The sequence below is a fragment of the Duganella sp. S19_KUP01_CR8 genome, from assembly GCF_036688705.1.
In the GTDB taxonomy this organism is placed as follows: Bacteria; Pseudomonadota; Gammaproteobacteria; order Burkholderiales; family Burkholderiaceae_D; genus Rugamonas.
The window spans coordinates 1-55,759 of sequence record NZ_JAQQPR010000037.1 but is presented as its reverse complement, the minus strand read 5'-3'; the positions used below and the strand labels follow the sequence as shown (position 1 = coordinate 55,759).

Annotated in this window: 50 protein-coding genes and 3 tRNA genes; 30 read left to right on the top strand and 23 right to left on the bottom strand. The window is 64.1% G+C overall.

Annotated elements, in window-relative coordinates; all coding sequences use genetic code 11:
- Positions 1–216 precede the first annotated feature (216 nt).
- A tRNA-Leu gene (locus V6M89_RS27405) sits at positions 217–301 on the bottom strand.
- Positions 302–509: 208 nt separating this feature from the next.
- Between V6M89_RS27405 and V6M89_RS27400 the strand changes: the two genes are divergently transcribed.
- Complete coding sequence (locus V6M89_RS27400) at positions 510–2,114, top strand: ATP-binding protein (RefSeq protein WP_332856181.1); 1,605 nt, start codon at positions 510–512, stop codon at positions 2,112–2,114.
- A gap of 129 nt (positions 2,115–2,243) precedes the next feature.
- Positions 2,244–3,353 (top strand): serine hydrolase domain-containing protein, encoded by a 1,110-nt coding sequence (locus V6M89_RS27395; protein ID WP_332856180.1) that lies wholly within the window; start codon positions 2,244–2,246, stop codon positions 3,351–3,353.
- Between the two features lie 67 nt (positions 3,354–3,420).
- Here the strand turns inward: V6M89_RS27395 and V6M89_RS27390 are convergent.
- Positions 3,421–3,505, bottom strand: a tRNA-Leu gene (locus V6M89_RS27390).
- A gap of 343 nt (positions 3,506–3,848) precedes the next feature.
- Between V6M89_RS27390 and rnr the strand changes: the two genes are divergently transcribed.
- The 4 genes from rnr to V6M89_RS27370 all read left to right on the top strand — a co-directional run bounded on the left by rnr (position 3,849) and on the right by V6M89_RS27370 (position 8,720).
- Entirely contained in the window at positions 3,849–6,362 is a 2,514-nt protein-coding gene (rnr, locus tag V6M89_RS27385) for a ribonuclease R (RefSeq protein ID WP_332856179.1), read from the top strand.
- Entirely contained in the window at positions 6,363–7,109 is a 747-nt protein-coding gene (gene rlmB, locus V6M89_RS27380) for a 23S rRNA (guanosine(2251)-2'-O)-methyltransferase RlmB (RefSeq protein ID WP_036623252.1), read from the top strand.
- A gap of 175 nt (positions 7,110–7,284) precedes the next feature.
- Positions 7,285–8,031, top strand: coding sequence for a serine O-acetyltransferase (gene cysE / locus V6M89_RS27375; protein WP_332856178.1), 747 nt, complete (start codon positions 7,285–7,287; stop codon positions 8,029–8,031).
- Positions 8,032–8,042: 11 nt separating this feature from the next.
- A complete protein-coding gene (locus V6M89_RS27370; RefSeq protein ID WP_332856177.1) occupies positions 8,043–8,720 on the top strand; it encodes a YceH family protein in 678 nt (225 codons plus the stop codon).
- 6 nt (positions 8,721–8,726) lie between these two features.
- On the opposite strand, the gene V6M89_RS27365 is transcribed toward V6M89_RS27370, so the two are convergent.
- From V6M89_RS27365 to V6M89_RS27345, 5 genes are all read right to left on the bottom strand, one after another.
- Positions 8,727–9,464, bottom strand: coding sequence for a hypothetical protein (locus V6M89_RS27365; protein WP_332856176.1), 738 nt, complete (start codon positions 9,462–9,464; stop codon positions 8,727–8,729).
- Positions 9,465–9,466: 2 nt separating this feature from the next.
- Positions 9,467–10,420 carry a hypothetical protein gene (locus V6M89_RS27360; protein WP_332856175.1) on the bottom strand — a complete coding sequence of 318 codons (954 nt, stop codon included), beginning with the start codon at positions 10,418–10,420 and terminating at the stop codon, positions 9,467–9,469.
- Entirely contained in the window at positions 10,417–11,274 is an 858-nt protein-coding gene (locus V6M89_RS27355; RefSeq protein ID WP_116989841.1) for an ABC transporter ATP-binding protein, read from the bottom strand. Before V6M89_RS27355 ends, V6M89_RS27360 begins: the two co-directional genes overlap by 4 nt.
- Entirely contained in the window at positions 11,271–11,642 is a 372-nt protein-coding gene (locus V6M89_RS27350; protein ID WP_332856174.1) for a GntR family transcriptional regulator, read from the bottom strand. The genes V6M89_RS27355 and V6M89_RS27350 overlap by 4 nt, the downstream gene beginning before the upstream one ends.
- Before the next feature lie 87 nt (positions 11,643–11,729).
- Positions 11,730–12,437 (bottom strand): DUF72 domain-containing protein, encoded by a 708-nt coding sequence (locus V6M89_RS27345; protein ID WP_332856173.1) that lies wholly within the window; start codon positions 12,435–12,437, stop codon positions 11,730–11,732.
- Between the two features lie 33 nt (positions 12,438–12,470).
- Here V6M89_RS27345 and V6M89_RS27340 point away from each other — a divergent pair, with 33 nt between their 5' ends.
- Positions 12,471–13,043 carry a DUF1439 domain-containing protein gene (locus tag V6M89_RS27340; RefSeq protein ID WP_332856172.1) on the top strand — a complete coding sequence of 191 codons (573 nt, stop codon included), beginning with the start codon at positions 12,471–12,473 and terminating at the stop codon, positions 13,041–13,043.
- Between the two features lie 3 nt (positions 13,044–13,046).
- On the opposite strand, the gene V6M89_RS27335 is transcribed toward V6M89_RS27340, so the two are convergent.
- A complete protein-coding gene (locus V6M89_RS27335) occupies positions 13,047–14,435 on the bottom strand; it encodes a DUF1501 domain-containing protein (RefSeq protein ID WP_332856171.1) in 1,389 nt (462 codons plus the stop codon).
- Positions 14,436–14,444: 9 nt separating this feature from the next.
- On the bottom strand, positions 14,445–15,977 hold the full coding sequence (locus tag V6M89_RS27330) for a DUF1800 domain-containing protein (RefSeq protein ID WP_332856170.1): 1,533 nt from the start codon (positions 15,975–15,977) through the stop codon (positions 14,445–14,447).
- A 100-nt stretch (positions 15,978–16,077) separates the two neighbouring features.
- Here V6M89_RS27330 and V6M89_RS27325 point away from each other — a divergent pair, with 100 nt between their 5' ends.
- Both V6M89_RS27325 and V6M89_RS27320 read left to right on the top strand, forming a co-directional pair.
- A complete protein-coding gene (locus V6M89_RS27325; protein ID WP_332856169.1) occupies positions 16,078–16,734 on the top strand; it encodes a DUF6622 family protein in 657 nt (218 codons plus the stop codon).
- Positions 16,735–16,813: 79 nt separating this feature from the next.
- Positions 16,814–17,566, top strand: coding sequence for a tetratricopeptide repeat protein (locus V6M89_RS27320; RefSeq protein WP_332856168.1), 753 nt, complete (start codon positions 16,814–16,816; stop codon positions 17,564–17,566).
- Positions 17,567–17,580: 14 nt separating this feature from the next.
- Here the strand turns inward: V6M89_RS27320 and V6M89_RS27315 are convergent, their stop codons facing one another.
- Positions 17,581–18,360, bottom strand: coding sequence for a substrate-binding periplasmic protein (locus V6M89_RS27315; protein WP_332856167.1), 780 nt, complete (start codon positions 18,358–18,360; stop codon positions 17,581–17,583).
- A 78-nt stretch (positions 18,361–18,438) separates the two neighbouring features.
- Here V6M89_RS27315 and V6M89_RS27310 point away from each other — a divergent pair, with 78 nt between their 5' ends.
- Positions 18,439–19,047: a transglutaminase-like domain-containing protein gene (locus V6M89_RS27310; RefSeq protein WP_332856166.1), complete on the top strand. Its 609-nt coding sequence runs from the start codon at positions 18,439–18,441 to the stop codon at positions 19,045–19,047.
- Here the strand turns inward: V6M89_RS27310 and V6M89_RS27305 are convergent.
- Genes V6M89_RS27305 through V6M89_RS27295 form a run of 3 tightly spaced genes read right to left on the bottom strand, consistent with a single transcriptional unit; the run spans position 19,034 to position 20,972 of the window.
- On the bottom strand, positions 19,034–19,810 hold the full coding sequence (locus V6M89_RS27305; protein ID WP_332856165.1) for a UDP-2,3-diacylglucosamine diphosphatase: 777 nt from the start codon (positions 19,808–19,810) through the stop codon (positions 19,034–19,036). The two genes, V6M89_RS27310 and V6M89_RS27305, sit on opposite strands and share 14 nt — an antisense overlap.
- Before the next feature lie 3 nt (positions 19,811–19,813).
- Positions 19,814–20,308 carry a peptidylprolyl isomerase gene (locus V6M89_RS27300; protein WP_332856164.1) on the bottom strand — a complete coding sequence of 165 codons (495 nt, stop codon included), beginning with the start codon at positions 20,306–20,308 and terminating at the stop codon, positions 19,814–19,816.
- Positions 20,309–20,351: 43 nt separating this feature from the next.
- Entirely contained in the window at positions 20,352–20,972 is a 621-nt protein-coding gene (locus tag V6M89_RS27295) for a peptidylprolyl isomerase (RefSeq protein ID WP_332856163.1), read from the bottom strand.
- 261 nt (positions 20,973–21,233) lie between these two features.
- Here V6M89_RS27295 and cysS point away from each other — a divergent pair, with 261 nt between their 5' ends.
- The 6 genes from cysS (at position 21,234) to V6M89_RS27265 (ending at position 27,460) form a co-directional block, all read left to right on the top strand.
- A complete protein-coding gene (gene cysS, locus V6M89_RS27290) occupies positions 21,234–22,625 on the top strand; it encodes a cysteine--tRNA ligase (protein ID WP_332856162.1) in 1,392 nt (463 codons plus the stop codon).
- Complete coding sequence (locus tag V6M89_RS27285) at positions 22,625–23,284, top strand: DNA-3-methyladenine glycosylase family protein (RefSeq protein ID WP_332856161.1); 660 nt, start codon at positions 22,625–22,627, stop codon at positions 23,282–23,284. Before cysS ends, V6M89_RS27285 begins: the two co-directional genes overlap by 1 nt.
- Positions 23,285–23,348: 64 nt before the next feature.
- A complete protein-coding gene (locus V6M89_RS27280) occupies positions 23,349–24,323 on the top strand; it encodes an acetyl-CoA carboxylase carboxyltransferase subunit alpha (RefSeq protein WP_008447525.1) in 975 nt (324 codons plus the stop codon).
- Between the two features lie 129 nt (positions 24,324–24,452).
- Positions 24,453–25,862, top strand: coding sequence for a tRNA lysidine(34) synthetase TilS (gene tilS / locus V6M89_RS27275; protein WP_332856160.1), 1,410 nt, complete (start codon positions 24,453–24,455; stop codon positions 25,860–25,862).
- A 143-nt stretch (positions 25,863–26,005) separates the two neighbouring features.
- Positions 26,006–27,253, top strand: a complete 1,248-nt coding sequence (locus tag V6M89_RS27270; RefSeq protein ID WP_332856159.1) for an aspartate kinase — start codon at positions 26,006–26,008, stop codon at positions 27,251–27,253.
- Between the two features lie 114 nt (positions 27,254–27,367).
- Positions 27,368–27,460 (top strand) — tRNA-Ser (locus tag V6M89_RS27265).
- 52 nt (positions 27,461–27,512) lie between these two features.
- Here V6M89_RS27265 and V6M89_RS27260 read toward each other — a convergent pair.
- Positions 27,513–28,682 carry a hypothetical protein gene (locus tag V6M89_RS27260; RefSeq protein ID WP_332856158.1) on the bottom strand — a complete coding sequence of 390 codons (1,170 nt, stop codon included), beginning with the start codon at positions 28,680–28,682 and terminating at the stop codon, positions 27,513–27,515.
- Positions 28,679–30,253 carry a hypothetical protein gene (locus V6M89_RS27255; RefSeq protein WP_332856157.1) on the bottom strand — a complete coding sequence of 525 codons (1,575 nt, stop codon included), beginning with the start codon at positions 30,251–30,253 and terminating at the stop codon, positions 28,679–28,681. Before V6M89_RS27255 ends, V6M89_RS27260 begins: the two co-directional genes overlap by 4 nt.
- 395 nt (positions 30,254–30,648) lie before the next feature.
- On the opposite strand from V6M89_RS27255, the gene V6M89_RS27250 reads away from it, so the two are divergent.
- From V6M89_RS27250 to V6M89_RS27210, 9 genes are all read left to right on the top strand, one after another.
- Positions 30,649–31,479, top strand: coding sequence for an alpha/beta hydrolase (locus tag V6M89_RS27250; protein WP_332856156.1), 831 nt, complete (start codon positions 30,649–30,651; stop codon positions 31,477–31,479).
- 25 nt (positions 31,480–31,504) lie between these two features.
- Positions 31,505–31,750 (top strand): phosphopantetheine-binding protein, encoded by a 246-nt coding sequence (locus V6M89_RS27245; protein WP_332856155.1) that lies wholly within the window; start codon positions 31,505–31,507, stop codon positions 31,748–31,750.
- Positions 31,747–32,982: a beta-ketoacyl-[acyl-carrier-protein] synthase family protein gene (locus V6M89_RS27240; RefSeq protein WP_332856154.1), complete on the top strand. Its 1,236-nt coding sequence runs from the start codon at positions 31,747–31,749 to the stop codon at positions 32,980–32,982. The genes V6M89_RS27245 and V6M89_RS27240 overlap by 4 nt, the downstream gene beginning before the upstream one ends.
- Positions 32,979–33,677 carry a MipA/OmpV family protein gene (locus tag V6M89_RS27235; protein ID WP_332856153.1) on the top strand — a complete coding sequence of 233 codons (699 nt, stop codon included), beginning with the start codon at positions 32,979–32,981 and terminating at the stop codon, positions 33,675–33,677. The genes V6M89_RS27240 and V6M89_RS27235 overlap by 4 nt, the downstream gene beginning before the upstream one ends.
- 92 nt (positions 33,678–33,769) lie before the next feature.
- Entirely contained in the window at positions 33,770–34,669 is a 900-nt protein-coding gene (locus V6M89_RS27230; RefSeq protein WP_332856152.1) for a sulfurtransferase, read from the top strand.
- A 215-nt stretch (positions 34,670–34,884) separates the two neighbouring features.
- Positions 34,885–36,156: a dicarboxylate/amino acid:cation symporter gene (locus tag V6M89_RS27225; protein ID WP_332856151.1), complete on the top strand. Its 1,272-nt coding sequence runs from the start codon at positions 34,885–34,887 to the stop codon at positions 36,154–36,156.
- 24 nt (positions 36,157–36,180) lie between these two features.
- Complete coding sequence (locus V6M89_RS27220) at positions 36,181–37,173, top strand: porin (RefSeq protein WP_332856150.1); 993 nt, start codon at positions 36,181–36,183, stop codon at positions 37,171–37,173.
- Positions 37,174–37,211: 38 nt separating this feature from the next.
- Positions 37,212–39,089 (top strand): sensor histidine kinase, encoded by a 1,878-nt coding sequence (locus V6M89_RS27215; protein ID WP_332856149.1) that lies wholly within the window; start codon positions 37,212–37,214, stop codon positions 39,087–39,089.
- Positions 39,086–40,417, top strand: coding sequence for a sigma-54-dependent transcriptional regulator (locus V6M89_RS27210; protein WP_332856148.1), 1,332 nt, complete (start codon positions 39,086–39,088; stop codon positions 40,415–40,417). The genes V6M89_RS27215 and V6M89_RS27210 overlap by 4 nt, the downstream gene beginning before the upstream one ends.
- Positions 40,418–40,420: 3 nt before the next feature.
- Here the strand turns inward: V6M89_RS27210 and map are convergent, their stop codons facing one another.
- Positions 40,421–41,188: a type I methionyl aminopeptidase gene (map, locus tag V6M89_RS27205; protein WP_332856147.1), complete on the bottom strand. Its 768-nt coding sequence runs from the start codon at positions 41,186–41,188 to the stop codon at positions 40,421–40,423.
- The gene (locus tag V6M89_RS27200) at positions 41,185–41,397 is read right to left on the bottom strand and encodes a ParD-like family protein (protein ID WP_332856146.1); all 213 of its coding nucleotides are present in this window, start codon (positions 41,395–41,397) and stop codon (positions 41,185–41,187) included. The genes map and V6M89_RS27200 overlap by 4 nt, the downstream gene beginning before the upstream one ends.
- Positions 41,398–41,549: 152 nt before the next feature.
- Between V6M89_RS27200 and V6M89_RS27195 the strand changes: the two genes are divergently transcribed.
- A complete protein-coding gene (locus tag V6M89_RS27195; protein WP_332856145.1) occupies positions 41,550–41,855 on the top strand; it encodes a hypothetical protein in 306 nt (101 codons plus the stop codon).
- A gap of 14 nt (positions 41,856–41,869) precedes the next feature.
- On the opposite strand, the gene V6M89_RS27190 is transcribed toward V6M89_RS27195, so the two are convergent.
- Together V6M89_RS27190 and V6M89_RS27185 are read right to left on the bottom strand one after the other, a co-directional pair.
- The gene (locus V6M89_RS27190) at positions 41,870–42,436 is read right to left on the bottom strand and encodes a carboxymuconolactone decarboxylase family protein (RefSeq protein WP_332856144.1); all 567 of its coding nucleotides are present in this window, start codon (positions 42,434–42,436) and stop codon (positions 41,870–41,872) included.
- Between the two features lie 79 nt (positions 42,437–42,515).
- A complete protein-coding gene (locus tag V6M89_RS27185; RefSeq protein WP_332856143.1) occupies positions 42,516–44,042 on the bottom strand; it encodes an MFS transporter in 1,527 nt (508 codons plus the stop codon).
- A 114-nt stretch (positions 44,043–44,156) separates the two neighbouring features.
- On the opposite strand from V6M89_RS27185, the gene V6M89_RS27180 reads away from it, so the two are divergent.
- Positions 44,157–45,056, top strand: coding sequence for a LysR family transcriptional regulator (locus V6M89_RS27180; protein ID WP_332856142.1), 900 nt, complete (start codon positions 44,157–44,159; stop codon positions 45,054–45,056).
- On the opposite strand, the gene V6M89_RS27175 is transcribed toward V6M89_RS27180, so the two are convergent.
- Genes V6M89_RS27175 through V6M89_RS27165 form a run of 3 tightly spaced genes read right to left on the bottom strand, consistent with a single transcriptional unit; the run spans position 45,041 to position 51,848 of the window.
- The gene (locus V6M89_RS27175) at positions 45,041–46,453 is read right to left on the bottom strand and encodes an MFS transporter (RefSeq protein ID WP_332856141.1); all 1,413 of its coding nucleotides are present in this window, start codon (positions 46,451–46,453) and stop codon (positions 45,041–45,043) included. The two genes, V6M89_RS27180 and V6M89_RS27175, sit on opposite strands and share 16 nt — an antisense overlap.
- Positions 46,450–50,901: a DEAD/DEAH box helicase gene (locus V6M89_RS27170; RefSeq protein ID WP_332856140.1), complete on the bottom strand. Its 4,452-nt coding sequence runs from the start codon at positions 50,899–50,901 to the stop codon at positions 46,450–46,452. Before V6M89_RS27170 ends, V6M89_RS27175 begins: the two co-directional genes overlap by 4 nt.
- A 50-nt stretch (positions 50,902–50,951) precedes the next feature.
- Positions 50,952–51,848: a LysR family transcriptional regulator gene (locus V6M89_RS27165; protein ID WP_332856139.1), complete on the bottom strand. Its 897-nt coding sequence runs from the start codon at positions 51,846–51,848 to the stop codon at positions 50,952–50,954.
- Between the two features lie 124 nt (positions 51,849–51,972).
- Between V6M89_RS27165 and V6M89_RS27160 the strand changes: the two genes are divergently transcribed.
- Both V6M89_RS27160 and V6M89_RS27155 read left to right on the top strand, forming a co-directional pair.
- Complete coding sequence (locus V6M89_RS27160) at positions 51,973–53,082, top strand: alkene reductase (protein WP_332856138.1); 1,110 nt, start codon at positions 51,973–51,975, stop codon at positions 53,080–53,082.
- Between the two features lie 48 nt (positions 53,083–53,130).
- Entirely contained in the window at positions 53,131–53,802 is a 672-nt protein-coding gene (locus tag V6M89_RS27155) for a FecR family protein (RefSeq protein ID WP_332856137.1), read from the top strand.
- Here the strand turns inward: V6M89_RS27155 and V6M89_RS27150 are convergent.
- Entirely contained in the window at positions 53,799–54,803 is a 1,005-nt protein-coding gene (locus V6M89_RS27150) for a zinc-dependent alcohol dehydrogenase family protein (RefSeq protein ID WP_332856136.1), read from the bottom strand. The two genes, V6M89_RS27155 and V6M89_RS27150, sit on opposite strands and share 4 nt — an antisense overlap.
- A 125-nt stretch (positions 54,804–54,928) precedes the next feature.
- Between V6M89_RS27150 and V6M89_RS27145 the strand changes: the two genes are divergently transcribed.
- On the top strand, positions 54,929–55,759 hold an 831-nt coding region (locus V6M89_RS27145), incomplete at its 3' end, for a LysR family transcriptional regulator (RefSeq protein ID WP_332856135.1).

The window sequence follows — 55,759 nt, the reverse complement described above, 5'->3', positions numbered from 1 at the left end:
GAACCCCCACACCTTGCGGCACATGGACCTGAACCATGCGCGTCTACCAATTCCGCCACGTGGGCACTGTTACTGCTATCTGCTGCGTGTTCTGCAACAGAGGCAGCATCATGCCGCATGGCGGCGCTGCCGTCAAGGGCATCGTGAAACAACTCGGCAATGAAAAAAGCCTCCATCTGCTTTTCAGCTCGATGGAGGCTTTTTTGCGGAATTCTGTGGTGCCCACGGAGGGACTCGAACCCCCACACCTTGCGGCACATGGACCTGAACCATGCGCGTCTACCAATTCCGCCACGTGGGCACTGTTACTGCTTTGCTGCTCTCTGCTACATATGCTGCAACAGAGGCCAGAATCATAGGGGAGCGGCGCAGCGCCGTCAAGAGTGAAATGCTGGTTTTTGATAAAGATTGCACAGGGCCACACGGCTGATTTGCTGCTTGCTTGTTTGCTCACACTTTCGTAAGCTCCTGAATGCTGGCCCCGTCATCTGATGTAAAGGAGGTAGGCGATGGATACGTTGAGCAGCTGGTTTGGCAGCCAGGGCTTCATGCCGCACGGTCACTGTTTTCTCTGGACGCCGTCGATACTGTGGCTGAGCGTGATTTCCGACGCGCTGATCGCGCTGGCCTACCTGACTATTCCAATCACGCTGCTGTACTTTATCCGCAAGCGTCGCGACTTGCCGTTCGACTGGATGTTCATCGCCTTTGGCATTTTCATCCTGGCCTGCGGCAGCACCCACGTGGCCGACATCTGGGTGATCTGGCATCCGGACTACTGGCTGTCGGTGATACTGAAGACGATCACCGCCGCCGCCTCGGTGGTGACGGCCATCGTGCTGGTGCGGCTGGTGCCGGTGGCGCTGCGCATTCCCAGTCCGGCCCAGCTGGAGGCGGTCAATGCCGAACTGCAGCGCGCCAATGCCGAACTGCGCATCGCCATGGAGCGCGCCGAAGTGGCCAACCGCGCCAAGAGCGCCTTCCTGGCGGCGATGAGCCACGAATTGCGCACGCCACTCAACGCCATCCTCGGCTACACCCAGATCCTCAAGCGCGACAAGGGGTTGACGCCGACGCAGAAGAGCGGTGTCGGCACGATCCAGCAGGGCGGCCAGCATCTGCTGGCGCTGATCAACGACGTGCTCGACCTGTCACGGGTGGAGGCGGGCAAGATGGACTTCCATCCCAAGCCGGTGGTGCTGGCCGATTTGTTGTCGGTGGTGGCCGACATCATGCGTGTGCGCGCCGAACAAAAGCATCTGCACTTCGAGCTGGAGCTGGCGGCCGGCCTGCCGGAGGCGATCAGCGTCGATGAAACCCGCTTGCGCCAGGTGCTGCTGAATTTGCTGGGCAACGCCGTCAAGTTCACTGATCGCGGCACGGTGCGCTTGCGCGTGCTGCCGCTGCCTGCCAGGCCCGGCGCCGCGGCCGATGCCGCCGCGCTGCGTTTCGAGGTGCACGATGACGGCATCGGCATCGCGCCCGGTCACATCGACGCCATCTTCCGTCCGTTCGAACAAGTGGGCGATGCGTCGCGCCGCGCCGGCGGCACCGGGCTGGGCCTGGCGATCAGCGGCCAGTTGGTGCGCCTGATGGGCGGCGAGCTGAAAGTGGAAAGCATGCTGGGAACGGGGAGCCGCTTCTGGTTCGATGTGGCGATGCCGGTGGTGGCGGCGCCGGCGGTCGTCAGCAGCGATGGTCACAACGCCACCGGCTACCTGGGGCCGCGCAAGACCATCCTGGTGGTCGACGACGTCGCCACCAACCGTGCCTTGCTACGCGATTTGCTGGGCGCGCTGGACTTCCGCATGCTGGAGGCCGACAACGGCGCCGACGGCTTGCTGCAGGCGCAGTCCGGCGCGCCGGACCTGGTATTGCTGGACATGGTGATGCCAGATATGGATGGCATCGAAACCACGCGCCGCCTGCGCGCCGACGCTCGCACCAGCACCATGCCGGTGTTGATGATTTCCGCCAGCTCAACCCCGGAAGAGGAAGAGCGCTCGCGCCAGGTGGGCGCCAACGCCTTCCTCAGCAAGCCGGTCGACGAGCTTGAGCTGCTGCGCGAGATCGGCGCGCATCTCAAGCTGGAGTGGAGCACGGCGCCGGAATAGTTCCGGCCGAGTCCGGCATGCATGACTTCCGGCACTCTCTGTTCGCCGCGCCGCTGGCATAGCATCGTCCCCATCGACTCGCCGCATGCGACACACGCGGCGGTCCCACTTTTTTGGTGATGGGGAGCTATGGTTACGCGACGCGATGTGATGATGCTGGGCTTGGGTGTTCCCTTGTTGAGCGCCTGCGGAGGCGGCGGCAAGTCTGGCAATGGCGCAGGGCCGGAAAACGTGGTCCTGTCGGCGATTGCCGACGACGACTGGCGCACTGTAACGCCTGAGAGCGAGGGCGTGGCGGCCGCCTCGATGCAAAGCCTGCTGTCCGAAGGTGCACAGATCCCGGACATGCGCAGCTTGCTGGTGGTGCGCAACGGCAGCCTGATCGGCGAGCGCTACTACGCCGACGGCAAATCCTCCGATTTGCGCCACATCCGCTCGGCCACCAAAACCGTCAGCAGCCTGCTGGCCGGGCAGGCCATCCGCGACGGAAAAATACGCGGCGCCACGGCCACGCTGGCTGAATTGCTGCCCAAGGAACTGGCCAAGATTCCGGGCTCGGTGGCGGGCAATATCACACTGGCCCAGGTGCTGCGCATGCGCGGTGGACTGGAGTGGGATGAGGATGTCCACATGCAGGAGCTCTTGCATGCGCCCGACCTGACCAGCCTGGCGCTGCGCCTGCCGGTGGCGGCGCTGGGGCCGAACGGACCGTACTGGAACTACAACAGCGCGGTCTCGCATCTGGTGTCGCCCATCGTCGCGGATGCGTATGGCGAGGACACGCTGGCAGTTGCCACGCGCAACCTGTTTGCGCCGCTCGGCATTCGGCAAGTTGCCTGGCAGCGCGATGCGACCGGCACGGTGCTCGGCTCCTTCGGCTTGCAGCTGCGGGCGCGCGACATGATGAAGCTGGCCTGGATGGCGCTCGACGGCGGCATGTGGCAGGGTAAGTCCGTGGTGCCTGCCGCTTGGTTGAGCGAGAGTTTTGTCAATCACGTCCATATTGGCCCGATAGGCGACATGAGCGATGTCGGTTACGGCTATTTGTGGTGGCGCGGCATGCTGGGCGGCCATCAGGTGATCACGGCCTACGGTTTTGGCGGGCAGTTGGCCATGTTGGTGCCGGATTTGCGCATGACCATTGCCACCGCCTCGCTGTGGGATTTGCCGTTGGATAAGGGTGGGGCGAACGAAGAGCTGATCTTTAACTTGATCGGCCGCTTCCTGTCGAAACTCTGAACGCGAAAGGCAATGAAAAAAGCCGCAGACCTTTTTAAGGGCGCTGCGGCTTTTTTGCGGAATTTTGTGGTGCCCACGGAGGGACTCGAACCCCCACACCTTGCGGCACATGGACCTGAACCATGCGCGTCTACCAATTCCGCCACGTGGGCACTGATGCTTCTCAACAACTCTGCTATTATAACGACGGGGAGAGTTTTGCGCCAGATGAGCTTTCGCTCCTTACTGCACATCAACCCTGTCTAGCAGTTTCTCACTTTGCCGCTGTTTTTCAACATTGTCGCTGCGAGAGACCAAGATTATAGAGGAATTTTGCGGGATGTCAAATGCCCCAACATAAAAAATCCGCTTGAATTCGCAAGACCGGTCGCAAATTAGTCAATCAGGGCGTTTCCAAGTACACTACGCCTGTCGTCGTGTCATATATATGCACCTGACGATTTTGCCAGGCCGGATTTCCTCTGAACACTGTCAATAATAACTACAGAAATACTTTTGAACCAATCTACCCATACCATTCCCAGCCGGGAGGAAATTCTCGGCATCTTCCGCAGCGCCAAGGCGCCGCTCGATCTGCGCGCACTGTCGAAGTCGCTGAAGGTCGCGACCGACGCCCAGGCCGTGTTGTCACGCCGCTTGAACGCCATGCAGCGCGACGGCCAGATCGTCTCCGACGACAGCGGCCACTTCTCGCTGGCCACCGAAACCGGCTTCATCGCCGGCCGTGTCGCCAGCCATAAAGACGGCTTCGGCTTCGTGATCCCGGATGAGCCGGGCGAAGACCTGTTCCTGCCTGAAAAAGAAATGCAGAAAGTCCTGCATGGCGACCGCGTGCTGGCCAAGGTCATCGGCGTCGATCGCCGAGGCCGTCCGGAAGGCACCATCGTCGAGGTGGTCACTCGTGCGAATACCCACATCATCGGCCGCCTGCTGAACGAAAACGGCGCCTGGATCGTGGCGCCGGAAGACCAGCGCATCGCCCAGGACATCCTGGTCGAAGGTTCGATCGGCAAGGCCAAGTCGGGCCAGATCGTCAGCGTTGAGCTGACCGAACAGCCGATGCGCTTCAAGCAGCCGGTCGGCAAGATCGTTGAAATCCTGGGCTCGCTGGACGACCCCGGCATGGAAATCGAAATCGCCGTGCGCAAGTTCGGCGTGCCGCATGTGTTCTCGGACGCCGCGCTCAAGCAAGCCAACAAACTGCCGGACTACGTGCGTGACGCCGACCTGGCCGACCGCGTCGACCTGCGCGACATCCCGATGGTCACCATCGACGGTGAAGACGCGCGCGACTTCGACGATGCGGTCTATTGCGAACCGGTCAAGATCGGCCGCGCCAACGCTTACCGTCTGATCGTCGCGATTGCCGACGTCAGCCACTACGTCAAGCCGAACGATGCGCTCGACGCCGACGCGCTGGAGCGCAGCACCTCGGTCTACTTCCCGCGCCGCGTGATTCCCATGCTGCCGGAAAAATTGTCCAACGGCCTGTGCTCGCTGAACCCCGCGGTCGACCGCCTGACGCTGGTGTGCGACGCCGTCGTCACCGCCAAGGGCGAGATCAAGGCTTACCAGTTCTATCCGGCCGTGATCCACTCGGCCGCGCGCCTGACCTACACCGAAGTGGCCGACATCCTCGGCAACACCAAGGGACCGGAAGCCGCGCGCCGTCCTGGCATCGTGCCGCACCTGTTGAACCTGTACGAGGTATACCACGCCTTGCTGAAGGCGCGCACCGAACGCGGCGCGATCGATTTCGAGACCACCGAGACCTACATCGTTTGCAACCCGTCCGGCAAGATCGAGAAGATCATCCCGCGCACCCGCAACGACGCCCACAAGCTGATCGAAGAATGCATGTTGACCGCCAACGTCTGCGCGGCCGACCTGCTGATCCGCCACAAGCATCCCGGCACCTACCGCATCCACGCCAGCCCGACCGCTGAAAAGCTCAAGCAGGTACGCACCTTCCTCAAGCAGGTCGGCCTGACGCTGAACGGCGGCGACAAGCCGGCCGCCGGCGACTACGCCGTGCTGATGAAGCAGGTCAAGGAGCGTCCGGACGCGTCGCTGCTGCAAACCATGCTGCTGCGTTCGATGCAGCAGGCGGTCTACTCGCCCGACAACATCGGCCACTTCGGCCTGGCGTATGAGGCGTATGCCCACTTCACCAGCCCGATCCGCCGCTATCCGGACTTGCTGACGCACCGCGCCATCAAGGCCATCCTGCTGGGTAAGAAGTACGAGCCGAAAGTGGCCAGCACCAGCGTGCTGAACACCAACGTCTCGAACGCCACCCGCAAGCAGCAGGCCAAGGACAAGGCCGAAGGCAAAGAGAAAAAATCCGGCGACCTGACCGTGTGGGACGCGCTGGGCGTGCACTGCTCGGCCAACGAACGCCGCGCCGACGAAGCGTCGCGCGATGTCGAAGCCTGGCTGAAGTGCTACTTCATGCAGGACAAGCTGGGCGAGGAGTTCACCAGCATCATCACCGGCGTGACCACCTTCGGCATCTTCGTGCAGCTGGACCAGCTGTTCGTTGAAGGCCTGGTGCACATCACCGACCTCGGCGCCGATTACTTCCAGTACGACGACGCCCGCCACGAACTGCGCGGCGAACGCACCGGCAAGAAGTTCCAGCTGACCGACCGCGTCAGCGTGCAAGTGGTGCGCGTGGACCTGGAATCGCGCAAGATCGATCTGCGCCTGGCAGGGGCCGATGCGCCGCCGCCGCGCGCCGACAAATCCGATGCGCAGTCGAAGGACCGCAAGACCAACATCAAGCCTGGCCCGTCCGTGCCGAAAGCACAGCCGCAGAAGGCTGTCGCCAAGGGCCAGTCCGACAGGACCGGCGCCGGCAAGCCCGCCGCCGCCAAACCGGCCGCGGCGAAAACTGCCGCCAAGCCCGCCGCCAAGGCGCGCGGTGGCCGCAAGACTAATGCCGGGGCGGCTGCTCCGGTAGCACCCCGAGCAGCGAAGACTGTCTCAAAAAGTAAAAAGAAGCGATAAATGAGTAAGAATAAAATGATTTTTGGTTTCCACGCCGTGACCTCGCGTTTGCGTCATGAGGCGAGCTCCGTGGAAGAGATTTTTGTGGACATCGGGCGCGACGACCGCCGCATGAAGGACCTGGTCGCCAACGCCAAGGCGGCCGGCGTGCGCGTGATGCCGGTTGATTCGGCCCGTCTGGACAAGATCGTCGGCACCCGCCGCCACCAGGGCGTGATCGCCTTCGCGTCGCAGCTGGCGCTGGCGCGCAACCTGGACGAACTGCTGGACGCCATCGAAGGCCCGCCGCTACTGCTGGTGTTGGACGGCATCACCGATCCGCACAACCTGGGCGCCTGCCTGCGCGTGGCCGACGGCGTCGGCGCACACGCGGTGATCGTGCCGAAGGACCGCGCAGTGGGCTTGAACGCCACCGCCGCCAAGGTTGCGTCCGGCGCGGCCGAGACCGTGCCTTACATCACCGTCACCAACCTGGCGCGCACCCTGCGCGACTTGAAGGACCGCGACATCTGGCTGATCGGCACCTCCGACGACGGCGAAAAAGGCTTGTACGAAGCCGACTTCACCGGTCCGACCGCGCTGGTCATGGGTTCGGAAGGCGAGGGCATGCGCCGCCTGACCCGCGAGACCTGCGACATGCTGGTCAGCATTCCAATGTTCGGTTCGGTTGAGAGCCTGAACGTTTCCGTCGCATCCGGCGTCTGTCTGTACGAAGCCCGCCGCCAGCGTATCGCCAAGGAAGGCTGATAAGCCTTCCGGTTAAGCCGGCTCAGTATGGATTCCCGCCTGCGCGGGAATGACGGCCCGTCGTCCCCGCGAAAGCGGGGATCCATAGATCGGCTGCTCTGCCGAAAATCCTCTCCCCAGCAACCCACGACCGAATACGCTACCATGAGCGTTTCCGTTGCAATCCTGACCATCCATGTTCCATCGCCTGCGCCAAGACATTAACAGCATCATCGAACGCGATCCTGCGGCCCGCAACGCCTGGGAGGTGCTGACCTGCTACCCCGGCTTGCAAGCCATCGTCATGCACCGCTGGGCGCACTGGTGCTGGACGCAAAAGATGAAATGGCTGGGCCGTTTCATTTCCTACCTGGCGCGCATCGTCACCGGCATCGAGATCCATCCGGCCGCCACCATCGGCCGCCGCGTGTTCATCGACCATGGCTTCGGCGTGGTGATCGGCGAGACCGCCGAAGTGGGCGACGACTGCACCATCTACCAGGGCGTGACCTTGGGCGGCACCTCGCTGCACACCGGCGCCAAGCGCCATCCGACCCTGGCGCGCGGCGTCATCGTCGGCGCCGGCGCCAAGGTGCTGGGCGGCTTCACGGTGGGCGAGTATGCCAAGGTCGGCTCCAACGCCGTGCTGCTCAAGCCCTTGCCTGCGGGCGCCACGGCGGTCGGCAATCCGGCGCACATCGTGCAGAAGGAGCCGGCCTCGGCGACCAGCGCCACCGCCAACCTGTTCAGCGCCTACGGCGTCACGCCGAACGGCGACGATCCGCTGTCGAAGGCCTTGCACGGCCTGATCAACCACGCGGTGAAACAGGAAGAACAGATCGAGCGCATTCTCGCCACCATGAAGGCGGCGGGCTTGCACTGTCAGGGCGTGCCCGAATGTGATAAATTGAATTCAGACCAACTCAACAAGCTCGTTGAATAAGGAAGCTGCTTATGGAATCGTCGCCCGATGGCGCTGAAGTGCTGGACCCGTTTGAAATCCGCGTGCTGGCCGTGCTGGCCGAGAAGGAAGCGCTGACGCCGGATAATTATCCGCTGTCGCTGAACGCGCTGGTCAACGGCTGCAACCAGTTGTCGAGCCGCGATCCGGTGATGGCGTTGTCGGAAGAGACGGTGGCCGAGGTGCTGCAACGGCTGATGCAGCGCAAGTACGTCAACGGCATCACGCAGGCGGGCGCGCGCGTGACCAAGTACGAGCACCGCATGCGCATCAAGTGGTCGCTGGAGCAGGACAAGCTGGCCGTGCTGAGCATCCTGATGCTGCGCGGCTTGCAGACCGCCGGCGAAATCCGTACTCGCAGCGGCCGCCTGCACGATTTCAAGACGGTGGGCGACGTCGAGCAGGCGCTGCAATTCCTGATCGACAAATATCCGCCACTGGTGTCGAAGCTGGCGCTGGCACCCGGCACCAAGGAGCCGCGCTATGGCCAACTGCTTGGTGGCGAAGATGCGTTGGCGCGGGAAGAAACCGCCGCCAGCCTGGGCGGTTCGGTCAGCGTGGCCGGGCAGGGCGGCCGCGTCGCCGCGCTGGAGCAGGAAGTCCAGCAACTGCGCCAGCAGGTCGAAGACCTGAGCGCGCAGTTTGCCGAATTCCGCCAGCAGTTCGAATAACGGTGCTTATTCGAACTTGAACTCGATCAGGGCGTCGTTGGAGTAGCTCTTGTCGCCCAGCGGCACCGAGTACATCTTTCCATCCTCGTCGACCTTGAGCTCCAGCCTGCGGGCGCCGTCGACCAGCGTGGCGCCGGCGATGGCGCGGTCGCTGCGCACGTTCATGTTGAAGTCCTTGAACGAGCACCAGTCCGTCGTCAGCGTGATGGTGTTGATCGTCGCGCGTATCAGGAAGGGGATGTAGTTCTTCGCGATCGCCATCAGCACCCGGCACTCCAGCTGGATATCGCCCAGGCGCCGCATGTCCGCCGGCACGCCGGCGCTGCGCACGTCCGGCATCCAGCCGTAGTAGCTCTTCTTCTGGTTCAGCACCACATCGGCGTTGTCGGCTTCCGCCGCCCGGTTGCGCGGCAGGGTGAAACTGTGGTCCGCCGCCAGCGGCACGGTGATGTCGGTCTCGTTGCCGGACAGGCGCACCACCACATTGTCCATCGCGTCCGCGGGCGCTTTCCTTTTAGCGTGCAGGCGGAAGCGCAGTTGCTGCGCATTCGGCGCCAGCGCGTGCTGGCTGTCGAAGGCGTCCAGGCCGGACAGCATGTAGCGGTAAGGCTGCATTTCCGGACTGCGGGTGCCGTTGATGACGACCATCTGGTCCGACCCGGCTTCGGTTTCGGCCGCCGTGGCCGGCAGCGCCGTCACGGCAGCCGCCAGCAGCATGGCGGTCAAGCAGTGCTTGCCCGCCATGCTTAGCCTTCTTCCCGGCGGCGGCGCATCCAGACGGCGGCGGCGATCATCGCCACGCCGGCCGCGACACCGATCCATACACTGACGCCACCCAGCGTACCCCACGAGGCGTTGAAGATGGTGTCCGGCAGCGCCAGCTTGTTGGCTTCATGGTGCAGCGTCACGCTGTCGGCTTCGAAGATGATCCACGAACCTGGAATCACACCCAGCAGGATGCGGTCGACCACGCGGGTGACGAACCAGCCGGCGTTGAAGCCGAAGTGCAGCGCCTTCTCGGTCCACATCAGCAGCAGCGACACCACCAGCGGCGTGCCCACGGCCCACAGGAACACCTTGGAGCGCGCCATGCTGGACACCATCAGCAGCCAGCCCACCGTCGGCAAGGCCCACAGGATGTAGACCGGCAGCAGGCCCACCAGGCGCAGCGGCGTCAGGTAGAGGTCCGGCGCCATCAACAGCGCGCCGAACAGGTTGGTGCCGTGCACCAGCATGGCCAGGCAGCCGGCCAGCAGGATCACCAGCGACAGCACGGTGCCGATCGCCACCGTGATCAGCGGCGCCACCACCAGGGCCAGCGCGACCTTGGACATGACGGTGGTGAAGTCCGACACCGGCAGCGATTTCCAGAACAGCAGGCTGCGGTCGCGGCGCTCGTCGTTCAGCGCGCCCAGGCAGTAGAAGAACACCAGGAAGCTCAGCACCATCATGATCGGCAGCGCCGACAGCATGTAGGCCTGCGACGCCGTTTCGACGATGCGCGCGCGCATCGCGCCTTCGACGGTGACGGTGCCGATCGACATGGTCTGGCCATCGTCGCTGAAGTTGGCGTTGTGTCCCAGGAAGATGCCAGCCAGCGCCAGTGCCGCGATCAGTCCGGCGATGACGAGCGGGGCCCAGAACAGCATGCCCTTGTGCTCCCACAGTTCGCGCTTGATCAGCCATTTCATCGTTTTCATGCGTAGGTTCCTTTCATCGACGCGACAAACAGGTCGGCAACGCTGGGCGTGCGCAATTCCCCGAAGGTCGACAGTTGCAGCCGCGGCACGCCATCGAACAGCATGATGGGCTTGCCGAACACGGTGCGCTGGCTCATCGGTTGCAGCGCGTTGGCGGCCGCCACGAATTGCGGCTCGACCATCACTTCGGTGAAGCGCTCGCCCACCTCGTCCATCGACGCCGCCAGCGAGATCTGGCCATCCTGGATGAACATCAGGTCGGTCAGGATGTGCTCGACTTCCTCGATCTGGTGGGTGGTGATCAGGATGGTCTTGTTCTCGTCGAAGTAGTCTTCCAGCAGGTTTTGGTAGAACTGCTTGCGGTACAGGATATCCAGGCCCAGCGTCGGTTCATCCAGCACCAGCAGCTTGGCGTCGATCGCCATCACCAGCGCCAGGTGCAGCTGCACCACCATGCCCTTGGACATGGCCTTGACCTTCATGTCCGGCGTCAGCTTGGTGTTGGCCAGGTATTTCTCGGCCTTGCTGCGGTCGAAGCGCGGGTGCACGCCTTCGACGAAGGCGATCGCATCCTTGACCTTCAGCCACTTCGGCAGGATGGCGACGTCGGCGATGAAGCAGACGTCGTTCATCAGCGCCTCGCGCTGGCTGCGCGGGTCCATGCCCAGCACCGACAGCTCGCCTTCAAACTGGGTCAGGCCCAGGATGGCTTTGAGGGTGGTGGTCTTGCCGGAACCGTTGGGGCCGATCAGGCCGACGATGCGGCCTGCCTCGACCGTGAAGCTGGTGCCGTTCAGCGCGGCTTGCTTGCCGTACTTCTTGCTGAGATTGGCTGCCGTGATGATGGCGCTCATGACGCACCTCCGGTGGCGATCGGCTTGAGCAGGGTGTCCAGTTCCAGGCCGAGACGGCGGATACGTTCCAGCATCAGCGGCCATTCTTCGCGCAGGAAGCGCTCGCGTTCAGTGGCCAGCAGTTTGTCGCGGGCGCCATCGGTGACGTACATACCTACTCCCCTTCTTTTTTCTACGAGCGTTTCGTCCACCAGTTCCTGGTAGGCGCGCGATACGGTGATCGGATTGAGTTGATAGTCGGCGGCCACCTGCCTTACCGAAGGCAGGGCGTCGCCGGGCTTGAGCAGGCCGTCTAGCATCATGCCGATGACCTTTTCCTTGAGCTGCCGATAAATCGGCGCATTGTCATTCCAGCCTATCGTGGACATACATGTGGTCCTCTTTATGTGTGTTGATGGAGTGGTGTTGTAGCGAACTATAACACTAGGATTGAAAAAAGCAAGCGCTTCGTCGGCTCATGTCGTTTTTTTCATCAGCGCCAGCGCGTTGGGCAGGGCGGCGCCACTGGCGGTGTTGTCGAAGATGACCCAGCCATCCCTGTCGGCCAGATGGGCCGCGACGCTGTCCAGATACTCGTCCGTGTACGACGAGTAGTACATGCGCGGGCTGCCGTGCAGCCGGGCATAGACGGTGTCGCTGGTCGGCACGTGGGGGCCGGGCTGGCCGGCGGGCGGATCTGCGATCACCCTGGTGACGCGGTGGGCGCTCAGCACGGTGGTGGCGGCGTCGGCAAACCAGCTGGGGTGGCGGGCTTCGCAGGCGATGCCGCAGTGGAGCTGCGCGGCGAGGCGGTCGAACAGCGCGTCGGCCAGCGCCGCATCCAGCGCCAGGCTGGGCGGCAGTTGCACCAGCACGCAGCCCAGCTTGGCGCCGAGGGCGCCCGCTTCGCCGGCAAAGCGCGCCAGCAGCTCGTTCACATCCTTGAGCCGGTGGTCGTGGGTAATGCTGCGCGGCAGCTTGACCGAGAAGCGGAAGTCGTCCGGCACGTCGGCGGCCCAGCGCGCGTAGGTGGAGGCCTGGTGCGGCCGGTAGAACGAGGAATTGATCTCCACCGCATTCAAGACCCTGGCGTAGCGTTGCAGGTGGCTGCCATCGGAGGCAAACTGCGGCGACGACGCACGATCGATACTCCAGCCAGCGCAGCCAATTCGCGTGTGGGTCATAATGTGGGCGATCCGCTATTTCAGAAAGAAGACATGATTGATCTTAAACGTTACGTCCGAATTGCCGCGCCGCTCATGCTGGCGGCTGTGGTGGCCACTGTGCTGGCCGCCTGCTCGACGCTGATCGGCCCGCGCCAGGTGGAACTGCCGCAGGCGCGCATGCAGCAAAACCTGGACCGCAAATTCCCGGTGCGCCACCGCGTGCTGGGCGTGTTCGAGGTCGAGCTGAGCCATCCGCAGCTGGCCATCCTGGCCGAGAGCGACCGCGTGGCGCTGACCCTGGACGTGAACGTGTCGCCGCTGCTGGCGCGCCAGTCGTGGCACGGCAGCATGGCGGTGTCGGGGCGCTTGAAGGTGGATAACGTGCGCAACACGATCTACATCAGCGATGCGCATGTGGACCGCTTCGTGGTGGACGGCATGGACGAGGGCAAGCAGAACCAGATCGCCGGCGTCGCCAATCTGCTGGGCGAGAGCGCGCTCAAGGATGTACCGGTACACACCTTCCGTCCGGAAGACCTGCGCTATGCCGGCGTGCAGTTCGTGCTGACCGGAATCAGCACCAAGCCTGGCGCGCTGGTCGCCAACCTGCAACCGGCGCCATAAGATTCAGACAAAGCCCAGGTTGCGCGCGCTGGCGTTGTAGTTGGCCAGGTTGGGCAGCATGGCCAGCAGCTCGCTGTTCGACACCCCCAGCCAGCTGCCCAAGGTGGCCGCATACTGTTCGATCGAGGTGGTCGGCAGCAGGCGGCCCTGGCCGACATCGTCCGGGCCGTTGCTGGCCACCACCGGCGCCTTGCCGTAGTAGCGGCCGCCTTTGACGGCGCCGCCCAGCATGAAGTGCATGCTGCCCCAGCCGTGATCCGAGCCGTCGTTGTTGCCGCTCAGCGTGCGGCCGAAGTCGGACGCCGTGAAAGCCGTCACCTGATTGGCCACGCCCAGCTCCACCGTGCTCTGGTAGAAGGCCGCCAGCGCATCGGCCACGCTCTTCAGCAAGCCCGGATGCACTTTGACCAGGCCGTCGTGCGTATCGAAACCACCCATCGACACGAAGAATACCTGCCGCTTGGCGCCCAGCGCCGAAGCGCTGGAGATCATGCGCGCCACCATCTTCAGCTGGTCGCCCAGGTTGTTATTGACGGGGAAGGGCGTGTTGATCGCCGGCGCGCCGGCCAGTGCCGAGGTCAGCACGTCGTTGGCGGAGATCGCGCGCTGCGTCACGCTCGCATAGTCGGACCGCATCACATGCGCGTAGGGCTGCGTGATCAGCGCGCGCAAGGCGCTGCTGCAACTGGCCGAGCCGAACATCGGACTCTGCAAGGCGTTGAACGGCACCGAGCCCTTGGTCGACACCTGGTATTGCACCGCCTCTTTCCCCGACAGGAATACCGCATTGCCGGAGACGTTGACGCAGGTGAAGGTGGCGTTGCCATTGCCGGCCTCGAACAGGTCGCCGAGGCGTCCGCCCCAGCCCGAAGTCGCGCCTTCCGGCATCGACGATTGCCATTCCGATTGCTGGTCGTTGTGCGAGAACAGCTTGGGCGGCAGCGGTACCGACTTGGCGAGATACTGCTGCTTGCTGGTCGGCCGCACCAGCGTGCCGACGTTGAGCAGCACGCCCATCTTGCCGGCGTCGAAGATCGGCAGCAGCGGCGCCAGTTCCGGCGCCAGCGCGTACTGGTGGGCGACGCCGTTGACGTCGACCGGCGGCGCGCCCGAGTTGAGCAGCGTGCCCGACAGCGCGCTGTGCTGGTAGGCCAGCGTGGAGCGCAGCGCGTAGTAGGCGTTGTAGCTGGCGGCGTCGTACGGCACCAGGGTGTTGGCGTAGTCGTTGCCGCCGTACAGGAACACGCAGACGATGGCCTTGTAGTCGCTGGCGTTGGCGGCCGAGGCTTCGGCCATCGCCGCCAGGTTGACGGCCAGCGGCGCGGCCACGCCGCTCATGGCCAGCATCGAGGCGCGCTGCAGGAAGGCGCGGCGGGAAGAGTTGGTGGTCATGGCGGCTCCCTAGAGTTGGACGAGGTATTCCGGCGCGGCCATGACCAAGGTCAGCGCGGCGTAGATGCGGTTGTGCAGCGCGGCCTCGGTCTTGGCGGACATGGTGTCGATCGCGCCGCGTATCAGGCCGACGCTGGCGCTGCCCAGCTGGCCTGCCGCCAGCACCAGGTTGATTTCGTCGACCAACTGCTGGCCGTTGGCCGCCAGCGGCAACAGGCTGCTGTAGTCCGGCAGCACGTCGCCGACGCCCTTGACCGCGCGCTGCATATAGTTGACGTAGCCGACCACCGAGGTCTCATTGGCCAGTTGGAACTCCGGCGCCACCAGCCCGGCCTTGGATACCGCGCTGTTGGGCGGCACATAGCCGGGTCGATAGAAGTTGAACACCGACGGCGAACGCAGCGGACTCTGGCCCAGGCGACTGGACGCGTCGCTGGTGTTGCCGATGGCCCAGGCGTCCGAGGCGGAGGCGGCGTTGTAGGCGCGCGCCCAGCCGATGAAGCGCAGCATCGGTTCGCGCAGCTTGCCATAGCCGGGGCCGATGTAGCTGTCGGCCCGTGCCTCCGGATCGAGCAGCAGCGCCTTGACCACCGCCGCCAGATTGCCCTTGACGCCACGGCCGTCGTTGTCGAACACGGCGGCCACGCGCGCCACGTAGGCCGGCGAGGGATTGCTGGTCACCAGTTTCTGGATCAACTGGCGGCTGATGAAGGGCGCCACGTTGGCATGGGCGTAGATGATGTCCAGCGCCGCCTTCAGCGCGTCGGCGCCGGACAGGCCGGCCGCCACCGTGCCGCCGAGGAAGCTGGAAGCGCCGGTCTCATGCCGCTTGGCCACCTGCGCCATCGGCCGCCGCAGGAAGTCGGGTACGGCGTTGGTCTGGCCGGCCATGTCGAAGTCCCAGCCGGTGAACACGCGGGCCAGGCCGGTGATGTCGGCCTGGCCGTAGGTTTCCTTGGGCGCGCCGTTGCCCAGCTGCGGCGTGCCGTCGGCGTTCAGTTGCACCAGGCCGATACTGAACAGCTGCATCAGCTCGCGCGCGTAGTTTTCGTCGGGCAGGGCGCCGGTGGTGGGATTTTGCTTGGCGTTGCCGCGGAAGGTCAGGTACTGCCCCATCGGCGCGCTGGTCGAGATCGCGCCCAGCAGGGCGCGGTAGTTGCCGAAAGCGTGGTCTTCCAGCAGGTCCAGGTAGGCCGCCGCCGAGAAGGAGCGCCAGCCGGCGCCCACCAGGCCGTCGATCGCCACCACGCAGATTTCCGACAAGGCCAGCGTGACGCGCTGGCGCAGCGTATCCGGCGCCGTGATCAGCTTGCGCCAGGCGCAGGCGTCGAAACCGTTTTCCGAATTGCGGTTGGCGATGTCGTTGTAGCCCTTGGCCATCAGCCAATCCCAGCGGGTGCCGGAGCGCGGCGCGGCCAGTTGGGCGTCTACCCAGCCGGCGTAGCCCAGCGTCTGCACTCTGGCGATCTCGGCGCGGTTGGCTCCCATCGAGGCTTGCGCCAGGAAGCGGGCGGCGGCGGCCGCGGTCGGTGTTGGGGTCATGACTGGAATCTCCACGAAGAAGGGGCTCAGACATTGCTGTGTAGTAATTTATGCCGAGTCCGCTTGCCTCGCCACTGATTATTTGTAACGAAGCATTACGGTGCAACGCTTCGTGCGCCGGAGGCCTGCGCTTTGCGCCGCACGCTTGCATTTCGCGCCGTTTTGCCGCATTTCGTCGCATCGCGATCCGCGCCGCCGGGCCGGCAGGCATAGTGGCCTCACCTTAACCAGCCATGCGGAGCAGATCATGATTCAGCAAATTGTCAGCCACACTCCTACCTACGTTTGGGCCTTGCTGGCCTTCCTGCTGTATCGCGGCATGCTGGCCAGCCGCGACCGCGAGATCGGCTTCCGCAAACTGTTCATCATCCCGGCGGTGATGCTGTGGCTGTCCTTGTCCAGCATGAACGAGCATGGCGCGCTGGGCGGCGGTGTCTGGGGCGTCTGGGCGCTGGGCGTGGTGGCCGGCGCGGCGCTCACGTGGAAGCTCGGCAGCGGCGCCGTCATCGCGGTCAACCGCGCCGCCGGCACCGTGCAGCAGCGCGGCAGCTGGGCGCCGCTGATGCTGATGATCGCCATCTTCGTCACCAAGTACGTGGTGGCGGTGCTGACGGCCATGCATCCCGAGCTGCAACAGAACCTGGTGTTTGCGGCTGTCGTCACCGTGTTGTTCGGCCTGTTCAACGGCGTATTCATCGGCCGCCTGGCACGTTATGTGGCCGCCTGGATGCTCCAGCCCGAGGCCAGCGTGGCTTGATGGATTTGCAAGTTTCCTTGTAGTGCAGGGCAAGAGCTTCTACAATTCGCGACATTGACGAAAAGTTGGAGCGAGCTTCATGACGATATTTGGAATTGGACTGCACGTGCTGGTGGCGCTGTTCTTCGCCGTGCACGTGATCCGCAGCGGGCAGCAGATGTACTGGCTGATGATCCTGTTTATGTTTCCCGGACTGGGCAGCATCGTGTACTTCATCGCGATCTATCTGCCGGATTCAAAACTGAACCACGGCGCCCGCAAGGTGGTGACGGCGGCGGCCCGCTCGCTCGATCCGGGCCGCGACCTGCGCGAAGCGCGCGACGCCTACGCCTACACCCCCACCGCGCAGAACCAGATGCGCCTGGCCAGCGCGCAGCTGGAGGCCGGCGCCGCCGACGAGGCGGCCGCGACCTACGAAGCCTGCCTGCAGGGGCCGTTCTCGGGCGACCTGGAGATCCGTTACGGCGCCGCGCGCGCCACCCTGGCCTGCGGCCGCGCCGCCGCCGCCGTGACGCATCTGCAAACCATCCGCGCCGCCGACGCCAATTTTCGCGGCGAGCATGTCTCGCTGCTGCTGGCGCAGTCGCTGGCCGCGGCCGGCCGCCAGGACGAGGCGAAGGCGGAGTTCGAGTTTGCGCTGGGCCGCTACAACAGCTTCGCCGTGCAGGCCGAGTTCGCGATCTGGGCGGCCGGCGCCGGCGACGCCGCGCGCGCCAGCCAGCTGCACGCCGAGCTGCAACGCACGATGGAGCGCTGGACCCGCCACACGCGCGACATCAATCAGGAATTGATACGCCGGCTGAACGCGGCGATGAGCGCCGTCAAGCGCTGATTATTTCGGTTTGACTACTTCGGTTTGACGCTGTGGCCGGGGTTGTTGGCGCCCCCGGTCGCGGCGATGGCCTGGTTGAGCTTGGCCATGGTCTCCGGCGCCACGTCCTTGCTGCAAGCGATGTGGCGCTTCATCCCCGGCGGCATGTCGGGAAAATCATACTGCACCGTTGTCTGCAATAGCTTTTCCTTCGGACGGAAATAGTTCAAGTCTTCACGATCCACGAACATGAACGAGGCGCGGCCCACCGAGAGCATGCGCATCATCAGCGTGGTCTCCACCGTGCGGCTCATGACGTGGATTTTGCCGGCCTTGATCATCTGGTCCAGCACCGGCCCGTAGGACACGCCTTCGACCACGCCCAGCGTCAGGCTGGAGTCGTCCAGCAAGGAGTTCAGCGTCTGGTGCGCGGTGACCCGCTGCACGAAATCCTGCGAAATCAGCACGGTGTGCGGCAAGTCTTCATGGATGGGCGAGGTGAACTGCGCCACCGCCTCGCGCTCGGGCAGCCGGTACCAGCTGATCGAGCAGTAATTGGTGGCGCCGTGCGTGAAGTTGGCCCAGATCCGTTTCTGCGGTTCGTTGACGAACTGCACGGGGATGCCGGCGAGATTGAAAATGTTCTTCACGCGCTCCAGCAGGAAACCCTTGGGCTGGCCCTGCTCGATGTAATGGTAGGGCGGCTTGTCGCGCCAGGCCACGGTCAGCGTCTGGGGAGCGCACCAGCCGCTGCCGCTCAGCAGCGCGGTGGCGGCCAGCAGACTGCCGCGAAAGAAACAGGTACGTATCGTCATGAATCGATTATAGGGCCATCCGCTGCGCCGCCGCCAGATCTGTGGGAAAATCTTGTTCGTTTGATAAAGAGGAGACCCATGAACGCCATGTTGCCCGCATTCGTCGCCGCCAGCGACGTCGTCGATTTCCATCATCCCGAAGTGGAGGCGCTGGCCCGTTCGCTGCAGGCCGGCACGCCGCGCGCCACGGCGCAGCGCTGCTTCGACTGGGTACGCGACCAGATCGAGCACAGCATCGACTACAAGCGCGACGAGATCAGCTGCAACGCCTCCGAGGCGCTGGCGCTGGGCACCGGCCTGTGCACCGCGAAAAGCCATCTGCTGGTGGCGCTGCTGCGCGCCAACGGCATTCCGTCCGGCTTCTGCTATCAGCGTTTGACGCTGCGCGACGCCGGCTCGCCGTTCTGCACGCATGGCCTGGTGGCGGTGTGGCTGGAGGAGGGCGGCTGGTATCGCTGCGACGCGCGCGGCAACAAGGCCAGCGTGCATTGCGAATTCACGCCGGGCGCGGAGAACCTGGCCTTCCCGGTGGTGACGCCGGGCGAGCAGCTGTATCCGCAGGTGTGGGCGCAGCCGTGGCCGGAGCTGGTGCGGCGCATGCGCGAACTGCCGTCGATCTCGGCCTATTGCGTGACGCCGATCGACGCCGCGCCGCCGGCCGACGGGGTGGCGATTACACTGGAATGACGGCGCCGTCCAGCGCGTGGCGCGTGATGGCGCCATGGCGGTCGATGGCGATCCAGCCGCCGCGCGGCGGCTGGGCGTCCGGCTCCCAGTCCGGCAGCACGTAGCGGCGCTTGCCGTCGACGTTGTGCAGGGCGGGGCGGTGGGTGTGGCCGTGGATCATGACGTCGGCGCCGGTGGCGGCAAAGACGTCGTGGATCGCCTGCGGCGTCACATCCATGATCTCGTAGGATTTGTTGCCCTGGTCCTTGCGGCTGTTTTCGCGCATGCCGGCGATGATGGCCTTGCGCTGCGCCAGCGGCATCGCCACGAACTGCTGCTGCCACGCGGGCTGCCGCACCATGGCGCGGAATTCCATGTACTTGACGTCCTCGGTGCACTGGGCGTCGCCGTGCAGCACCACCAGGCGCTGGCCGCCGATCTCGGTCGCCCAGGTTTCCGGCAGCAGGGTCAGGCCCGCGGCGGCGGCGAACTGCGCGCCGACCAGGAAATCGCGGTTGCCGGCGATCCAGTAGACGGCCACGCCCGCATCGCTCACGCTGCGCAGCGCGGCAATGATTTGCTGGTGATAGGGATCGCTGATGTCGTCGTCGCCGGCCCAGTATTCAAACAGGTCGCCAAGCAGGTACAACTGTTGCGCGCGCCGCGCATGCCGCTCCAGGAAGTCGAAAAACGCTACGCTGGTCGCGGGATGCGCGGGCTGCAAATGCAGATCGGAGATAAACAGCGCGCAGACCTGGTCCGCGCGCATGTTGGCATCGCTCATTAATTAAGCAGCCAGTTCGATCTTCTCGATGATGATGTCTTCGGCCGGCACGTCGGCGAACATGCCGCTGCGGGTGGTCTTGACTTTTTTCATCGCGTCGACGACTTCGGTGCCTTCGATGACTTTACCGAACACGGCGTAACCCCAGCCGTCCTGGCCTGGGTAGTCCAGGAAGGAGTTGTTCTTCACGTTGATGAAGAACTGGGCCGATGCCGAGTGCGGCGCCGAGGTGCGGGCCATGGCCAGCGTGTAGGTGTCGTTCTTCAGGCCGTTCTTGCCTTCGTTTTCCACGGTGGCGTCGGCTGGTTTCTGCTTCATGCCTGGCTCGAAACCGCCGCCCTGGACCATGAAACCGTCGATCACGCGGTGGAAGATGGTGTTGGCGTAGTGGCCGGCTTCCATGTAGGCCAGGAAGTTGGCGACCGATTTAGGCGCTTTCTCGTCGTTCAGTTCGACGGTCATGTTGCCCATGTTGGTGGTGATGATTACGTTGGTCATGTTGTTATCCTGAAGGAGTTAAAAAATATGGCAGGCCGCTATTTTACAGTTTTGGCTGGACAGGGGTCTTCAAAATCGTCGCCGACTTGATCACGACCGGGATCACGGGGATGTTTTGGAACATGCCCTTGTCGTCGACCAGCACGCCTTTGATCTTGTCGACCACTTCCTGGCCCTTGATGACTTTGCCGAACACCGTGTAGCCGAAACCGTCGCGGCCAGGGTAGTTCAGGGCCTCGTTATCGGCCACGTTGATGAAGAATTGCGAGGTGGCGGAGTTGGGATCGCCGGTGCGGGCCATGGCCAGCGTGTAAGTGTTGTTGGTCAGGCCGTTCTGCGATTCGATCGGCACCGGCGCGTTGGTTTTCTTTTGCTTGAGCTTTTCGTCGAAGCCGCCGCCCTGGATCATGAAGCCATCGATCACGCGGTGGAAGATGGTGCCCTTGTAGAAGCCGGCCTTCACATAGGTCAAGAAATTATCGACCGATTTAGGCGCCTTCTCGTGGTTCAGTTCGACGACGATGTCGCCCATCGAGGTCTTGATTTCCACTTGCGGCGTGGGGTTGTTGGCGGCTGGAGTGGCGGCCAGGGCCGCGCCGGACAGGGCGACGCCGGCAAACATGGTCATCAGTTTGGTGAACAGTGATGGCTGAGTTTGGTGCATTGTTACTTCCTCGTAGTGGTTTTATCAGTGTTGAACTGGCCGGCTAGCCAAAAATCCTAAAGCAGATTGGGTCTATGCTGTTTTTATCAATGCTATACTTGTCCATTCTACCCCTTAGAAGGTGGAAAGAATAACTACCGAGTGTCAGCCGGTCCCCAACGTGATGCGATGAATCCCAGGTGCGCGCCTACCGCGCCGCGCCGGGTCCTCGTATTGCCCGGGACCGCGGCACGCGCTTTAAAAAAATACCGCAAGAGCCCGATGAGCAATTTAAAGATTTACAACACGCTGGCGCGTGACAAGCAGACATTCGTTCCCATCGAGGCAGGCAAAGTCCGCATGTACGTCTGCGGCATGACCATCTATGACTACTGCCACATCGGCCACGCCCGCATGATGATGGCGTTCGACGTCATGTACCGCTGGCTGCTGGCCTCCGGCTACCAGGTCACCTACGCCCGCAACATCACCGACATCGACGACAAGATCATCAAGCGCGCGGTCGAGAACGGCGAGACCATCTCGCAGCTGACCACCCGTTTCACGCAGTACATGGACGAAGACACCGGCGCGCTGGGCATCCTGCCGGCCACGCTGGTGCCGCGCGCCACCGAATACGTGCCGCAAATGCTGGCGCTGATCGAAACGCTGGAATCCAAGGACCTGGCCTACCAGGGCGCGGACGGCGACGTCAACTACGCGGTGCGCAACTTCCCCAACTACGGCAAGCTGTCCGGCAAATCGCTGGACGACCTGCGCGCCGGCGAGCGCGTCGACGTCAACACCGGCAAGCGCGATCCGCTGGACTTCGTGCTGTGGAAGGCGTCCAAGGAATCCGAACCGGACGAGGTCAAGTGGGATTCCAAGTGGGGCAAGGGCCGTCCGGGCTGGCACATCGAGTGCTCCGCCATGTGCTCGGCGCTGCTGGGCGAGCACTTCGATATCCACGGCGGCGGCGCGGACCTGCAGTTCCCGCACCACGAGAACGAGATCGCGCAGTCGGAAGGCGCGTTCGGTCACACGATGGTCAACTACTGGGTGCACAACGGCTTCGTGCGCGTGGACAACGAGAAGATGTCCAAATCGCTGGGCAATTTCTTCACCATCCGCGACGTGCTGAAGAAGTACGACGCCGAAGTGGTGCGCTTCTTCATCCTGCGCGCCCACTACCGCAGCCCGCTGAACTACTCGGACGTGCACCTGGACGACGCCCGCGTCGCGCTGACCCGCCTGTACACCGCGCTGGACGGCGTGGAAGGCGACGGCCTGGCGCTCGATTGGAGCGAGCCGTACGCCGTGCGCTTCGCCGAGGCGATGGACGACGACTTCAACACGCCGGTCGCTTTGGCCGTGCTGTTCGACCTGGTGAGCGAGCTGAACAAGTCGAAATCGCCCGCCGTGGCGCGTCAGCTCAAGGCCCTGGCCGGTGTCATCGGCCTGCTGGCCCGCACGCCGCAGGAGTTCCGCCAGGCGGTGGTCGGCGAGGCCGACGCCTCCGGCGACGTCGCCATCGCGGAACAGATCGCCAAACGCATCGAAGCCAAAAAGGCGCGTAACTTCGCCGAATCGGACAAGATCCGCGCCGATCTGCTGGCGGCCGGCGTCATCCTCGAAGACAAGCCTGACGGCACGACGAACTGGCGCCGCGCATAATGGTCATCGCCAAGGATAACGAGGGCGCGGACGGCCCGGTATCGGCCGTGCCGCCGTACTGGGAAGAGGCCAAGATCGAGCTCATGAAGCGGGACCGCATCATGAAAAAGCTGATCCCGCAATTTGGCGACCTGCACCTGGTCGGCCACGACGACCCGTTTACCACCTTGGCGCGCTCCATCGTCGGCCAGCAAGTGACCACCAAGGCGGCCGACACCGCCTGGAAGAAGCTGCTGCTGGTCAGCCCGAAATGCACGCCGGCGCAGATCATCAAGGCCGGCGCCGAGCAGTTGTCGGCCTGCGGCCTGTCCAAGCGCAAGACCGAATACATCCTCGACCTGGCCGACCACTTCAAGAACAAGCGCGTCCACACCAGCCAGTGGGACCAGATGGATGACGAAGCCGTCATCGCCGAACTGGTGCAGATCCGCGGCATCGGCCGCTGGACAGCCGAGATGTTTTTGATATTTAATCTGCTCCGGCCGAATGTTTTGCCGCTCGATGACCCCGGTTTGATCCAGGGCATCAGCCAGAACTATTTTTCCGGCGAACCTGTGTCCCGTAGCGATGCGCGCGAGGTTTCGGCCAACTGGGAGCCGTGGCGCACGGTGGCGACCTGGTACTTATGGCGTAGCCTGGACCCGGTTGCTGTAGAATAGATGCTCTAATCGCTGTGCGAGGCGTTTTTGTGTCCGCATGGCTGAGAATAATCACGGAGGTACAATGACCAAAACGACTTTCCTCAACTTTGAGCAACCGATCGCCGAACTCGATGGCAAAATCGAAGAGCTGCGTTTCGTCCAGGACGATTCGGCTGTCGACATCTCTGAGGAGATCGACCGTCTGGCCAAAAAGAGCCAGCAACTGACCAAAGACATTTACGCCAAGCTGACCCCTTGGCAAGTTGCGCAGATCGCGCGCCATCCACAGCGTCCATACACCATGGACTATGTGAACGAAATCTTCACCGACTTCCACGAACTGCACGGCGACCGCAGCTATGCGGACGACCTGTCCGTGGTGGGCGGCCTGGCGCGCTTCAATGGCCAGGCTTGCATGGTCATCGGCCATCAAAAGGGCCGCGACACCAAGGAACGCGCCATGCGCAACTTCGGCATGCCGAAGCCTGAAGGCTATCGCAAGGCCATGCGCCTGATGAAGCTGGCTGAGAAGTTCGGCATTCCTATCTTCACTTTCGTCGACACGCCGGGCGCGTTCCCCGGCATCGACGCGGAAGAGCGCGGCCAGTCCGAAGCGATCGGCCACAACCTGTACGTGATGGCGGAACTGAAAGTGCCGCTGATCGCCACCATCATCGGCGAAGGCGGCTCCGGCGGCGCGCTGGCGATCGCGGTGGGCGATGCGGTGCTGATGCTGCAATACGCGACCTACTCGGTGATCTCGCCGGAAGGCTGCGCCTCGATCCTGTGGAAAACGTCCGAGCGCGCCGCCGATGCGGCCGAAGCGCTGGGCCTGACCGCGCACCGCCTGAAGGCGATGGGCCTGATCGACAAGATCGTCACCGAGCCGCTGGGCGGCGCGCATCGCGATCCGAAACAGATGGCCACGCTGCTGAAGCGCGCGCTGGCTGACTCGCTGCGCCAGTTCCACGGCATGAAGACCAAGGACCTGCTGGAAGCCCGTCACGAGAAGCTGATGAGCTACGGTAAGTTCAAAGAAACCACGCCGCAGGAATAAGATACTCAGCGTGGATTCCCGCTTTCGCGGGAATGACGTTAGCGCGTCGTTCCCGTGCAAACGGGAACCCATACACAACAGCCGGGGGCACGCGAACGCGCTGCCCCCGGTTCGCATTTGGAGCAGCAATTGAAGAAGCAACAGATCCCGACCTTGTCCTCAACCTTCGAGCAAGCCGTCGCCGCCGCGCTGGCGCAGCAGGCAAGCGCGCCACGCATGGCCGTAGCCCTCAGCGGCGGCCTCGACTCGTCGGCGCTGCTCCACCTCGCGCATGCCTACGCGCAAGCGCATGGCGTGGCCTTGTACGCCTTCCACGTCCACCACGGCATCAGCGCCAACGCCGACGCCTGGCTGGCGCACTGCGAACAAGCCTGCGCCGCGCTGGGAGTCACCTTCGAAGCGCGCCGCGTGCAGCTGGCGAACCAGCAGAAGAGCGGCACCGAAGCGGCCGCCCGCAAGGTGCGCTACGCCGCGCTGGGCGCGCTGTGCGCCGGGCACGACGTCAAGCTGCTGCTGACCGCGCATCATCTGGACGACCAGGCCGAGACCGTGCTGTTGCAATTGCTGCGCGGCTCCGGCCCCGCCGGCCTGTCCGGCATGGACGCCGCCAACGCCGCGCCCGAACTGCTGGCCAATCCCGACCTGGTGATGGCGCGCCCGCTGCTGCCTGCCTCGCGCAAGCAACTGGCCGCCTACGTGGCCGAGCACGGCATCGCCCACATCAACGACGAATCCAACGACGACCCGCGCTTCGCCCGCAACGCGCTGCGCCACAAGGTGATGCCGGCGCTGGACGAGGCCTTCCCAGGCTTCCAGGAGCGCTTTGCGCGCAGCGCCCAGCACGCACAGTCCGCCCAGCGCCTGCTGACCGAACTGGCCGAGCAGGACCTGGCCCTGTGCCTGGTCGACGACTGCATCGATATCGCCAAGTTGCGCCTGCTGAGCCTGGACCGCAGCTACAACATGCTGCGCCACTGGTTTGCCACCCGCAACCTGCGCATGCCGAGCGCTGCCTGGCTGTCCGAAATGCTGGTGCAACTGCTGGAAGCACGCGACGGCGCGCAACCGCTGGTAACCCACCCCGATTGTCACGTAAGACGCCATCGCGACCGCCTGCACATCACGCCGAAACTGGAAGACCTGGAGGGCACGCGCGAAGACGAGTTCGATAAAACGCCGGGCACCTCGTTCAGCTGGAACGGCGAAACCGACATGGCGTTCCCGGCCTACGGCGGCGTGCTGCACTTCGAGCCGGCAGGCGAGGGCGAAGGCGGGCTGGATGCCGACTGGTTGCGCGGCCAGTCATTGCTGATCGAATTCCGCAAGGGCGGCGAACGCCTGAAGCCGGCCCACAACCGGCCGACGCGCGGACTCAAGTATCATTACCAGGCGTTGAACATCCCGGCCTGGGAGCGCTCGCGCCTGCCGGTGGTCAGCGCCGGCCGGCAAGTGCTGTTCGCGGCCGGCGTCGGCATGGACTGCAATCACCTGGTGGGTGAGGGCGTTTCACGCTGGCGCCTGCGTTGGCAGGCTGTATAGACAATAGCCCCTATCTGCCGAATTTTGTATGTAGATATGTCTATACGGTATGACTTTATGAGTTTTTTGACTTGTTATTTTGCAGTGCGGCATGTAGAGTTAAGGGTTCCATTTACCTTTATTTGAGCGGAAAACTCTCTGTTATGGCTTTAATCGTGCACAAATATGGCGGTACGTCGATGGGTTCGACGGACCGTATCAAGAACGTGGCGCGGCGTGTCGCCAAGTGGCATGACGCCGGGCACCGCATCGTCGTCGTCCCATCGGCCATGTCCGGCGAGACCAATCGCCTGATCTCCCTGGCCAAGGAAATTCAGGCCCAGCCCGACCCGCGCGAACTGGACATGATCGCCTCCACCGGCGAGCAAGTGTCGGTTGGCCTGCTGTCGATGGCGCTGCTGGCGATCGGCAAGAAAGCCGTGTCCTACGCCGGCTGGCAAGTCGCGATTAAAACCGATTCCGCTTTCACCAAGGCTCGCATCCAGTCGATCGACAATGAAAAAGTGAACCGCGACCTCGATGACGGCAAGATCGTCATCATCACCGGCTTCCAGGGCGTGGACGAGGGCGGCAACATCTCGACGCTCGGCCGCGGTGGTTCGGACACTTCCGCCGTGGCGATCGCCGCCGCGATGAAGGCCGACGAATGCCTGATCTTCACCGACGTAGACGGCGTGTACACGACCGATCCACGCGTGGTGTCGGAAGCGCGCCGGCTCAAGGCGATCACGTTTGAAGAAATGCTGGAACTGGCGTCGCTGGGCTCGAAAGTGCTGCAAACCCGCTCGGTGGAATTCGCCGGCAACTATCGCGTGCCGACCCGCGTTCTGTCGTCGCTGACCGACCCGATGCTGGACCTGGAAGTAGAAGCCAACTCGGGCACCCTGATTTCGTTTGAGGAAGATACACACATGGAACAAGCAGTCATCTCCGGTATCGCGTTTAACCGCGATGAGGCCAAAATCACCGTGCTGGGCGTGCCCGACCGTCCAGGCGTGGCGTACCACATCCTGGGCCCGGTGGCCGATGCCAATATCGAAGTCGACATGATCATCCAGAATCAGTCGGTGGATGGCAAGACGGACTTCACCTTCACCGTGTCGCGCAACGACTACCAGCGCGCCGTGGACGTGCTGAACGGCACCAAGGAAGAGCTGGGCGCGGCCAGCATCACCGGCGACGCCAAAGTGTCGAAGATCTCGGTGGTGGGCGTAGGCATGCGTTCGCACGTGGGCGTGGCATCGCAGATGTTCCGCACGCTGTCGGAAGAGGGCATCAACATCATGATGATCTCGACCTCGGAAATCAAAATCTCCGTGCTGATCGACGAAAAATACATGGAACTGGCCGTCCGCGCGCTGCACAAAGCGTTCGAATTGGAGAAGGCATAAAATTTTCAAAAAATATCGTCAGCTAGCCTTGACCAATCTGGTCTCGCTCTATACTATGACGGTCGTCTGCTCTAGCGCAGTTTGGTAGAAAAGACATAGTTGAGTAATCGACTAGGAGACGTGGCCGAGTGGCCGAAGGCACATCCCTGCTAAGGATGCATACGGCTTATACCTGTATCGTGGGTTCGAATCCCACCGTCTCCGCCAGTATTTTTAAAAACCCGCTTCGGCGGGTTTTTTCATTTCTGCCTTCTTTATTTCAGGGCATGTGGAAAGTGGGCCTGATGCTCTTGGTTTTAGGAGGTAGCGACGACCAATTGGCTGGGTTAAATAGGACCCATGATGGTAGTACTACCATCCGGTCTCCACTATTCCCTGTTTGAGGGCCAGCGATTAGCATCCCTACCAGAAACGTTTGGTTGTTGTAGGAGGCAAAGACCGGTGATCCGCTATCGCCCTCCTGCGTAACGGGCTTCCCGTCTCCCGCGGCAATAACGATGAGATCAGGATGGGTAATGTAGGCAGGAATTTTTGTGCCCTGGTCGTCGGTCACTGTGTAGACTAGTTTTAATGAGTCGTCGGCAAAGAAGCAGAACTGGCCACAAATGTCGCCTTGGTCGGGTATTGGTCCGTTAAGGCGGTTGGTGGATGTGTGCACGTAAAACTGCGAGACACTCGCCAGAAAATTGATGTCCGCCCGCGAGTGTGCAATCTGAAAAAAGTCCAGCCGCAGATCCGCAAACATCGAATTCAGCCTGGCTGGGGAGATCGTGGCCAGTTGCGCGTCGAAGCTGGGTGCATCCCAGCGCAGGCATCCTGCATATGGTGTGCTTTGACCGACGGCGGCGCCAGCTCCCGACAACTCTATGCCTATTGAGCCCTTCGGTATCGCATCAAGACAGGGGGCGGGGGTTAACACGTGCAGCGCACTGAGCGCCAACCACATGGGACCAGCCGATGTTCCCAGTTCGACGCCACACGTGATTGCGCCGCTGCACGGAGGGCTGGTCTCGACGGTGATGCCGTTGCTGCTTTGTGTCCGCAGGTTGCCTGTCCATTCCTGAGGTTGAACGTCGGTCGGAACCATGTATTGGACGACGCGATTCCCGACACTGATTGAGACCTCCAATCGTTCGGGAAGGTGCCGGGACAAATCGGTAACCTCGTCGGGTTTCCACTTTCTCTCTACGGTGAGGACCACGCAGGGCTGCTTGTGGAGTTCATAGCGACCGGCCCCCGAGCGGCGAGCCCGGTATCCCGGACTGACCATCATCAGGTTCAGATGTCGTCGTTTAAGACTCCCGCCGTGTACGTTGACCGCATGTTCTACGATCGCCATCTTGGCAGCGACGTTTTCGATCTGATCGAAGCGATCGGCCGCTTCGCGGCCGGCCTCGGCCTTGTTCCCGGGTTGATCCGCCGTTTTCATTTTTGGCATGCCGGAGAAGTGTCGACTTTGATAATGGTGGTGCCTCCAGCTAATTCCTGCACTTTTTTGATGAAGGGGGCCTTACCCTTGTCATCGTCTGGAATTTTAGGGCAGAGCAAGACCGTGATCGTTTTGTCCGCATTGGTTGTCGGGTGGGACAGCGTGTACTTTATTTTAGCCACCTCTATCGTTTTGCCGTCGAGCCCCGGTTTTTCGTCGGCCGGATTGGCCGCCGCAGCTGCCGGATTGGCCGCTGCCGCGGCCGGGCTGGCAATGATAGTAATGCGGATGGAAACAGTACTGCCCCCATTGGTCTGGTCGTGTATCCGTAGATTGTATGGCGCAGTCACGGCAGTGAGTTTGGACGCATCGGCACTAATCTCAAGCGTAGTTCCACCCGGACCGGCTTGTTTTACGGACAAGCCGGAAGGGAGTCCTGCCACATCGGCGACATACTCCTTTGTTCCCCCTTTGAATTCGAAGGTCTTCGTGGCCGCGCTGTTGGTGTAGAACTGGACCGCAGTGGGATTAACCGACAGCGGCGCCGGAACCAATGGCAGGTTGCAATCAGCCATGGCCTGCATGTTCAAGTTGTTTGCGTTAGGCGGCAAATTGTCTTTGACCTTGTCTATCGCGGCATTTACGTTCTCTTGCGCCACACTGAGTTCTTTCAGTGCCGTTGAAAGCGGCGACGTTTCACCAGCGGCTTGTGCGCCAAGGCCACTGTCAGAGCCGGTTAGCCCCTTGCTGGATTTGGATGCGTTAGCGTCGTTCACCGCACTGCTGACGATCGAGGTCATGTCGGCGCCGATGCCGCCCGCCAGCACTTTAATGTCGGCGAGGGTAGGCATGCCGTTGATGATGGAGCGTGTCACTGCGGCATCGACCTTTTCAACCTGGTTGTACAACAAGTAGGACGCCGTTTTAGCCTTTGCAAGGAAGTCGTCGGTACTGGAAACCACCGTATTGGCCGCAGTGATGGTTGCTTCCGCTGAATCGGTTTGATCTTTTACCGAAATAGCCTGGGGGCCGGCTTTCTTATAGGCTGTCGTAACTTTTTCAACGGCTGTTTGTAGAGGTCCAATTTTTGATTTCAGTTCCTTGTTGGCCAAAGCAAGCGCGTCGTTGTTAAACGTTCGAATGGGGGCCACGCTCGCTTCCGCGCAGTTCAAGGCATCCACGCCGGCCATATACGACAGCACGCGCCCGCGCGGCATGCTGCTGGTGCTCATCGCATATCCGGTCGATAAGGCGGTCCCGCCGACAAGCAGGACGTCCGTATGGGCCTTGAGGCCCGCCGCTGCCAGCAAGGCGCCGGTACCACCTAAAATCCATTGGCTGGCTGTCGATTCATCCTTTGCCTGGGTGCTGATCTGGGACCTGTAACCGTTTCTGGCCTTTTGAAGATAGGTGACAGCACCGGTCATCGAAATTGCGTCGGGGTTGATCTCGTAAGGCTTAGTCAGGTCACTCTGCTCTTTGCGCCAGTCATAAACGGGAGAGGTGCTGCAGCCGGCGATGGAAAGAATCAAGGCAACTGGCACGGCTGCTTTTTTGAAGGGCAATCTCATGTGATCCTCGGCTAATTTGTTTGCGAAATATCAATGTACTGCAGCCAAGTATAGGTTAGAGAATTGCCATAATACTATCCAATTATCACTTTCCATTTCCGTACAACATCCTAAAAAGAAATCAAACGACACCACCGTTGGCCGCATAGTCGATACGGTCGCCTGAGTGCGCTCGGAGCGGCGCGGCACTCCCTATCCAATCCGTAATGAAGCGCTCATCCTGTCGTTAGTCGAGACTAGCTAAAATGCCTGCCGCAAGTTGGCCTGCGGGCGCAACCTGCACTGGAATTTCCGAGCGAATCAGGGTTATGATGTTGTTATTATCACCTTCGCACAATGGCGAATAAGACCGCATTGACGGTCAATAATAATAAGCTTTTCTTGAACAGGGTAGTATGAAGACTATTGAATTGGCAGGCGGCCCGCATGCCGTGCTGGCATTGCACGGCCTGCTGGGCAACCCGCTGGAAATGCAGTATGTGGGCAAGCGCCTGCAACGTGCAGGCTACACCGTAGTCATTCCGCTGATACCGGGCTACGGCTATTCTTCCGGCCAGGCCGACTCCTATCGCACCACGCGCAGCGAGCGCTGGTTCGAGGAAGTGTCGCGGCTGTTCGACCAGCTCAGGCAAACCCATGCCAGCGTATCGGTGGTGGGCCTGTGCATCGGCGCGGTGCTGGCCTTGCGCCTGGCGATCGAGCGTGGCGACCAGGTCGCCTCCCTCGGCCTGTTGGCCACCACCCTGGCCTACGACGGCTGGAGCATCCCGAAATACCGCTTCCTGTTGCCGCTGGCGTACTACACGCCGGCGCGCCATTGGTACTCCTATCAAGAGCGCTATCCCTACGGCCTGAAAAACGAAAACCTGCGCCGCTGGATCGCCCGCGAAATGAAGGTCAGCGATTCATCGGCGGCCGGTGCTTCGCGCTTGTCGGCCGAGGGCATCTTCCAGGCACACCGCCTGATCAAGCAGGTGCGCAGCCAGCTGTCCAAGGTGGTCGCGCCGGCGCTGATCATCCACGCCGAGGAAGACGACGTCGCCAGCACCAAGAGCGCCGACCTGGTCGAGAGCAGCATCAGCTCGCCGAGCCGCCGCAAGATCATCCTGCACGACAGCTACCACATCATCACCCTCGACAATGAGAAAGAACTTGTTGCCGACGAGACGATCGCGTTTTTCAACCAGCACCTGCCGTCCGAGGACGCCTTGCAGAGCCGCGCTTAACACCTACCATACCGAGACTATTTTTATGAATTCCTTCCCAACCGTCGCCAAACTGCTCGCCAAAAGCCTCGATGTCGCCGAAGAGTCGATCCAGCCGCAAACCGAACTTGAAGCGCTGGGCGCCGATTCGCTGACCGTGATCGAGCTGATTTTCGATCTGGAAGAGGAGTTCGGCATTGAGGTGGGCGATGAGCGTCCCAAGCTGGTGGTGGTGCAGGACATCGCCGACCAGATCGATACCTATCTGGCCGGCAAGGCCGCCAACGTATGACCGCGCAGCGCGTGGTGATCACCGGCCTGGGGGCGATTTCCTCCCTGGGCGTCGGCGCCGAGCATAATTTCGAGCAAGCGCTGGCCGGCCGCAGCGGCATCGGCCTGTTGCAGCTGGCAGGTGAGCGCCAACGGCCGGGCACGCCCGGCGCGCAGATCCGCGGCCCCTTGCCGGAACTGGTCAAGACCTCGGAATTGCCGGTCTTCGATCGCTTCTCGCTGCTGGGCTGGGCCGCCGCCAGCGAGGCGCTGGCGCAGTCGGGCCTGGACGCCACCGTCGCCCCCGAGCGCAGCGGCGTGTTCTGGGGCAGCGGCATGGGCGGCGCGCTCACCGTTGAATCCGGCTATGTCGACTTGTTCGTCGACGGCAAGACCCGCGTGCGGCCGATGTCGGTCGTGGCCGGCATGACCAATGCGGCAGCGGCGCAGATCGCGCTGCGCTGCGGCTTCAGGGGCAGCGTCAACAACTACAGCAGCGCCTGCGTATCGTCGGCGCAGGCCATCGGCGAGGCTTACCGCCACATCCGCCACGGCTACGCCGACCGCGTGCTGGCCGGCGGTTCGGAGGCCTTGCTGAGCTACGGCGTGGTCAGCGCCTGGGACGCGCTGCGCGTGCTGGCGCCGCTCGATACCGAACACCCGGAGCGTTCGTGCCGGCCGTTCTCGGCCGGACGTGGCGGCCTGGTGCTGGGCGAGGCGGGCGCCGCCGTCATGCTGGAATCGCTGGAGTCGGCGCAGGCGCGCGGCGCCACCATCCTGGCCGAGCTGGTCGCCTACGGCACCAGCAACGACGCCACCCACATCACCAAGCCCGACGCCGACGGCCAGGAACGGGCGATGCGGCAGGCGTTGGAGCAGTCCGGCTTGCCGCCATCGGCGATCGGCTACATCAATGCGCATGGCGCCGGCACACCGGCCGGCGACGTGGCCGAAGCCACCTCGATCAAGCAAGCCTTTGGTGCTGCGGCGCGCAAGCTGCTGGTCAGTTCCACCAAGTCCATGCACGGCCATACGCTGGGCGCGGCCGGCGCGCTGGAATTCGTGTTGACCACGCAGGCCCTGCGCCACGGCGCGGTGCCGCCGACCGCCTTCCTGGACCGGCCCGATCCCGAATGCGATCTCGACTTCGTGCCGCGCGAATGCCGGCGCGGGTTGACGCTGCAAGCGGCGATGTCGAACTCGTTCGCCTTCGGCGGCAGCAATGTCGCGCTGATCGTCAGCGCGTTCCGATGAGCGCTGCCAGCCGGCGCTGGGCCTTGCTGGCGCTGCTGTGCGCCGCCGGCGCGCAGGCGCAGGAGGCGGGGACGCATCTGGTGGGCGATATCGGCGTTGGCGTCAGCGTGGCGCCGGTCGCAGTGCCGGCGCAGTCGCGCAACGGCAGCGCGGTCCCGTATGCCAACTTCGACTACGGCCCGGTGTTTGCGCGCATCGATACCTTCGGCGTCAAGCTGGCGCCGGTCGGCTACGGTAGTGTCGAGCTGCTGACGCGCGTGCTGGAAGATGGCTACCGCAGCAGCGCGCCGCCGCAAACGCAGCAGCGCTCGTCGATACCGCTGGGCCTGGGCACTTTGCAGGTGACGCCGGTCGGCGCTTTCATGGCGAACCTGTATCGCGACCTGGGCAAATCGCACGGCGCCATGCTGGACCTGATGTATGCGGCGGAAATCGAACATGGCCGCTTCGCCTTCTATCCGCAGCTCGGCCTGGAATACCGCTCCGCCAACTACGTCCGCTACTACGACGGCGTGGCGCGCTCGGCCAGCAATTCGTTTGCCGGCCTGCTGGTGGAGGCGCAGTTGAGTGGGCACTGGTACCTGGTCGCCAACCTGCGCCGCACCTGGCTGGACGATTCCATCCGCAGCAATCCCGCCGTTCGCCGCCGTTCGCTCGATTCCGGGTTGGTGGCGGTCAGCTACCGCTTCGATTGAGCCTGGCTGCAACGTCTTGCGCCTGAACGCGGATGCCTGATCGGCGATCACGTAAAATAGCGGCCCCTACATGCTTGCAGCGCCGCTCCGCCATGATTGCCACCGACATCTCCGCCGACTTCCGCCCGGACCTGGTCCGCTGGCGCCAGCTTGTCACGCCCGCGTGGCTGGCGGCGCTGACGGCGGGCGCCCAGGTGGCGGAGGCGCCGGCGGCGGACTGGCGCCTGTTCGATGTCGGCTGCGGCGGCGCCGCGCTGTTCGAGCAGGCCCATATTCCGGGCGCCGCCTACTTCGATACCTGCGACATCGAGCAGCAACCTCTGTGGAACAAGGTCTCCGACCAGGCCCTGCTGGCGCTGCTGCTGGCGCGCGGCGTGCGCCACGACACCACCGTCATCCTCTACGGCCGCAACAACCTGGCCGCCGCGCGGCTGGCGCACCTGCTGCTGTACGCCGGCGTGGCCGACGTGCGCCTGCTCGACGGTGGCTACGCGCGCTGGCTGGCCGGCGGCCATCCGTGCGCGCGCGGGCCCTCGACGGCCTGCGTGGCCGCGCCTGACTTCGGCATCGCCTTGCCCGCGCATCCCGAGTACCTGGCCGGCACCGCCCAGGTACAGGCCCTGCTGGAGCGCGGCGACGGCGTGCTGGCCAGCATCCGCACCAGGGCCGAGTTCATGGGCCAGGTCTCCGGCTACAGCTACATCGCCGCCGGCGACATTCCCGGCGCGCGCTGGGGCAGGGCCGGCGAGGACGGCGACGTCAACAGCATGAGCGCCTACCACCAGGCCGACGGCAGCATGAAGCCGGCGGCCGACATCGTCGCGCCGTGGGCCGAACAGGGCATAGCGCCCGGCACGCCGACCGTCTTCTACTGCGGCACCGGCTGGCGCGCCTCGATGGCCTTCTTCTATGCCTGGCTGATGGGCTGGCCCGGGATCAGCGTCTACGACGGCGGCTGGTTCGAGTGGAGCCAGAGCCCGCCGTCCGCCTGACCGTCGTCCAACTTTCCATACAAACCCCTCTCCGGGCGTTTGGATTTCGGGACGCTTGCGGCACCCCGTCAAATGTTTCCAAAATGAATTATATTTAGAATCAAGGACTTGCTTCCGAATTTTTGTTTGTCAAAGGCTGGCACAGCCATTGCTAAGTAGCCCACACCCGCCGGTGCATGCTGAGCGGTGATGACAACAAAAACTGGAGAAGCCAAGTGAAAAAGAAACGTCCATTAACACTCTACATCCTGATCGCCATGGTACTCGGCGTGCTGGTCGGTTATGCCTGCCACTACACCTTCCCTGACAAGGCGCTCAGCACCGACATCGCCAACCACATCTCGATCGTCACCGACGTGTTCCTCCGTCTGATCAAGATGATCATTTCGCTGCTGGTGTTCTCCACGTTGACGGTCGGTATTGCCCACATGGGCGACGCCAAGGCGGCCGGCCGGGTCGGCATCAAGGCCATGGGCTGGTTCGTGATCGCTTCGCTGGTGTCGCTGACGCTGGGCATGGTGCTGTCGAACTTCATGCAGCTGGGCAGCCACCTGGGCCTGCCGCTGCCGCCGGTCGATGCCGCCACCGGCCTGAAAACCGCAGCCTTCACGCTGAAGGACTTCGTCAGCCACATGGTGCCGAAGTCGCCGATCGAGGCGATGGCCAATAACGAGATCCTGCAAGTGCTGGTGTTCTCGATCTTCTTCGGCAGCGCGCTGAGCGCCATGGGTGAAGCCGGCGCCAAGCTGACCGCCGTGATCGACCAGCTGGCCCAGGTGATGTTGCGCATCACCGGCGCCATCATGAACCTGGCCCCGCTGGCCGTGTTCGCCGCGATGGCTTCGGTCATCACCACCAACGGCCTGGGCATCCTGGCCACCTTCGCCAAGTTCATGGGCGGCTTCTACCTCGGCCTGGTGTGCCTGTGGGCGTTGCTGATCCTGGGCGGCTTCGCCTTCATCGGCAAGCGCGTGTTCCGCCTGATGGTCCTGATCCGCGAACCTTTCCTGTTGGCGTTCTCGACCGCGAGTTCGGAAGCGGCGTATCCGAAACTGCTGGTGGCGCTGGACCAGTTCGGCGTGCAACGCAAGATTTCCAGCTTCGTCATGCCGATGGGCTATTCCTTCAACCTGGACGGCTCGATGATGTACTGCACCTTCGCCGTGCTGTTCATCACCCAGGCTTACGGCATCGATTTGTCGCTGGGCACCCAGATCACCATGCTGCTGTTGCTGATGGTGACTTCCAAAGGCATCGCCGGCGTGCCGCGCGCCTCGCTGGTGGTGATCGCCGCCACGCTGAACCAGTTCCATATTCCGGAAGCGGGCCTGCTGCTGTTGATGGGCATCGACCAGTTCCTGGACATGGGCCGCTCCGCCACCAACGCGGTCGGCAACGCGGTCGCGACCGCCGTGGTCGCCAAGTGGGAAGGTGCTTTGGAAGAAGAAGTGGAACAACCTGTCGTCGCCACGATGCGCGCGGCTTGAAGAATAATTAGAGGAGACTGAAAGATGCAAAAGTATGTCATCGGCGCGCTGGCGCTGGGTTTGGTGTCGGCGGTAGCGCAAGCGCAATCGAGTGTGAGCGTGTACGGCGTGGCCGACGCCGGCCTGGTGCTGGAGCGCGGCGGCGTCGCTGGCAACATGCAAAACATCAGCAGCGGCGTGGGCTCCGGCTCGCGCATCGGCTTCAAGGGCAAGGAAGACCTGGGCGGCGGCATGGCCGCCGGCTTCGTGCTGGAAAACGGCTTTACCATCGACACCGGCGCCGCCGGGCAGGGCGGCCTGCTGTTCGGCCGCCAGGCTTATGTCTGCCTGTCCGGCAAGGCCGGCGCGGTCAGCATGGGACGCCAGTACATGCCGTACTACAAGGCCCTGCGCGATGTGGCCGATCCCTTCGTCACCGGCTTCGCGGGCAATGCGCAGAACCTGTTCTTCCCGAGCACCCGGGTCGACAACTCGGTCGAATACATCACGCCGCGCTACCAAGGCTTCTCGGCCGACGTGATGTACGGCTTCGGTGAGACGGCCGGCGACAGCGCCAAGAACCGCAGCATCGGCGCCTCCGCCAGCTACGACAACGGCCCGCTGAGCCTGGTACTGGCGCATCACCAGCGCGACAACGCCCTGGCCACCGCCCACACCCGCTACACCATGCTGGCCGGACGCTACCGCATCGACGGCGTGACCGGCCACGCGGCCTACTCGCGTAACCAGGACCTGCTCGGCGTCACCAGCCGCGATGCGCTGCTGGGCGTGAGCGTGGCGGTGGGCGCGGGCAAGTTCCTGGCCTCCTACATCGACCATCGCGACGATAGCGCCGCGCACCAGCGCTCGCGCCAGGCGGCGGTCGGCTATCTGCATCCGCTGTCGGTGCGTACCGACCTGTACACTGCGTACGGCCACATCATCAACCGCAACGGCGCCAATTTCCACGTCGGCACCGCGACCGACACCGGCACCGGTACAACCGGATTCAACCTCGGCGTGCGCCATGTGTTTTAATGTGAGCGGATGAAACTACGATAACAACAGGGGAGTTTATGGCAGCAGCAGCACCGCAGACCGACTTGCCGTCACGGCCGGGCCGCCGGCTGCTGCGCCGAGTCGCGCCGTGGGTGCTGGTGCTGCTGTGCTGCCTCGCGGTGGCGGTGCTGGCCTGGCGCTGGACCGAAAACGCCGCCACCGAAAAGCTGCGCCTGGCCGGCGCGCAGCGGCTCGACAGCTACGCCGTCAGCCTGGAGAACCTGCTGTCCAAATATGACTTCCTGCCCGGCACGCTGGAACTGAACAAGGACGTCATCGCCCTGTTGCAGCGGCCTGGCGATGAAGCCGTGCGCGCCGAGGTCAACGCCTACCTGGAACAGGTCAACCGCCTGTCCCGCTCCACCACCATCTACATCGTCAACCTGCAAGGCCTGACCCAGGCGTCCAGCAACTGGCGCGAGCCGGACAGCTTCGTCGGCGACAACGTCGCCTTCCGTCCCTACGTGCGCGACGCGCTGCGGCGCACGCCGGGCGGCTTCTACGGTGTCGGCACCACGCGCGGCGAGCCGGGCTACTTCTTCGCGCACGGCATTTATCACAACGGCCGCATGTTGGGCGTGGCCACCGTCAAGGTCAACATCGAGACGCTGGAAAGCGGCTGGGTACAGGGCGCCGACAAGGTGATGCTGACCGATGCGCACGGGGTCGTCTTCCTCAGCTCGGTGCAGGACTGGAAATACCGCACGCTGGCGCCGCTGGCACCGGAGGTGTTGCAGGAGCTGCAAGTGTCGCGCCAGTATTTCTCGCACGCCTTGCTGCCATTAGGCATGCGCGAACTGCGCAAGCTCGACAACGGCGCCGCCATCGTCGCCACGCCGTCGCCGGCCGGACATGCGCGCATGCTGAGCCAGACCCGTTCGCTGGCGCCGCGCAAATGGCAGTTCGTCTACCTGTCCGACCTGGCGCCGGCCGAGGCCAGCGCCCGCAACGCCTTCATCTTCACGCTGCTGTCGGAGGCACTGCTGCTGATGCTGGTGCTGTACGCCCGCCAGCGCCGCCGGCTGGGACGGCAACGCCAGCGCGCCCGGGTGGACTTGCAGCGCGCCTACGACCACCTGGAAACCATGGTGGCCGAGCGCACCGCCAGCCTGCAACAGATGACGCACAACCTGAGCGAGGAAAACGTCGTGCGCCGCCAGGCCGAGCAGAAACTGCGGCTGGCGCAGAGCGAGCTGGTGCAGGCGGGCAAGATGGCGGTGCTGGGGCAGATGTCGGCCGGCATCACGCACGAACTGAACCAGCCGCTGACGGCGCTGCGCACCATGTCCGACAACGCCCGCGTGCTGATCGAGCGCGGCCGCCTGGACGAAGCCAAGGGCAACCTGACCACCATTTCGGAACTGGTCGGCCGCATGGGCGCGCTGACCGGCCAGCTGCGCCAGTTCGCCCGCAAGGCCGACGCCAGCCTCAAGCCGGTGCCGGTGGCGGCCGCGATCACCGCCGCGCTGTTCCTGGTGGAGCGGCGGGTGGAGCAGGAGCGGGTCAACTTCCGTATGTCGATGCTGAGCCAGGACGTGCATGCGCTGTGCGACAGCAACCGGCTGGAGCAGGTGCTGGTCAACCTGTTCGGCAACGCGCTCGACGCCATGGCCGGCTGTGAAGTGCGCCAGCTGACCGTCAGCGTGACCAGCAGTTTCAACAAGGCGATGATCGCCGTCTCGGACACGGGGCCGGGCATACCGGAATCGGTCCGCAATCATTTATTCGAACCATTTTTCACAACAAAACCGCAAGGGCAGGGCCTCGGCCTTGGACTGGCGATATCCGAGCAGATCATCCGCGAATTTGGCGGCCAGCTACTGGCCGAATCCACGACCGCGGGCGGCGCCCGGTTTATCATTGAGTTGCCCATTGCGCAGCAGGAGACCGCATGAAAGTATTATTGATCGAAGACGACGCCACCGTGCGCGCCGGCAGCGCGCAGGCGCTGGACCTGGCGGGCATCGAGGTGCAAGCCTTTCATACCGCCGAACAGGCGCTGCCCCTGATCACGCCCGGATTCGACGGCGTGGTGGTGAGCGACGTGCGCCTGCCCGGCATGAGCGGGCTGGAATTCATGGCCGCCGTCAAAGCCATCGACGCGCAACTGCCGGTGGTGCTGGTGACGGGCCACGGCGACATCACCATGGCCGTAGGCGCCATGCGCGACGGCGCCTACGACTTCATCGCCAAGCCGTATTCGTCGGAGCAGCTGACCGATGTGGTGCAGCGCGCGATGGAAACCCGGCGGCTGGTGCTGGAAGTGGCCGCGCTGCGCCACCGCATCGAACACGGCGAGGGCATCGAAGCGACGTTGCTGGGCGATTCGGCCGCGATGCGCGACCTGCGCCGCCTGATCCTGGACCTGGCCGACGAGCCGGCCGACGTGCTGATCTACGGCGAAACCGGCACCGGCAAGGAAATGGTGGCGCGCTGCCTGCACCAGTTCAGCCGCCGCCACCAGCGCCATTTCGTCGCGCTCAATTGCGGCGCCATCCCGGAGACCATCTTCGAGAGCGAGGTATTCGGCCACGAGTCGGGCTCCTTCACCGGCGCGGGCAAGCGCCAGATCGGCAAGATCGAGCACGCCGACGGCGGCTCGCTGTTCCTCGACGAGATCGAAAGCCTGCCGATGGCGCTGCAAGTGAAGATGCTGCGCGTGCTGCAGGAGCGCTATGTGGAGCGGCTGGGTTCCAACAGCCCGGTGCCGGTGGACGTGCGGGTGATCGCGGCGGCCAAGGTCGACCTGAAGGAATGGTCGGACCAGCAGAAGTTCCGCAGCGATTTGTACTACCGCCTGAACCTGATCGTGCTGAACCTGCCGCCGCTGCGCGAGCGGCGCGAGGACATCCCGCTGCTGTTCGAGCACTTCCTGCTGGGCGCCGCCGCGCGCTACAAGCGCAGCGCGCCGCCGGTGCCGGGACCGCTGATGCAAGCGTTGATGGCGCACGACTGGCCGGGCAATGTGCGTGAGCTGCGCAATATCGCCGAACGCTTCGTGCTGGGATTGTCGAGCGGCGCAGACGGCCTGCTGTCGGCGCGCAGCATGGCGCCGTTGCCGCTGGCGGAGCAGGTGGGCTGCTTCGAGCGCGCCGTCATCGAACAGGAGTTGCGCAGGGCCAGCGGCAGCGTCACCGAAGTGAGCACCGCGCTGGGCGTGCCGAAGCAAACGCTGTACTACAAGATGCAGAAGTACACGCTGACGCCGGACGATTACAAGTAGGCTTTAGTTCAGCGACCTTTCGCCAGGGCGCAGCGTCAAGACTTGTACCCCGTTGCGTGTCACGGCCACCGTATGCTCGAACTGCGCGGATAATTTGCCGTCTGTCGTGACGACTGTCCAGCCATCGTCTTCGGTGTGCACGGCGCGGCTGCCCTGGTTCAGCATGGGCTCGATGGTGAACACCATGCCTTCCCGTAGTACCAGGCCGGTCTTTGGTTTTCCCCAATGGAGTACTTGCGGAGGTTCGTGCATTTCGCGGCCGATGCCGTGCCCGCAGTATTCCCTGACGACCGAATAGCCGTTGCGTCGGGCGTGCCGTTGGATCGCATGGCCGACGTCACCCAGCCTGGCGCCGGGACGGACAGTGTTGATTCCCATCCACATGGCTTCATACGTCACTTGCACCAGCCGCTTGGCCAAGGGCGGCACATCGCCGACCAGATAGGTTTTGCTGGAATCGGCGATGAAGCCGTTCTTCTCCAGCGTGATATCGAAGTTCACGATATCCCCGCTCTGCAAGATATCGCCCGGAGATGGAACACCGTGGCACACCACGCTGTTGCGGGAGGAGTTCAGCGCATAGGCATAGCCATACTGTCCCTTGCTGGCGGGACGCGCATTGAGTTCATTGACGATGAAGCTATCGACCATGTCGTTGACCTCCATGGTGGACATGCCGATCAGGTTCAACTGGTCCAAACGGCCGAATACGCTGGCCAGCAGCTTGCCCGATTCCGCCATCAACGCGATTTCTTCCGGGCGCTTGGTCATGCCGCCAGACTCCTGCCAACCTGCGTCTCGACCCCCGCAGCCCGGAGCTCGCGCGCAATGATCTCGTTGAAAGTCAGCGTAGGATTCATTTCGCTCAACATGCCCACCTTGATCCAGAAGGCCGCTTGCGCGTTGATGGACCGGCACACGACCGCACTCGCTTTGCGGATTTGGTCGTGCAGGTCTTCGTCGATGTTCACAATGCCCATTTTTAATCCTAATATACGAAACGTATACGAAGTATATATTTACCTGGGTGAGAAGGTCAAGTGGAGTAACCCTGTGTGAATATCCGTGAATTTCCCTCCCCGCAATACTGCTATGCTGAACGCTTCGGCCCCGTCTGCAAAAGGCGTATGCAATGTTCGGAAAATCACTCGCAGCCCAAGCATTTGGCGCTGCCTTGTTGCTTGGCTTTGGATACGCGGGGATGGTCGTTGTCCTGTCTCTGCTGACCACCGTGACAGCCCAAATGCTGGGCTGTCAGGTTGACGAAGGCTCCGTGCATCAATGCATGGTGTTAGGCGCTGACATTGGCAAACTGCTGTATGCGAGCGGGATGACTGTTATGCTGATGCTCGTTGCCATGCCGCTGGTGTTGATTGCTGTCGGCGCTGCGCTGTCGGTCGCCGTTGGCGCCTGGCTATCGGATTTTTTCGGGGCCTAAGCCAGGCATCCAATTTACTCGCGTTCCGGCACCGGCACGTTGAAGCCGTTCAGCGTGACCGACACCAGCGCATACAGGCCGACCAGGTAGATCAGCTCATTGGCGCCGTGCTGGCCGAAGGTGCTGACGGCCAGGCGGTACAAGGGTTCAGGCAGCGTGCCGCCGCGGCTCAGCGCATAGGCCATGTCGTAGGCCACGCTTTCTTCCTTGCTCAGGTCCGCCGGCTTGACGTCCGCCACCAGCGTGGCCAGGCGTTCGGCCGACATGCCTTCGCGCTCGGCGACGGCGATGTGGGCGTAGATTTCATAAGCCGCGTTATAACTGGCGCCGACCACCAGGATGGCGATCTGACGCGCGTTGTCGGGCAGCGTGGCGTTGGCGGTCATTGCCAGCGTCAGGTCCCAGATCGCCTTGCCGATACCCGGCTCGTGCAGCCACGGGTTCCACGGCCCCATCAGGGCGCCGTCCTCGCGCACGGCAATAAAATCGTTGAAGTTGCTGGTGATGCCTTTGCGCATATTGTCGTACAGCGGCTTTTGTTCGGGGCTCAGGTCTTGCGGGGCGATCAGGGGCAGGCGCATGGCGATTCCTTCGATGGTTGAATTGTCGTCCTGCAGCGTAAGCAGGAACCGCCGTGCGCTCTGTACGCCATCGCACCGTCTACAAATAGCCTTTGCACTGCCGGCGGCCAGGTTCGGCCGAGAAGACGAGGTAGCTGCTGGCAGCCAGTAGAAAAACGCTGATCGCGCCATACGTCATCACGTTGCCAAAGCCGGATACCAACGCTGCATTGATGCCGTCACCAGTTGCCGCAGCGTGGGAGAAGAGAGCAGCGTTCGTCACGTCGCCGGCGGCGATCTTCTCCGCAAACAGCCGCAGGCCGTCGCTCTCCGCTACGTTCAAGGTCTTGCGCAGATGAGCGATGATGCCCTCCACCAGTAGGCATCCCATCAAGGCAATGTTGAAGGCGAGCGAAATCATTCTGGCGCTGGTGTCCGCGCCCGACGCCATGCCCACGCGTTCTGCCGATACCGACGCCGTGATGGTATTGGTGACGGTGGTGTTGGTCAGGCCCAGGCCGATGCCTGCCAGCACGCATCCCGGCAAGATCAGCGAGCCCGGTTGCGTGGACAGGCTGCCGATCTTCATCAGCACGAAGCCCAGCCCGATGATCGACAGTCCCAGCGGAATCACGATGCCCGACTGGTAGCGCCGCGACAGGCGCTCCGCCGCCAGCGGAACGAATAGCGTGGGCAGGGTGTAGGCCAACAGGGCCAGTCCGGTATGCACGCTGTCGTAGCCCAGCCCGACGTGGAAATAGATCGGCAGGTAAATGATGAACGGCCAGAAGCTGAAGTTCATTCCCATCGAACCCAGCAGCGCCCCGGAAAAATTGCGGCTCTTAAAAGCCGAGAAGTCGATCATGGGCCGGCGGCTGGTTTTTTCCGCAATGATGAAGCCGACGAAGCTCGCGAACGACAGCGCGATGATGCCGAGCGCGGGCAGGCTGGTGAAGCCGAGCACGGGTCCTTGCGTGACGAACAGCACCAGGCAGAACACCGCCAGCGACAGCGTCGCGATCCCGGCCAGGTCCAACTTGCCGGCCTGCGGATCGCGCGATTCCTGCACGCCCGCGCGGGTCAAGCAATACGTGATGACGGCCAGCACGCCGTGAACCAGGAACACCCATTCCCAACTGGACCATGCCAGGATGGCGCCACCGATGATGGGACCAAAGCCCAGGCCGGCGCCGAACACAATGCCCCACCACGCGAAAGCGTTGCCGCGTTCGCGTCCGTCCCGGAACTGGGTGGACAGGATGGCGATCTGGCAGATCAACATCATCGCCGCGCTCATCCCCTGGAAAAAACGGGCGACGATCAGCACGGCGGCACTGCCGGTCAGTCCGCAGACCAGCGACGTGATGCCGAACGCCACGATGCCGATGGTGAACATGCGTTTGCGGCCATAGCGGTCGGCCAGCGTGCCGACGGCCATCAGGATGGTCGTCATGGCGATGGTGTAGGAAGCCATGACCCACTGGAGCTGCCGGAAGCTGGCGCCCATGACGCGCTCGATGGTGGACAGGATCGGCGGCACGCTGGAAATTTCCAAGCCCAGCATCAAGGCGGACAAACAAACGGCGGCGAAGGCAAGCGTGCCCTGGCGTAAAGGGGTGACAGACATGGGCAACTTTCTAAAAAACTGGAATGAACGGCGACTTCTGGAGGGATAGTAGGGAAGACTCATCTATTCCACAATGCTATGATTGGGTATATCAGAGACAACAAATCAGGATAGATGATGATCAGAGTGGCACTGGACGTGGAGGGGGTGCAGGCGTTCGTCACGATTGCCGACTTTCAGAGTTTCACCAAGGCGGCGGAAGCCCTGGGCACGACGCAAGGCGCCATCAGCGTGAAGTTGAAACGCCTGGAAGAGCGGCTGGGCCACAAGCTGATCGAGCGCACGCCGCGGCTGGTGCGGCTGTCGGCGCAGGGGGCGGTCTTCCTCAATGCAGCACGCGACTTTATCGCCGCGCATGATCGCGCAATGACCTCGCTGTCCTCCGAGCGCCGGCGTTTCCGGCTTGGCATCGCCGCCCATGTGGCTGGGCCGGAGGTACCGACTTTGCTGGCGCGCCTGAATGAACGCGACCCTGCCTTGACCATTGAAGTACGACTGGAAAACTCCCGCAGCCTGCTCGATGCCTTCGACAACGGCGAACTGGATGCGGTGATCGTGCGGCAGGAAGACGACCGTCGCAATGGTGAGGATCTCGGACCGGAGCATTTCGGCTGGTTCGCCGCGCCGGGTTTCAATCAACGGTCCGGGGAGCCGCTGCGACTGGCGGCCTTGGCCCCCGGTTGCGGTGTACGCGATATCGCCACGCGCGCGTTGAATGGCGCAGGAATAGCATGGGTTGAAGTCTTTGTGGGCGGCGGCGCCGCTGTTGTGGCGGCCGTTTCGGCGGGACTGGCGGTCGCCCCGTTTTCCTGCCGACTCGCGCCGGCGGACGTGATCGAGGTCGGTCAGCTGTTTGGATTGCCGGAGTTGCCTTCGTCCCGGATCATGCTGCATTCGACCTTGTCGGATCAACGTTCTCGGGAAGCCTTGCGGACGTTGGCGGCCGCATATCGGGAACATAGGCATGCACCAGCGCGAGGTGCAGCGCTTCTCGATCTTCAGCGGACGGTATAGTAGGCGCAAGCGGCGCTGGCCAGGGCCGTTGCGGCGCACGCCAGCGCCGCGATATGGAAGGACGCCAGCAGCGCCGCGCCGTGCGAACCAAGCACCATGCCCAGCAGCGCGGTGGTGAACAAGCCGCCCGCACGCGCCGCCGCGCTGTTGAAGCCGGAGGCCACGCCGCTGTGGCCCGCGTCCACCGACGACAGCACGGCGGTGGTCAGCGGCGCCACCGCGATCGCCATGCCGATGGCGATGACCAGCATCGCCGGCAGCGTGGTGGTCCAGTAGCTGCCGCCGCCGATGCGCATGGATAGCAGAAAACCGCCCGCGACAACGATGGGCCCAACCGTCAACGGCAGCCGCGCGCCGATCTTGCCGGCGATGCGGCCCATCGTCGACGAGGCCACTGCGATCACCACCGGCAGTGGAAGCAGCGCGGCGCCGGCCATGCTGGCGGAATAGTGGTCGAATTCGATCAGAACAAACGGCACCAGCAACAGCAAGGCCCCCAGCGCGCCGTACAGCAGGAAGGTCATCAGATTGAGGCCGCTGAAACTATGCGAGGAGAACAGCGACAACGGCAGCATCGCATGGTCGCCGGCGTGCTGTTCTATCCGCAGGAAGACGATCAAGGCCAGCACACCGCCGGCGATGGCGAGCAGTGGTTGCCAGCCCACGCCTTCGGCGCTGGAGGCTACCGTCAGACCCCACGTCAGGCCGGCAAGTCCCAGGCTGGCCAGCGCGGCTCCGGGCAGGTCCAGCGCCACCGGCGCAGCACCGTTTTCGTCGCGCAGGTAGCGCAGACCAAGGTACAGCGCGGCCGCAGCCAGCGGCAGGTTGATGAGGAAGATGGCGCGCCAGCCGACGATGTCGATCAGCCAGCCGCCCAGCAAAGGACCGAGCGCACCGGCCGCCGCGCCCACCGCCGCCCAGATGCCGATCGCCCGGCCGCGCGCCTCGCCTTCAAAATGGGTGCCGAGGATGGCCAGGCTGTTGGGCATCAGCAGCGCCGCGCCCACGCCTTGCAGGATGCGTCCCGCCACCAGCAGCGGCAGCGACGGCGCGAAGGCGCACAGCAGCGAAGCCAGCGCGAACACGGCCACGCCGATCAACAGCAGCAGGCGCTTGCCGAAACGGTCGCCGGCCGCGCCGCCCAACAGCAGCAAGGCGCTGAGCGGCAGCAGGTAGCCGTTCACAATCCACGACAGCCCCGAGCCGCCCGTGCCCAGGCTGCGGCCGATGGCGGGCAGCCCGACATTGACCACCGAACCGTCGATGAAGGCCAGGCTGGAGGCGAGGATGGTGGTGGCCAGCACCATGCGCGGATGATCGACGGTCCGGGTTTGCGGGCATGGTTGGGCAGCCAGCGCGATGGCTTTGTCGCAGCCTGTCTGCGCGCTGGTGTTCATGTGTGCACCAGTGCCCCGTGCAGCACTTCCCGTTCTTCGGCGGAAGGCTGGTACAGGTAGTTGAATTTTCCGGCCGCCATGGTAGCTACCGGCAGGCCGTCGCGGAACAGGATGCGGTTGCCGGCCAGCGCGGGGACTTTGTCGCCGGGTAGCAGCGTGCCGCACAGGTTGAGCGGATCGATGCCGGAGACGCATGCCAGGCTGCCGTCGTGCTTGCGGCGGCGTACGTCGCGCAGCAGCGGGATGGCCTCGGGCAGCGCGAACTGTTCGCCGGACAGGCCGGCGATGAAGCGGCCACCGCGTATCTCTCCGCGCGCTTCGAGGCGATGGTAGACCGGCAGCAGCTCGCGCCACGACGGCATCCAGGCGGCTTCGCGTTCCAGCAGCCGCCAGAACATCACGCCGTAGCGGCGCAGCAGCGTCATGGCGATGTGCTCCAGTGTTTCGGGATCGGTGCGTGGTTTGCGGATCGGCGGCGCGGCGCGGGCGACGGCGATGTCGGCGCTGCCGGAGATGGCTTGGGCGATCTCGCTGACCCGCTCGCGGATGGTTACACCGTCGCCGCGCCGCACCAGCGCCCAACGGCCGGCTTCCTCCATGGTCGGCGCGGCGCCTGCGCCCCGGTGGCGGCGCTTGTCGTTGCTGGATTTTTTGTTCGCCGGTAGCAGCATGGCGCGCAGTCCGGCGAAGCTGTCGGCGTTGACCAGTCCCGTCGCCACCAGTTCACCCAGCGTGTTTTCCAGTTCCACCGGCAGCAGGCGCGCATCGTGCACAAGTTCGTCGAAGAACATGGCGCCGTCGCGTCGCAGCGCGTCGAGCACGCGCGCGGCGCGTGGCGATACTTCGATCTCGCCGGCCACCGCCGGCAGCGCGTGCCACAAGCCCAGTTGACGGCGCGGCAGCAGCACCAGCGGCGTATTGCGCACCGGCCCTCCGGCGGCGCTGGACGGCGCGCCGATGCGCGTCCAAACCAGTTTGCCGCTGCGGCACAGGTCATCGAGCCAGGATTTCGAATAGTCCTGCATGCGCAGCGACAGCAGATCGCTTTCCCACGCACCGGCGCCGGCTTCGTAGCCTTCCAGTTGGGCCAGCAGCAGCGGCAGCGATTCCTCGCCTTGCAGCTGGGTGTCCGGCGACAGGTGCTGCCAGTCGAACAGGAAGCGCATGAAGTCCTGGCGCTCCACCGGTTCGATCTCGCGCCGCAGGCTTTTGATGGTGTAGCGGTGAATGCGCGCCAGCAGATGGCGTTCGCACCATTCTTCCGTTTTGGCGCCGGGCGAGAAGCGGCCGCGCATCACATAGCCTTCGCCTTCCAGTTGCATGAGGGCGATGGTGGCGGCGCCGGTTGTCAGGCCAAGCGAGCCGGCGATGGCGGCCACCGGCTGCGGGCCGAAGCCGCTCAGCCGCGCGCGCAGGATTTCGACTAGCGCGGCATCAGAGGTCCAGCCGCCATCGGCATCGCGGTTTGCGTCGGCGGGGACGATCAGCTGCGGCGTGGAGTGCGCCTGCGGATAGGTGGCCTGCAGGCAGGCCAGGCGTTCCAGCGGCACCCAGAAGTCGATGCTGCCTGCCGTCGCGGTCGTGATCGCCGTCGCCGTCGCCGCTGCATCGCCGCGCATGCGCGTCGCCCGTCCGCCAGCGGCCAGCGCATCCAGCCAGACGGGCCAGCCGTCGTTGGAAGACGCCTCCGCATGCGTGATGCAGGCCAGCGACATCAAGGCCTCGTGCATCTCGTCGGCGTTGCGCACACTCGGCCAGGCTTCCTCCGCTACGCTGGCGATGGCGCCGGCATCGAGTGCGCCCAGGTCGTCGGTGGAGGCGGGATCGGTCCAGCGCCGGTTGATGACGGCCTGCGTGCGGCGCTCCTCCAGCGGCGCGTCGTCGAGGAAGGTGTAGGGGCGGGCGTTAAGGATCTCCATCGCCAGCGGCGAGGGGGCCGGCAGGTCGCGCGCGATCAGCGTCACGTCGCCTGCTTCCATGCGGCGCAGCAGGGCCAGCCAACCCTCGCAGTCCATGGCTTCGTGCAGGCAGTCGTCCAGCGTCTGGTCGACCAGTGGATGGCTCGGCAGCTCGCGCTCGCCGACGATATTTTCCAGGCACGCCGCCTGGTCGGGGAAGACGGAGGCCAGCAAGTCGTCGCTTTTCATGCGCTGCAATTGCGGTGCTACTTTGCGGCCGCCGGCGTAGCGCGGCAAGGCCAGCGCTGTGGTGGCGTTCCAGCGCCACCGCACGTTGAACAGCGGCGCGTCGAGCAGCGCCTGGATCAGTATGTGCTCGGCGGTGGTCGAACGCAGGTAGCGCCACACCTCGTCCAGCGGGAAGCTGTGCGCGGTCGACAGCGACAGCACGATGGCGTCCTCGGTGGCCGCCGCCTGTAATTCGAAATTGAAGCTGCGGCAGAAGCGCTTGCGCAGCGCCAGTCCCCAGGCGCGGTTGATGCGGCTGCCGAAAGGCGAGTGCAGCACCAGCTGCATGCCGCCCGATTCGTCGAAGAAGCGCTCCATCACCAGCGTGTCGCGGGTGGGCAGGGCGCCCAGTGCCGCGCGAGAACGGGCCAGGTATTCGACGATCTGGCGCGCGGCGTCATCGGCCAGGCCGAGATGCTCGAACAGCCAATCGACGGCGCGTTCGATGGCGGCCGCGCCGTCCGGGGCCGCATCCGGGATGCCGGCCAGTTGCCGCTCGATCTCTCCGCGCAGGCGCGCCACGCCCATCGACAGTTCGTCGCTGCGGCCCGGCGCCTCGCCCAGCCAGAACGGGATATTGGGCGCCGCGCCATGCGCATCCTCCACCCGCACCTTGCCCGCCTCGATGCGCTGGATGCGGTACGACGTATTCCCGAGCTGGAAAACATCGCCGGCCAGGCTCTCGACGGCGAAGTCTTCATGCACCGTGCCGACCATCTGGCCCTGCGGTTCCAGCACCACCGTGTAGTCGGCGTTGTCCGGTATGGTGCCGCCGGAGGTGACGGCGGTCAGCTTGCCGCCACGCCGGCCGCGCAGCGCACCAGCCACCGTGTCGCGGTGCAGATAGGCGCCGCGCACGCCGTTGCGGCCCGCGTAACCTTCGGACAGCATGCGGATCACGGCGTCGTAGCTGCCGCGCTCCAGTTGAGCGTAGGGTGAGGCGCGGCGCACCATGTCGAACAGTTCGACCTCGCTCCATTCGCGGCAAGCCACTTCGGCGACGATCTGCTGCGCCAGTACGTCCAGCGGCGCGGATGGAATATGCAGCAGGTCCAGCTCATCGCGGCGCACACAGTCCAGCAGCGCCGCGCATTCGATCAGGTCATCGCGCGAGGTGGGGAACAGGCGGCCCTTTGGCAGGCCGCCCACCTGATGGCCCGAGCGGCCGACGCGTTGCAACAGCGAGGCGATATTCCTGGGTGAGCCGATCTGGCACACCAGATCGACGTCGCCGATATCGATGCCCAGTTCCAGCGAGGCAGTGGCGATCAGCACGCGCAGCTCGCCGCGCTTGAGGCGCTGTTCGGCGTCGAGCCGGTATTCCTTGGCCAGGCTGCCGTGGTGCGCCGCCACCAGTTCCACGCCGAGCCGCTCGCCCAGGTGGCGCGCCATGCGCTCGGCCATGCGCCGCGTGTTGACGAACACCAGCGTGGTCTTATGCAGCACCGACAGTTCGGCCAGGCGGTCGTAGACGCGCTCCCATACCTCGTTGGCCATGACCGCCTCCAGCGGCACCGGCGGCAGCTCCAGGCCCAGGTCGCGTGCGCGCACATGGCCGACATCGACCACCGCACAATCACCGCCGGCGCCGACCAGGAACTGCGCCACCAGCGACAGCGGCTTCTGCGTGGCCGACAAGCCCACCCGCACCGGCGGCTGAGCGCACAAGGCGTCGAGCCGTTCCAGGCTCAGGGCCAGGTGGCTGCCACGCTTGCTGCCGGCCACCGCGTGGATCTCATCGACGATCACCGTGCGCACGGTCGATAGCATGGCGCGGCCGCTGTCGGAGCCCAGCAACACGTACAGCGATTCCGGTGTCGACACCAGGATGTGCGGCGCGCGGCGGCGCATGGCGTTGCGTTCGGCCTGGGTGGTGTCGCCGGTGCGCACGGCGCTGCGGATGCCGTGGTCGGCCAGCCCCATCGCGGCCAGCTCGCGGCTGATGCCGTCCAGCGGCGCCAGCAAATTGAGGCGGATATCGTTGGACAGCGCCTTCAGCGGCGACACGTACAGCACCCGCAATTCGTCGGGCAGGGGAGCCCCGGCGCTTTCGGCCACCAGCGCGTCGATGGCGGCCAGGAAGGCGGTCAGCGTCTTGCCTGAGCCGGTGGGGGCGGCGATCAGCGTCGGCCTGCCGCCCTGGATCAGCGGCCAGGCCCTTCGCTGCGCCTCCGTCGCCGAGGCGAAGGCCGAGCGAAACCATGCCGCCACGGCGGGGTGGAAGTCTTGCCACAGGTCGGCGGCGGCGGGCGGTTTGCGCATCCCGCTATAGTTGGGGATGTCGCGTTGGAAGTCAATCGCCGGCGGCGAGTTCAATACGTACTTGAGATGCGCATGTTCTGCACTACGTAATCGATGAATACCCGCAGCTTGGGCGAGGCGTAACGGCTGGCTGGCCACAGCATCGAAAACGTCACCGTCTGTTCCATGTAATCGACCAGGATGATGTCCAGGCGGCCGTCCTTCAGCTCATCCTCGATGATGAAGGTGGGCAGGAAGGCGATGCCCTCGCCTTGCAGCAGCGCATAGGTGATCGCTTCGACGGTGCTGCAGGTCATGCGCTCCTTCAACTGCGGCTCCGACTCGTCCGCCGCCAGCTTGAACGGCCAGCGTTCGATGCGGCCGGTGGCGGGGAACTTGTGCAGCAGGCAGTGGTGCGCCGCCAGCTCGCGCGGATGCGACGGCGTGCCGTGCCTGGCCAGGTAGCCGGGCGATGCCACCACCACCTGCGGGCAAGCGCCGATGCGGCGCGAGGCCAGGCGCGAATCGTGATGGGTGCCGGTGCGGATCACGGCGTCGTAGCCTTCTTCGATGATGTCGACCATGCGCTCGGACAGGTCGATTTCCAGCGCGATGTCCGGATAGCGGCGCATGAAGCCGGTCAGCGTCGGCATCACCAGGCCGGTGAGCTGCGGGGTGCTGACGCGCAGGCGGCCGCTGGGCGTGCCGGACATCTCCGACAGTTCCGCTTCCGCCGCCTCTACTTCGCTGAGGATGCGCCGGCAGCGTTCCAGGAACAGCGCGCCTTCTGCGGTCAGTGTGATGCTGCGGGTGCTGCGGTGGAATAGCCGCACCGCCAGCCGCTCCTCCATGCGGGCGATGCCCTTGCCGACGGCCGACGAGGACACGCCCAGCTGCGCGCCGGCCTTGGTGAAGCTGCGCGTCTCGGCGACGGTGACGAACATCGAAATGCCGCTCAGGCTATCCATAGGGTGACTCTCGTTGAAAAGGCTATTACGGAAGTATTTGTCCGATATCTTGGGAATTGCAAGCTATTTTTCTTTTGATCGTCATCCCTTACATTGGCTGTATCCCTAACCAAGTGAGCAAATCATGAAAAACCTGATGTCCCCTGTAGCAGTCGGTCCTTACACCTTCAACCACCGCGTGGTGCTGGCGCCGCTGACCCGCATGCGCGCCGAAGCCGGCGCCGAGCCTGGTCCGCTGATGGCCGAATACTATGCCCAGCGCGCCTCGCAGGGCGGCCTGCTGATCGGCGAAGCCACGATCGCCGCTGAAAACGGCAACGGCTACCTCGGCGCGCCCGGCCTGTACGACGACAGCCAGATCGCCGGTTGGAAGCTGATCACGGACGCCGTGCACGCCAATGGCGGCAAGATCTTCCTGCAGCTGTATCACGCTGGCCGCCAGTCGAACAAAGATGTGCAGCCTGCCGGCAGCATCCCGGTCGGCCCATCCGAAGTGCCGCACGGCGGCGTGGCCTACACCACCGAAGGCTGGGTGCCGAACACGCCCAACCGCGCCTTGACGATCGCCGAAATCGAAGGTCTGGTCGAGAGCTTCCGCCTGGCCGCCATCCGTGGCAAGGAGGCCGGCTTCGACGGCGTTGAGCTGCATGCGGCCAACGGCTACTTGTTCGACCAGTTCCTGCAAGACGGCAGCAACCAGCGCACCGACATCTACGGCGGCTCGTTTGAAAACCGTGCCCGTTTCCTGATTGACGCCACCAGGGCCGTGATCTCGGTCTGGGGCAGCGACAAGGTGGCGGTGCGCATCGGCCCAAGCGGCAGCTGGGGCGATATGTCGGACACGGATCCAGAAGGCTTGTTCACCTATGTGGCGGAACAGCTGTCGGCGTTGAAGCTGGCCTACCTGCACCTGATCGAGCCCCGCATCGCCGGCAATATCGAGGACGAGACCCGCAGCCAGGCGCCGCTGGCCGCGCGACTGATCCGCAAGCACTACGCCGGCGTTATCATCGCCGCCGGTGGCTTCGACCAGCAATCGGCAGACGCCATCCTCGCAGCGGGCGACGCCGACCTGGTAGCCTTCGGCCGCCACTTCATCGCCAACCCGGACCTGCCGGAGCGCTTCCGCAACGGCTGGCCGTTGAACGACTACGACCGCGAGAGCTTCTTCGGCGGCTCGGCGGCAGGCTACACCGACTATCCGTTCTATCAGGAGCAGGCGCTGGCGGCCTGAGTTCCGGGCATGGTATAAAGACCTGTTCAAATTTCGGATGGGTGATTCATGTCGATCAGGGATGCATTGGCGGCGCTGCTGTTGTGGAGTTGCGCGGCGCTGGCGGTTGCTGCGCAGGTGGCGGGCGTGGTGGTGCAGGCCAGCGGCCCGATGACGGCGCGTTCGCCATCCGGTGCGGTCAAGCCGCTCAAGGCGCAATCGGAAGTGGAGAGCGGCGACACGCTGGCCACCGCCGCCGGCTCTTGGGCGATGGTGCGCTTCATCGACAACAGCGAATTGACACTGAAGCCCGGCACCACCGTCGTCGTCGACCAGTTCACCTTCGACGGCGACAAACCGGAAGGCGACCGCGCGGCCTTCACTTTGGTCAAAGGCGGGCTGCGTTCGCTGACCGGCATCCTCGGCAAGCGTAACAAGGACAAGTTCGCGATGAAGACGCCCAGCGCCACCATCGGCATACGCGGCACCACCTTCTTCCTCGAATACCTGACCGGCAAGGGCGATGCGGAGCCTTCGCCCGGGCTGGAGCCGGGCCTGCATGTCCATGTCAGCGCCGGCGGCATCTCCATCGTCAACGAAGCAGGGCAGTTCCAGTATGACCCCGGCCAGTTCGGCTTCATCAAGAACACCAGCACCCGGCCGGTGAAGATGTTCGCCAATCCGGGCATGCAATTCGCGCCGCCGGCCTCGTTCGGCGAGGCCGACACGCTCAAGCCTTAAATGTCGGCGACCTGCACCACCACCTTGCCGCGCGCCGTGCCTTCGGCCAGCGCGGTGTGGGCAGCGGTGACGCTGGCCGCATCCAGCGTGTAGACGCCGGCGTCCAAGGCCACTTTCAACTTGCCGGCGGCGACCAGCGCACCGGCTTCCTTCATGATCGCACCGTGACTGGCGCGACCTTTGCCGGTCAACAGCGGCAGCAGCGTGAACACGCCGGAATAGGTCGCGGCACGGAACGACAGCGGCGCCAGAGCATGCGTGCCCCAGCCCAGGCAGCTCACCACGTGGCCGCCGTACTGGCGCGCGGCGCGGAACGAGGCGTCCAGCGTGGCGCCACCCACCGTGTCGTAGACCACGTCAAAACCTTCGCCGTCGGTGTGCTGCTGGACGTATTGTTCGACGCTGGTGTTTCGATAGTCGATGAAGGTCGCGCCCATTTTTTCGATGGCCTCGCGTTGGTCTGCGCTGCCGGTGGCGTAGACCAGCGCGCCACGCGCCGCCGCCAGTTGCACCGCCATGTGGCCGACGCCGCCGGCGCCGCCGTGTACCAGCACCTTCATTCCTTCGCCGACGCGGGCGCGGTCGACCAGGCCTTCCCATGCCGTGATGAAGATCAGCGGCAGGGCGGCCGCTTCGCGCATCGTCAACTGCGGCGGCATATGCGCCAGCAGGCGGGCATCCACCGCCGCGTACTGCGCCAGCGAGCCTTGCACCTTGCCTATGCCGCCCGTCATGCCGAAGACGCGGTCGCCGGCGGCAAAGCCCTGCACGTCGTCGCCGACGCTGTCGACGATGCCGGCGATGTCGATGCCTAGTACGGCGGGCAGCTGGATCTGGGCGTGGTCGGCCTTGCCGGCGGCGATCTTGGCGTCGAGCGGATTGACGCCGCTGGCGATCACGCGCACCAGCACCTGGCCGGCGGCGGCGACAGGGCGGGCGATCCGCTGGTCCGACAGCGATGCGCCTGAGGTGTTCAGTACGACGGCTTGCATGGTGTTCATGGTGCTGCTCCTTGGTGATGGGTTGATGGAGCTATTCTGCGGCCGGGCGGCGGCGGGAAAAAGTGGGCCGCGCCGCATTCAGTATCCCGGAATCGTGGATAATCAGGCCAGAACAAGGAGAGAACGTGGACCGTCTGGATGCCCTCAAGGTTTTTTGCGCCGTCGTCGATGCCGGGGGCTTCAGCCGGGCGGCCGCCAAGCTGGGGATTTCAACATCGTCCGTGACCCACCAGATCGGCGTGCTGGAGACGCATTTCGGCGTCAAGCTGCTGAACCGCACCACGCGCAGCATGTCGTTGACCGACGAGGGCCGCCGCTGCGTCGAACAGGCGCGCCGGCTGCTGGAGGAAATGGAGGAGCTGGAAAGCAGTATGAGCGACGCCCACCAAGCGCCGCGCGGCATGCTGCGAGTCGACATGCCGGACATCCTGGCGCGCCAGTTCGTGGCGCCGGCGCTGCCGGGCTTCCTGGCTGCGTATCCCGAGCTGAGTGTGCGCCTGAGCGCCAACGACCGCCTGATCGACATGGTGGACGAGGGCGTGGACGTGATGCTGCGCATCGGCGAGCTGCCCGATTCCGGCCTGGTGGCGCGCAGCGTTTTCAAGAACCGCTACATCTGCTGCGCTTCGCCGGAGTTCATCGCGCGCCACGGCCGGCCGCAGCATCCCGATGACCTGAACGATATCCCTTGCCTGAATTTCGTCTATCCCAAGGCCCGCCAACTGCGGCCGTGGGTCTTCCAGCAGGATGGCCAGCCGTTCACCACCACGCCGCGCGGCGCGGTGGCGATGGACCATGTGGAATCGCTGATCGAGATGGCGGTGAGCGGCGGGGGCGTGGTGCAGCACCTGTCGGTGTCGCTGATACAGCCGCTGCGCAGCGGGGGGGGGGGGGGGGGGGGGGGGGGGGGGGGGGGGGGGGGGGGGGGGGGGGGGGGGGGGGGGGGGGGGGGGGGG

Coding starts and splice junctions, on each gene's coding strand:
- V6M89_RS27400 (WP_332856181.1), top strand. CDS start 510: ATGGATACGTTGAGCAGCTGGTTTGGCAGCCAGGGCTTCATGCCGCAC.
- V6M89_RS27395 (WP_332856180.1), top strand. CDS start 2,244: ATGGTTACGCGACGCGATGTGATGATGCTGGGCTTGGGTGTTCCCTTG.
- rlmB (WP_036623252.1), top strand. CDS start 6,363: ATGAGTAAGAATAAAATGATTTTTGGTTTCCACGCCGTGACCTCGCGT.
- cysE (WP_332856178.1), top strand. CDS start 7,285: ATGTTCCATCGCCTGCGCCAAGACATTAACAGCATCATCGAACGCGAT.
- V6M89_RS27370 (WP_332856177.1), top strand. CDS start 8,043: ATGGAATCGTCGCCCGATGGCGCTGAAGTGCTGGACCCGTTTGAAATC.
- V6M89_RS27365 (WP_332856176.1), bottom strand. CDS start 9,464: ATGGCGGGCAAGCACTGCTTGACCGCCATGCTGCTGGCGGCTGCCGTG.
- V6M89_RS27360 (WP_332856175.1), bottom strand. CDS start 10,420: ATGAAAACGATGAAATGGCTGATCAAGCGCGAACTGTGGGAGCACAAG.
- V6M89_RS27355 (WP_116989841.1), bottom strand. CDS start 11,274: ATGAGCGCCATCATCACGGCAGCCAATCTCAGCAAGAAGTACGGCAAG.
- V6M89_RS27350 (WP_332856174.1), bottom strand. CDS start 11,642: ATGTCCACGATAGGCTGGAATGACAATGCGCCGATTTATCGGCAGCTC.
- V6M89_RS27345 (WP_332856173.1), bottom strand. CDS start 12,437: ATGACCCACACGCGAATTGGCTGCGCTGGCTGGAGTATCGATCGTGCG.
- V6M89_RS27340 (WP_332856172.1), top strand. CDS start 12,471: ATGATTGATCTTAAACGTTACGTCCGAATTGCCGCGCCGCTCATGCTG.
- V6M89_RS27335 (WP_332856171.1), bottom strand. CDS start 14,435: ATGACCACCAACTCTTCCCGCCGCGCCTTCCTGCAGCGCGCCTCGATG.
- V6M89_RS27330 (WP_332856170.1), bottom strand. CDS start 15,977: ATGACCCCAACACCGACCGCGGCCGCCGCCGCCCGCTTCCTGGCGCAA.
- V6M89_RS27320 (WP_332856168.1), top strand. CDS start 16,814: ATGACGATATTTGGAATTGGACTGCACGTGCTGGTGGCGCTGTTCTTC.
- V6M89_RS27315 (WP_332856167.1), bottom strand. CDS start 18,360: ATGACGATACGTACCTGTTTCTTTCGCGGCAGTCTGCTGGCCGCCACC.
- V6M89_RS27310 (WP_332856166.1), top strand. CDS start 18,439: ATGAACGCCATGTTGCCCGCATTCGTCGCCGCCAGCGACGTCGTCGAT.
- V6M89_RS27305 (WP_332856165.1), bottom strand. CDS start 19,810: ATGAGCGATGCCAACATGCGCGCGGACCAGGTCTGCGCGCTGTTTATC.
- V6M89_RS27300 (WP_332856164.1), bottom strand. CDS start 20,308: ATGACCAACGTAATCATCACCACCAACATGGGCAACATGACCGTCGAA.
- V6M89_RS27295 (WP_332856163.1), bottom strand. CDS start 20,972: ATGCACCAAACTCAGCCATCACTGTTCACCAAACTGATGACCATGTTT.
- cysS (WP_332856162.1), top strand. CDS start 21,234: ATGAGCAATTTAAAGATTTACAACACGCTGGCGCGTGACAAGCAGACA.
- V6M89_RS27285 (WP_332856161.1), top strand. CDS start 22,625: ATGGTCATCGCCAAGGATAACGAGGGCGCGGACGGCCCGGTATCGGCC.
- V6M89_RS27280 (WP_008447525.1), top strand. CDS start 23,349: ATGACCAAAACGACTTTCCTCAACTTTGAGCAACCGATCGCCGAACTC.
- V6M89_RS27270 (WP_332856159.1), top strand. CDS start 26,006: ATGGCTTTAATCGTGCACAAATATGGCGGTACGTCGATGGGTTCGACG.
- V6M89_RS27260 (WP_332856158.1), bottom strand. CDS start 28,682: ATGAAAACGGCGGATCAACCCGGGAACAAGGCCGAGGCCGGCCGCGAA.
- V6M89_RS27255 (WP_332856157.1), bottom strand. CDS start 30,253: ATGAGATTGCCCTTCAAAAAAGCAGCCGTGCCAGTTGCCTTGATTCTT.
- V6M89_RS27250 (WP_332856156.1), top strand. CDS start 30,649: ATGAAGACTATTGAATTGGCAGGCGGCCCGCATGCCGTGCTGGCATTG.
- V6M89_RS27245 (WP_332856155.1), top strand. CDS start 31,505: ATGAATTCCTTCCCAACCGTCGCCAAACTGCTCGCCAAAAGCCTCGAT.
- V6M89_RS27240 (WP_332856154.1), top strand. CDS start 31,747: ATGACCGCGCAGCGCGTGGTGATCACCGGCCTGGGGGCGATTTCCTCC.
- V6M89_RS27235 (WP_332856153.1), top strand. CDS start 32,979: ATGAGCGCTGCCAGCCGGCGCTGGGCCTTGCTGGCGCTGCTGTGCGCC.
- V6M89_RS27230 (WP_332856152.1), top strand. CDS start 33,770: ATGATTGCCACCGACATCTCCGCCGACTTCCGCCCGGACCTGGTCCGC.
- V6M89_RS27220 (WP_332856150.1), top strand. CDS start 36,181: ATGCAAAAGTATGTCATCGGCGCGCTGGCGCTGGGTTTGGTGTCGGCG.
- V6M89_RS27215 (WP_332856149.1), top strand. CDS start 37,212: ATGGCAGCAGCAGCACCGCAGACCGACTTGCCGTCACGGCCGGGCCGC.
- V6M89_RS27210 (WP_332856148.1), top strand. CDS start 39,086: ATGAAAGTATTATTGATCGAAGACGACGCCACCGTGCGCGCCGGCAGC.
- map (WP_332856147.1), bottom strand. CDS start 41,188: ATGACCAAGCGCCCGGAAGAAATCGCGTTGATGGCGGAATCGGGCAAG.
- V6M89_RS27200 (WP_332856146.1), bottom strand. CDS start 41,397: ATGGGCATTGTGAACATCGACGAAGACCTGCACGACCAAATCCGCAAA.
- V6M89_RS27195 (WP_332856145.1), top strand. CDS start 41,550: ATGTTCGGAAAATCACTCGCAGCCCAAGCATTTGGCGCTGCCTTGTTG.
- V6M89_RS27190 (WP_332856144.1), bottom strand. CDS start 42,436: ATGCGCCTGCCCCTGATCGCCCCGCAAGACCTGAGCCCCGAACAAAAG.
- V6M89_RS27185 (WP_332856143.1), bottom strand. CDS start 44,042: ATGTCTGTCACCCCTTTACGCCAGGGCACGCTTGCCTTCGCCGCCGTT.
- V6M89_RS27180 (WP_332856142.1), top strand. CDS start 44,157: ATGATGATCAGAGTGGCACTGGACGTGGAGGGGGTGCAGGCGTTCGTC.
- V6M89_RS27175 (WP_332856141.1), bottom strand. CDS start 46,453: ATGAACACCAGCGCGCAGACAGGCTGCGACAAAGCCATCGCGCTGGCT.
- V6M89_RS27170 (WP_332856140.1), bottom strand. CDS start 50,901: ATGCGCAAACCGCCCGCCGCCGCCGACCTGTGGCAAGACTTCCACCCC.
- V6M89_RS27165 (WP_332856139.1), bottom strand. CDS start 51,848: ATGGATAGCCTGAGCGGCATTTCGATGTTCGTCACCGTCGCCGAGACG.
- V6M89_RS27160 (WP_332856138.1), top strand. CDS start 51,973: ATGAAAAACCTGATGTCCCCTGTAGCAGTCGGTCCTTACACCTTCAAC.
- V6M89_RS27155 (WP_332856137.1), top strand. CDS start 53,131: ATGTCGATCAGGGATGCATTGGCGGCGCTGCTGTTGTGGAGTTGCGCG.
- V6M89_RS27150 (WP_332856136.1), bottom strand. CDS start 54,803: ATGAACACCATGCAAGCCGTCGTACTGAACACCTCAGGCGCATCGCTG.